The sequence below is a fragment of the Elizabethkingia argenteiflava genome (assembly GCF_009904105.1).
In the GTDB taxonomy this organism is placed as follows: domain Bacteria; phylum Bacteroidota; class Bacteroidia; order Flavobacteriales; family Weeksellaceae; genus Elizabethkingia; species Elizabethkingia argenteiflava.
The window spans coordinates 1-57,671 of the sequence record NZ_JAAABJ010000595.1; the positions used below are offsets into that span (position 1 = coordinate 1).

The 57,671-nt window shown below is 37.2% G+C and carries 51 protein-coding genes (1 of these 51 running past the window's edge); 19 read left to right on the top strand and 32 right to left on the bottom strand.

Features of this window, described 5'->3' with window-relative positions:
* Positions 1-478: 478 nt before the first annotated feature.
* The gene (gene thiL / locus GNY06_RS09840) at positions 479-1,534 is read right to left on the bottom strand and encodes a thiamine-phosphate kinase (protein ID WP_166519911.1); all 1,056 of its coding nucleotides are present in this window, start codon (positions 1,532-1,534) and stop codon (positions 479-481) included.
* 4 nt (positions 1,535-1,538) lie between these two features.
* The gene (locus GNY06_RS09845; protein WP_166519912.1) at positions 1,539-2,033 is read right to left on the bottom strand and encodes an acyl-CoA thioesterase; all 495 of its coding nucleotides are present in this window, start codon (positions 2,031-2,033) and stop codon (positions 1,539-1,541) included.
* Between the two features lie 124 nt (positions 2,034-2,157).
* Here GNY06_RS09845 and GNY06_RS09850 point away from each other — a divergent pair, with 124 nt between their 5' ends.
* On the top strand, positions 2,158-3,390 hold the full coding sequence (locus tag GNY06_RS09850) for an aminoacetone oxidase family FAD-binding enzyme (RefSeq protein ID WP_166519913.1): 1,233 nt from the start codon (positions 2,158-2,160) through the stop codon (positions 3,388-3,390).
* A gap of 187 nt (positions 3,391-3,577) precedes the next feature.
* Here the strand turns inward: GNY06_RS09850 and mutS are convergent, their stop codons facing one another.
* A complete protein-coding gene (mutS, locus tag GNY06_RS09855; RefSeq protein ID WP_166519914.1) occupies positions 3,578-6,166 on the bottom strand; it encodes a DNA mismatch repair protein MutS in 2,589 nt (862 codons plus the stop codon).
* A gap of 155 nt (positions 6,167-6,321) precedes the next feature.
* Here mutS and GNY06_RS09860 point away from each other — a divergent pair, with 155 nt between their 5' ends.
* Positions 6,322-6,855: an RNA methyltransferase gene (locus GNY06_RS09860; RefSeq protein ID WP_166519915.1), complete on the top strand. Its 534-nt coding sequence runs from the start codon at positions 6,322-6,324 to the stop codon at positions 6,853-6,855.
* Positions 6,856-7,348: 493 nt separating this feature from the next.
* Here GNY06_RS09860 and ypfJ read toward each other — a convergent pair whose 3' ends face one another.
* The 3 genes from ypfJ to GNY06_RS09875 form a co-directional block, all read right to left on the bottom strand.
* Positions 7,349-8,206: a KPN_02809 family neutral zinc metallopeptidase gene (gene ypfJ / locus GNY06_RS09865; protein WP_166519916.1), complete on the bottom strand. Its 858-nt coding sequence runs from the start codon at positions 8,204-8,206 to the stop codon at positions 7,349-7,351.
* A 57-nt stretch (positions 8,207-8,263) separates the two neighbouring features.
* The gene (locus tag GNY06_RS09870; protein ID WP_244614410.1) at positions 8,264-10,318 is read right to left on the bottom strand and encodes an LTA synthase family protein; all 2,055 of its coding nucleotides are present in this window, start codon (positions 10,316-10,318) and stop codon (positions 8,264-8,266) included.
* A gap of 66 nt (positions 10,319-10,384) precedes the next feature.
* On the bottom strand, positions 10,385-10,768 hold the full coding sequence (locus tag GNY06_RS09875) for a hypothetical protein (RefSeq protein ID WP_166519917.1): 384 nt from the start codon (positions 10,766-10,768) through the stop codon (positions 10,385-10,387).
* A 45-nt stretch (positions 10,769-10,813) separates the two neighbouring features.
* Here GNY06_RS09875 and GNY06_RS09880 point away from each other — a divergent pair, with 45 nt between their 5' ends.
* Together GNY06_RS09880 and GNY06_RS09885 are read left to right on the top strand one after the other, a co-directional pair.
* Positions 10,814-12,316, top strand: a complete 1,503-nt coding sequence (locus GNY06_RS09880; RefSeq protein WP_166519918.1) for a S41 family peptidase — start codon at positions 10,814-10,816, stop codon at positions 12,314-12,316.
* A 31-nt stretch (positions 12,317-12,347) separates the two neighbouring features.
* The gene (locus tag GNY06_RS09885) at positions 12,348-13,880 is read left to right on the top strand and encodes a S41 family peptidase (protein WP_166519919.1); all 1,533 of its coding nucleotides are present in this window, start codon (positions 12,348-12,350) and stop codon (positions 13,878-13,880) included.
* A gap of 45 nt (positions 13,881-13,925) precedes the next feature.
* On the opposite strand, the gene ribH is transcribed toward GNY06_RS09885, so the two are convergent.
* The 10 genes from ribH to GNY06_RS09935 form a co-directional block, all read right to left on the bottom strand.
* Positions 13,926-14,414 (bottom strand): 6,7-dimethyl-8-ribityllumazine synthase, encoded by a 489-nt coding sequence (ribH, locus tag GNY06_RS09890; protein WP_166519920.1) that lies wholly within the window; start codon positions 14,412-14,414, stop codon positions 13,926-13,928.
* Positions 14,415-14,425: 11 nt separating this feature from the next.
* Positions 14,426-15,115 (bottom strand): YfgM family protein, encoded by a 690-nt coding sequence (locus GNY06_RS09895; RefSeq protein ID WP_166519921.1) that lies wholly within the window; start codon positions 15,113-15,115, stop codon positions 14,426-14,428.
* Between the two features lie 66 nt (positions 15,116-15,181).
* Positions 15,182-15,718 (bottom strand): adenine phosphoribosyltransferase, encoded by a 537-nt coding sequence (locus tag GNY06_RS09900; protein WP_166519922.1) that lies wholly within the window; start codon positions 15,716-15,718, stop codon positions 15,182-15,184.
* 7 nt (positions 15,719-15,725) lie between these two features.
* On the bottom strand, positions 15,726-16,883 hold the full coding sequence (locus GNY06_RS09905; RefSeq protein ID WP_166519923.1) for a hypothetical protein: 1,158 nt from the start codon (positions 16,881-16,883) through the stop codon (positions 15,726-15,728).
* A 410-nt stretch (positions 16,884-17,293) separates the two neighbouring features.
* Positions 17,294-18,616: a quinol:cytochrome C oxidoreductase gene (locus tag GNY06_RS09910; RefSeq protein ID WP_166519924.1), complete on the bottom strand. Its 1,323-nt coding sequence runs from the start codon at positions 18,614-18,616 to the stop codon at positions 17,294-17,296.
* A gap of 11 nt (positions 18,617-18,627) precedes the next feature.
* Positions 18,628-19,308, bottom strand: a complete 681-nt coding sequence (locus GNY06_RS09915) for a c-type cytochrome (RefSeq protein WP_166519966.1) — start codon at positions 19,306-19,308, stop codon at positions 18,628-18,630.
* A 55-nt stretch (positions 19,309-19,363) separates the two neighbouring features.
* Positions 19,364-19,885 (bottom strand): DUF3341 domain-containing protein, encoded by a 522-nt coding sequence (locus tag GNY06_RS09920; protein ID WP_166519925.1) that lies wholly within the window; start codon positions 19,883-19,885, stop codon positions 19,364-19,366.
* Complete coding sequence (gene nrfD / locus GNY06_RS09925; protein WP_166519926.1) at positions 19,872-21,269, bottom strand: NrfD/PsrC family molybdoenzyme membrane anchor subunit; 1,398 nt, start codon at positions 21,267-21,269, stop codon at positions 19,872-19,874. The genes GNY06_RS09920 and nrfD overlap by 14 nt, the downstream gene beginning before the upstream one ends.
* A gap of 21 nt (positions 21,270-21,290) precedes the next feature.
* Complete coding sequence (locus tag GNY06_RS09930; protein WP_166519927.1) at positions 21,291-24,329, bottom strand: TAT-variant-translocated molybdopterin oxidoreductase; 3,039 nt, start codon at positions 24,327-24,329, stop codon at positions 21,291-21,293.
* 21 nt (positions 24,330-24,350) lie between these two features.
* Complete coding sequence (locus GNY06_RS09935; protein WP_166519928.1) at positions 24,351-25,721, bottom strand: c-type cytochrome; 1,371 nt, start codon at positions 25,719-25,721, stop codon at positions 24,351-24,353.
* Between the two features lie 181 nt (positions 25,722-25,902).
* On the opposite strand from GNY06_RS09935, the gene GNY06_RS09940 reads away from it, so the two are divergent.
* Positions 25,903-26,466, top strand: a complete 564-nt coding sequence (locus GNY06_RS09940; protein WP_166519929.1) for an SPOR domain-containing protein — start codon at positions 25,903-25,905, stop codon at positions 26,464-26,466.
* Between the two features lie 109 nt (positions 26,467-26,575).
* Here the strand turns inward: GNY06_RS09940 and GNY06_RS09945 are convergent, their stop codons facing one another.
* From GNY06_RS09945 to GNY06_RS09965, 5 genes are all read right to left on the bottom strand, one after another.
* On the bottom strand, positions 26,576-27,262 hold the full coding sequence (locus tag GNY06_RS09945) for a response regulator transcription factor (RefSeq protein ID WP_166519930.1): 687 nt from the start codon (positions 27,260-27,262) through the stop codon (positions 26,576-26,578).
* A gap of 15 nt (positions 27,263-27,277) precedes the next feature.
* Positions 27,278-28,825 carry a sensor histidine kinase gene (locus GNY06_RS09950; RefSeq protein WP_166519931.1) on the bottom strand — a complete coding sequence of 516 codons (1,548 nt, stop codon included), beginning with the start codon at positions 28,823-28,825 and terminating at the stop codon, positions 27,278-27,280.
* Positions 28,826-29,023: 198 nt separating this feature from the next.
* Entirely contained in the window at positions 29,024-29,368 is a 345-nt protein-coding gene (locus GNY06_RS09955) for a hypothetical protein (RefSeq protein WP_166519932.1), read from the bottom strand.
* Positions 29,365-31,434, bottom strand: a complete 2,070-nt coding sequence (locus tag GNY06_RS09960; protein WP_166519933.1) for a S9 family peptidase — start codon at positions 31,432-31,434, stop codon at positions 29,365-29,367. Before GNY06_RS09960 ends, GNY06_RS09955 begins: the two co-directional genes overlap by 4 nt.
* A 93-nt stretch (positions 31,435-31,527) precedes the next feature.
* A complete protein-coding gene (locus GNY06_RS09965) occupies positions 31,528-32,271 on the bottom strand; it encodes a uroporphyrinogen-III synthase (RefSeq protein WP_166519934.1) in 744 nt (247 codons plus the stop codon).
* A gap of 747 nt (positions 32,272-33,018) precedes the next feature.
* On the opposite strand from GNY06_RS09965, the gene GNY06_RS09975 reads away from it, so the two are divergent.
* The 4 genes from GNY06_RS09975 to GNY06_RS09990 are packed head-to-tail and all read left to right on the top strand — an operon-like array spanning position 33,019 to position 36,323.
* The gene (locus GNY06_RS09975; RefSeq protein WP_166519936.1) at positions 33,019-33,735 is read left to right on the top strand and encodes a polyprenol monophosphomannose synthase; all 717 of its coding nucleotides are present in this window, start codon (positions 33,019-33,021) and stop codon (positions 33,733-33,735) included.
* Complete coding sequence (locus tag GNY06_RS09980) at positions 33,732-34,085, top strand: DUF4296 domain-containing protein (RefSeq protein ID WP_166519937.1); 354 nt, start codon at positions 33,732-33,734, stop codon at positions 34,083-34,085. Before GNY06_RS09975 ends, GNY06_RS09980 begins: the two co-directional genes overlap by 4 nt.
* 3 nt (positions 34,086-34,088) lie before the next feature.
* Positions 34,089-35,225, top strand: a complete 1,137-nt coding sequence (tgt, locus tag GNY06_RS09985) for a tRNA guanosine(34) transglycosylase Tgt (protein ID WP_166519938.1) — start codon at positions 34,089-34,091, stop codon at positions 35,223-35,225.
* 3 nt (positions 35,226-35,228) lie between these two features.
* Positions 35,229-36,323, top strand: coding sequence for an LptF/LptG family permease (locus GNY06_RS09990; protein WP_166519939.1), 1,095 nt, complete (start codon positions 35,229-35,231; stop codon positions 36,321-36,323).
* On the opposite strand, the gene GNY06_RS09995 is transcribed toward GNY06_RS09990, so the two are convergent.
* Complete coding sequence (locus GNY06_RS09995) at positions 36,317-37,030, bottom strand: biotin--[acetyl-CoA-carboxylase] ligase (RefSeq protein WP_166519940.1); 714 nt, start codon at positions 37,028-37,030, stop codon at positions 36,317-36,319. The two genes, GNY06_RS09990 and GNY06_RS09995, sit on opposite strands and share 7 nt — an antisense overlap.
* Before the next feature lie 69 nt (positions 37,031-37,099).
* On the opposite strand from GNY06_RS09995, the gene rsfS reads away from it, so the two are divergent.
* The 6 genes from rsfS to GNY06_RS10025 all read left to right on the top strand — a co-directional run bounded on the left by rsfS (position 37,100) and on the right by GNY06_RS10025 (position 43,354).
* Complete coding sequence (rsfS, locus tag GNY06_RS10000; protein ID WP_166519941.1) at positions 37,100-37,462, top strand: ribosome silencing factor; 363 nt, start codon at positions 37,100-37,102, stop codon at positions 37,460-37,462.
* A gap of 32 nt (positions 37,463-37,494) precedes the next feature.
* Complete coding sequence (ftsH, locus tag GNY06_RS10005) at positions 37,495-39,441, top strand: ATP-dependent zinc metalloprotease FtsH (protein ID WP_166519942.1); 1,947 nt, start codon at positions 37,495-37,497, stop codon at positions 39,439-39,441.
* A gap of 78 nt (positions 39,442-39,519) precedes the next feature.
* Positions 39,520-40,095, top strand: a complete 576-nt coding sequence (locus GNY06_RS10010) for an LUD domain-containing protein (RefSeq protein WP_166519943.1) — start codon at positions 39,520-39,522, stop codon at positions 40,093-40,095.
* Positions 40,096-40,106: 11 nt separating this feature from the next.
* A complete protein-coding gene (locus GNY06_RS10015) occupies positions 40,107-40,979 on the top strand; it encodes a phosphatidate cytidylyltransferase (RefSeq protein WP_166519944.1) in 873 nt (290 codons plus the stop codon).
* A complete protein-coding gene (locus GNY06_RS10020; protein WP_166519945.1) occupies positions 40,980-41,642 on the top strand; it encodes a phosphatidylserine decarboxylase family protein in 663 nt (220 codons plus the stop codon).
* Positions 41,643-41,836: 194 nt separating this feature from the next.
* The gene (locus GNY06_RS10025) at positions 41,837-43,354 is read left to right on the top strand and encodes a SulP family inorganic anion transporter (RefSeq protein ID WP_166519946.1); all 1,518 of its coding nucleotides are present in this window, start codon (positions 41,837-41,839) and stop codon (positions 43,352-43,354) included.
* 48 nt (positions 43,355-43,402) lie between these two features.
* On the opposite strand, the gene GNY06_RS10030 is transcribed toward GNY06_RS10025, so the two are convergent.
* Together GNY06_RS10030 and GNY06_RS10035 are read right to left on the bottom strand one after the other, a co-directional pair.
* A complete protein-coding gene (locus tag GNY06_RS10030; RefSeq protein WP_166519947.1) occupies positions 43,403-45,217 on the bottom strand; it encodes an ABC transporter ATP-binding protein in 1,815 nt (604 codons plus the stop codon).
* Between the two features lie 99 nt (positions 45,218-45,316).
* Positions 45,317-45,679, bottom strand: coding sequence for a DUF4293 family protein (locus GNY06_RS10035; protein WP_394350836.1), 363 nt, complete (start codon positions 45,677-45,679; stop codon positions 45,317-45,319).
* Between the two features lie 198 nt (positions 45,680-45,877).
* Between GNY06_RS10035 and rho the strand changes: the two genes are divergently transcribed.
* From rho to GNY06_RS10055, 4 genes are all read left to right on the top strand, one after another.
* The gene (gene rho, locus GNY06_RS10040) at positions 45,878-47,575 is read left to right on the top strand and encodes a transcription termination factor Rho (protein ID WP_166519949.1); all 1,698 of its coding nucleotides are present in this window, start codon (positions 45,878-45,880) and stop codon (positions 47,573-47,575) included.
* A 2-nt stretch (positions 47,576-47,577) separates the two neighbouring features.
* Positions 47,578-48,060 carry a hypothetical protein gene (locus tag GNY06_RS10045; RefSeq protein ID WP_166519950.1) on the top strand — a complete coding sequence of 161 codons (483 nt, stop codon included), beginning with the start codon at positions 47,578-47,580 and terminating at the stop codon, positions 48,058-48,060.
* A 163-nt stretch (positions 48,061-48,223) separates the two neighbouring features.
* The gene (locus tag GNY06_RS10050; RefSeq protein ID WP_166519951.1) at positions 48,224-48,814 is read left to right on the top strand and encodes a sigma-70 family RNA polymerase sigma factor; all 591 of its coding nucleotides are present in this window, start codon (positions 48,224-48,226) and stop codon (positions 48,812-48,814) included.
* A 45-nt stretch (positions 48,815-48,859) separates the two neighbouring features.
* A complete protein-coding gene (locus tag GNY06_RS10055) occupies positions 48,860-48,997 on the top strand; it encodes a hypothetical protein (protein ID WP_166519952.1) in 138 nt (45 codons plus the stop codon).
* Between the two features lie 572 nt (positions 48,998-49,569).
* On the opposite strand, the gene trpS is transcribed toward GNY06_RS10055, so the two are convergent.
* The 8 genes from trpS to GNY06_RS10095 all read right to left on the bottom strand — a co-directional run.
* On the bottom strand, positions 49,570-50,535 hold the full coding sequence (gene trpS / locus GNY06_RS10060) for a tryptophan--tRNA ligase (protein WP_166519953.1): 966 nt from the start codon (positions 50,533-50,535) through the stop codon (positions 49,570-49,572).
* 80 nt (positions 50,536-50,615) lie between these two features.
* A complete protein-coding gene (locus GNY06_RS10065) occupies positions 50,616-51,296 on the bottom strand; it encodes a hypothetical protein (RefSeq protein ID WP_166519954.1) in 681 nt (226 codons plus the stop codon).
* On the bottom strand, positions 51,293-52,156 hold the full coding sequence (gene rfbD / locus GNY06_RS10070) for a dTDP-4-dehydrorhamnose reductase (protein WP_166519955.1): 864 nt from the start codon (positions 52,154-52,156) through the stop codon (positions 51,293-51,295). The genes GNY06_RS10065 and rfbD overlap by 4 nt, the downstream gene beginning before the upstream one ends.
* Positions 52,141-52,632 (bottom strand): acyl-CoA thioesterase, encoded by a 492-nt coding sequence (locus tag GNY06_RS10075; protein WP_166519956.1) that lies wholly within the window; start codon positions 52,630-52,632, stop codon positions 52,141-52,143. Before GNY06_RS10075 ends, rfbD begins: the two co-directional genes overlap by 16 nt.
* A gap of 80 nt (positions 52,633-52,712) precedes the next feature.
* On the bottom strand, positions 52,713-53,198 hold the full coding sequence (locus GNY06_RS10080) for an OmpH family outer membrane protein (protein ID WP_166519957.1): 486 nt from the start codon (positions 53,196-53,198) through the stop codon (positions 52,713-52,715).
* 72 nt (positions 53,199-53,270) lie between these two features.
* On the bottom strand, positions 53,271-55,808 hold the full coding sequence (locus GNY06_RS10085) for a BamA/OMP85 family outer membrane protein (RefSeq protein ID WP_166519958.1): 2,538 nt from the start codon (positions 55,806-55,808) through the stop codon (positions 53,271-53,273).
* Positions 55,809-55,837: 29 nt separating this feature from the next.
* On the bottom strand, positions 55,838-56,593 hold the full coding sequence (locus tag GNY06_RS10090; RefSeq protein ID WP_166519959.1) for an isoprenyl transferase: 756 nt from the start codon (positions 56,591-56,593) through the stop codon (positions 55,838-55,840).
* Positions 56,594-56,926: 333 nt separating this feature from the next.
* On the bottom strand, positions 56,927-57,671 hold the 3' portion of the coding sequence (locus tag GNY06_RS10095) for a formimidoylglutamase (RefSeq protein WP_166519960.1). Its footprint extends 335 nt past the window's final position; only the last 745 of its 1,080 coding nucleotides appear in the window; its start codon lies beyond the right edge, outside the window; it ends in the stop codon at positions 56,927-56,929.

Genomic DNA, 57,671 nt, shown 5'->3' on the forward strand with positions numbered 1-57,671 from the left:
AAAACGATATGTAAATACAAGGACAATTAATCTCTAGTTCTGGATAGAGATTGCATAATCCACTAGTCAGGTTTCGATTTACGGCTGAAAAATTATTTAGTCTTGATCATTTTGTGTTTTAAATTTTTAATATACATCATTTTGTTTTTTAAGTATCTGTTAAGTTATTTATATCCTAAGCAGGTAGAAAAAGAATTAACTAAATAAAAGTACAAAAATATATTTAAATGATGCATAAAAATGTATAATTTTTATTAAAAGTGGAATAATCCAGTAGTTTATACCCTTTGTGTGCTTTTGGAAAACAGTTTGTTGGGTGGGTAACACCAAGCGGTATATTTCTTATTAGATCGAATAAGAACGCATAAGATGGGTAATAAAAAAAGAGGAGATATTAGCAGGAATAAGATTGAATATCGGAAATGCTGAAAGGGAGATTCATAAAAAAAGGAAGATTTTAATATCCTCCTTTTTTATTCTATTGGCGTTTTAAAAAAGCATCCCAGCCCTGAGCTGTAAGCTTGATTAATTCATGGGAGCCTCTTGCTACCATATAGTTCCCTTGTTGGGCTTCTACGGCGTGCCCAATAACAGTGAAATCTGGGTGGTTTTTAATTTTTTCATAATCATTTGGGCATATTGTGAATAGCAATTCATAGTCTTCGCCTCCGTTTAGCGCAGCAATAACCGGATTAAAATTAAGCTCTTCGGCGGTGCTTATCGTTTGGTTATCTAGGGGTATTTTTTCTTCATATAAGTGAAAGCCTACCTTAGATTGATCGGCAAGATGTAGGATTTCTGATGCCAATCCATCTGAAATATCGATCATCGACGTAGGTGAAATTCCTAATTCCTCTAGTGTGTTACGGATATCAGTACGCGCTTCTGGTTTCAACTGTCTTTGAAGAATATAATCATAACCTTCCATTTCTGGTTGCATATGAGGGTTGGCAAGATAAACCGAGTGTTCTCTTTCCAATATTTGTAACCCCATATAGGCACCCCCTAGATCTCCAGTTACGACTAATAGATCATTAGGTTGAGCAGTAGAACGTTTAATAATTTTTTCTTCATCTTGTAGGCCTATGGCACTGATGCTAATTACCAAGCCGGCTTGCGAACTGGTGGTATCTCCGCCAATAAGATCTACTTTGTAATGTTGGCAGGCAAGAGCAATGCCTGCATACAACTCTTCAAAAGCTTCTACAGGAAAGCGATTAGAAGCGGCTAATCCAACTAAAATTTGTGTAGGAACCGCGTTCATAGCAGCTAAGTCGCTTAGGTTGGAGACAACAGCTTTATAACCTAAATGTTTTAAGGGAACATACCCCAGGTTAAAGTGTACATTTTCGGCTAAAATATCAGTAGTCACCACCACTCGTTTTTCTCCTGGATGAATAATGGCAGCATCATCGCCCACACCCAAAGAGGAGGAAGGCTGTTCCAGAGCGAACTTTTCTGTGAGATGCTTAATCAGTCCAAATTCACCGAGAGTGGATACTGGGGTTAAGGGTGTCTTTTTATCTTCGAGCATACATTTACTTAAACAGGTTGGGATCTACATTTTCAGGAAGTGGAGAAATTTTTTTTAAATCTTCTCGCTTTATAATTTCGATATTATCCGTTTTATATTTTTGGAAACAAACCAATAGATCATCAGGAGGAGTGGTTAGCTTTCGTACTATAGTATCAATCCATACTCCGACCACTTTGGCAGTAGCACAATGAGTGCCGTCGGGTAAATAAAATTTATGGGTAAAGGAATAGATAGAGCCATCTTCAGACATGCCCGAAACTTCTAAACCCACATATACAGTTTGATCTGCCATAATTTCTTTAAAGAAAGAATACTCTTCCCTTAAAACTACAGGGCCTACTCCCCAGTGTATAAGTTGGGAAATGCCTATACCATGGGCCTTCATAAAAGCCATGCGGGTTTGCGCACAAAACATAACATAGGAGGAATTGGCTAAATGGCGGTTGGCGTCGATATCCGACCATCTTACTTCAAATTTGTGATAATATGCAGACATACTCATAAACATAAAAAGGCTATACTTTTATAGTGTACTGATAGTGCAGCTATAGCCAGCCTCAAAATTAAGGATAAATGATGGTTTATAAAAATTGTAATTTTGTGGCTTGCCTTGTATTAAGATGAATAGTTTAAAAAAGAAAAAACTTGTAATTGTAGGGGGAGGAGCGGCAGGCTTCTTTACTGCAGCCAATGTAGATGGAGATCAATATGATATTTGTATTCTGGAGCAATCTGGGGATGTTTTGCAGAAAGTGAAAATATCTGGTGGGGGAAGGTGTAATGTTAGTCATGCTTGTTTTGATCCTCGCGAACTCATATCTTTTTATCCGAGAGGAAATAAAGAATTACTGAGTGTTTTTACCAAATTTCAACCCAGCGATACTATGGAATGGTTTCAACAGCGTGGAGTAGCCTTAAAGATAGAAGAAGATAATCGTATTTTTCCCCATACAGATTCTTCTGCCAGTATTATTAATGCCTTAATGGAGGCCGCTCTTCAGAATGGGGCAAAAATTTTAACGAATAAAGTCGTCAAAAAAATAGAAAAGAGAGATAAAAATTGGATTATCAAAACAGCTTCAGAAGAATTTATAGGGGATAGTGTCGTTTTTTGTACCGGAAGTTCACCTAAATCTTATCAACTTTTAAGAGACTTAGGTTTTGATATGGTAGATTTGGTGCCCTCCCTTTTTACGTTTAATATTAAAAATAAAAGTATTGAAGGCTTTATGGGAACTTCTTTTCCTCGGGCATGGGTAGAGCTTCCCCGCCTAAAAAAAGAAGTAGCAGGCCCCTTATTAATTACGCATTGGGGATTAAGCGGCCCCGCAGTGCTTAAATTATCCGCTTGGTGTGCGCGTGAGTTATTTGCAATGGATTATCAGGTGGAGGTAGTGGTTAATTTCTTGGGTATGCACCGGTCAAATGCCGAAGCTATATTGAATGATTTTAAGTCCAAAAATGCTAAAAAAAATATAGGTCAGGCAAAGATTTTTGAGCTTACCCATAGATTTTGGAATGCCAGTTTAGAAATGAAGGGTATTAATCCCTCTAAAACTATGGGGAATATCAGTAATAGGGAAGTACAACTGATACTAGACCACCTTTGCAATAATAGGATGCAGGTGAAGGGTAAAAGCACTTTTAAAGATGAATTTGTAACTGCAGGCGGAGTAGACCTTAAGGAAATAGAGTTTAAAACAATGCAGACTAAGAAGCATGCCAATTTTTATTTAGCAGGAGAAGTATTAAATATTGATGCCGTGACTGGCGGATTTAACTTTCAGGCCTGTTGGAGCGAGGCTTGGCTAATTGCACAAGCGCTTAATAGGACTAAAGAATTAGTCTCATAGCGGTACGCAATCAAAGCTATAAGATGTCCTCCTTTCTTAAGAGGTTTGGGTAAACCCTGCTCCAGTTTTAAGAGGAAATGATGTTGATTTCTAAAGAGAAGAAATATAAAAAGAGTGGATAGGTATGAAACCATCCGCTCTTTTTATAATAATAGTTTTGTTCCTTCTAATCCCTTTCGTAATCTATTTAGTCTCCAATCATTTTCTTAATGGCATTTAGTTTCATCAGGGCTTCAATAGGCGTTAAAGTATTGATATCTATTTTATTCAGTTCTTCTCTAATATTTTCTAACACAGGATCGTCGAGTTGAAAGAAGCTGAGCTGTAAATTTTCTTCTGTGATGCGCTTGGTTTTTTCCGCCGGAGTACTCGGGGAGCGAGAATCTTCAAGGGTTTTCAATATTTCTTGGGCACGGCGAATCACCTTTGAGGGCATGCCGGCTAGTTTGGCGACGTGAATCCCAAAGCTATGCTCGCTACCCCCTGGGATGAGTTTTCTTAAAAATATAATATTCCCTTTATTTTCCCGTATACTCACACTAAAATTTTTAATTCTATTGAAAGTGAGAGTCATCTCGTTTAGTTCGTGATAATGGGTTGCAAAAAGGGTTTTGGGTTTTGTAGGGTGCTGATGGAGATATTCTGCAATTGACCACGCGATGGAAACGCCATCATAGGTACTGGTACCCCGACCTATTTCGTCGAGTAGAATTAAGGAGCGATCGGATATATTGTTCAGAATATTAGCGGCTTCATTCATTTCCACCATAAAGGTAGACTCACCAGCGCTCAAATTATCCGAGGCGCCTACTCGGGTAAATATTTTATCCAATAGACCTATTTCGGCATGTTTGGCTGGAACATAGCTGCCGATCTGTGCTAAAAGGCAAATGATGGCGGTTTGTCTTAAAATAGCAGACTTCCCCGCCATATTAGGGCCTGTTACCATAATGATTTGTTGGGACTCTTGATCCAGATAAATATCGTTTGGAATATATTTTTCTCCTAAGTTTAAGGATTTTTCAATAATAGGATGTCGTCCCCCCGAAATATTTAGGGCAAAGTTTTCATTGAGTATGGGCTTGGTATATTGTTCCTGTAATGAGAGTTCGGATAAACCTACAGCACAGTCTAATTCAGCGATGCGGGTAGCATTTTCTTGGATCAGGTCTATATATTGAAGCAGCAGGTTGCAGCTAGAACGATATAATTCCGCTTCTAGAAGCAAAATTTTTTCTTCGGCGCCTAAAATTTGATTTTCATATTCTTTGAGCTCTTGGGTAATGTAGCGCTCTGCATTAACCAGAGTTTGTTTCCTGACCCAATCTTCAGGAACTTTATCTTTATGTGTATTTCTTACCTCTATGAAATAGCCAAATACATTATTAAAATCTATTTTGAGGCTGGTTATACCTGTTCGCTTAATTTCGCGATCTCTCATTTCGTCTAAGAAATGTTTTCCTTTGAATTGCAGGTTTCTTAGCTGATCCAGTTCTTCACAGACGCCCGCTTTAATCACATTTCCTTTGCTCAGATGAACAGGCAATTCTTCATTAAGGTGGTGATGGAGATGCTTTAGGATCTCGCTCAGATCCTGCAGCGGATCTAAGTATTTTAGAACATTCGGATAGGGGTTTAATAAGTTTTTAATGCGATGAATACTTTCTAAGGATTCCCGCAAATAGCCTAATTCTTTAGGCGTGATCTTTTGGGCGGCCAGTTTACCCATGAGTCGATCCAGATCCGAGATGGACTTGAGCTGTAAGGAAATATTATATTTTAATAAATCCTGTTTGTTTAAAAAATCGATGAGACTAAGCCTGCGGTTGATTTCGGGTAGATTCTTTAGCGGAAGAATTAATCGCCGCCTTAGCAGTCTGCCTCCCATGGGGGTATAGGTTTTATCAATAATATCCAACAGGCTTTTTCCTTTTTGCTGGTTAGCGGATATGATTTCTAGATTGCGTAGGGTAAAGCCATCCATCATCAAATAGTCTTCCTGAGGAATAGATTGAATTTTTGTAATATGATTGAGCAAGTGGTGATGTGTGTCTTCCACGAGATAGGCAAAAATAGCACCCGACGCAATAATTGCCAGGCGTTGATGCTCAATGCCAAAGCCTTTTAGAGAGTTTGTTCGAAAATGTTGCGTGAGTTTTTCATAGGCATAATCATATTGGAAGGCCCAGTCTTCTAGTTTGAAGTTACTGGTGTTGTTTAGATGTTGCGGAATTTTTGTATTTCGTTGAAGGATAATCTCACTTGGGTTAAAGGTCTGGAGAAGGTGGATTAGTTTCTCCTGATTGCCTTCACTCACCAGAAATTCACCAGTTGAGATGTCCACTAAAGCAATGCCGTATTTTTCTTTTTCCTGATGCAGGGATAATAGAAAATTATTACGTTTAGCATCCAGAACTTGATCGTTAAAGGTGACGCCAGGGGTCACCAATTCAGTAACCCCTCGTTTTACTATACCTTTTACCATTTTTGGATCTTCAAGCTGATCGCAAATGGCGACGCGCATTCCTGCGCGTACTAATTTGGGGAGATAGCTATCTAGGGAGTGGTGTGGAAAACCAGCCAATTCTATGTGAGAAGCCTTACCATTGGCTCGTTTCGTTAAAACAATCCCCAGTATCTGGGAAGTTTTAATAGCATCTTGTCCAAAAGTTTCATAAAAATCACCTACACGGAACAGCAGAAGTGCGTCAGGATATTTAGCCTTTATACTGTTGTATTGCCCCATTAAAGGAGTTTCCTTCTTTTCTTTCGCCATTTTTATATCAATAGGCTTCAAATTTAAGGATTAAATTCAGGCTTTGAAAGTTTGTTTTTTCGAGCTTCCATTTTCTATGTCTGTAAAATCCTATCCTGTCAGTATATAAGTATTATCGGTTTTACTTTTGTAAATTTGCGGTTTGGAAAATTAAAATGGTAGAAAAGCTCAAACTCGAACAACTGGGTAGAGTGGACGTGGAAACGTTTAAGCAATCGGTGAAAATCCCCCTTGTTGTTGTACTAGACAGTATCCGAAGCATGAATAATGTGGGGGCTGTCTTTAGAACTGCGGATGCTTTTATTGTAGAAAAATTGGTATTGTGTGGTATTACCCCCCAACCTCCCCACCGCGAGATTCATAAAGCGGCCTTGGGGGCTACGGAAAGTGTAGAATGGTGCTATGAAAAAAATGTAGAGGATAGCATAAAACAGCTAAAATCTAATGGTTATCGTATTTTGGCCATAGAGCAAACAACGGGAAGTATAATGCTAGATCAGCAAGCTATTTCCAAACAGGAAAAATATGTTATCATTATGGGGAATGAGGTAGCAGGGGTATCCGATGAGGCTTTAGCTTTATGTGATGGATTTATAGAAGTTCCACAGTTGGGAACTAAACATTCGCTCAATGTAAGTGTATGTGCGGGGATTGTGATGTGGGAATTTTTTAAAAAACTAAATTCCTAATTGAGGAGATAAAAATTGAATGTGTTTAATAGAGAGTGATAGGCATAGGAGTATTTTTTATTTTTTGAGGGGGAGGGATTTGGAAATAAAACTCCTATCCCTTTTTATAAAAAGTCCAGCGGGGACTTTGGATTGTAGGAAACTCTTTATAGAATAAGTCCCGCTGCTGGACATTGAAAACTTTTTTGCATGTAGGCGCCGACAGTTAAGAGGGGATTTGCTGGGAGTCAGTATTAGAGCTTCTTTTTTATTCCCAGAATGGGGCTAACCTCTACTTGGTTGTAAGTATAAGGATAGCTAAAAAAATCTGATCAAAAGATCTCTCCAGTTTTTTCGCAAGTTTTTAAACAGAGGTATATAGATTTATAAAAGTAATTCTCTCCCTATAATAAAGTATTTTTTATAATCATAATTTTTTTTAGACGATTTTACCCGTTATACGGGTGAGGTTGATTTTATCTATATCTCTATTGATGGTATTTAGTCTTGTATTTTACTGTAATAAAGATTTAAAAGTATCTCCTTGCTTAATATCGCCAGTATTATAGCCTTTCATAAACCACTCTACTCTTTGTGCGGAAGAACCGTGGGTAAAAGATTCTTGATTAATATAGCCATAGGTTCTCCTCTGTATATTATCATCCCCCGCCACTTGGGCTGCATTCACTGCAGCTTCAATATCTCCAGGTTCTAGAATAGCACCTTTTAAACGATTATTGTTGTTTTTAGCCCAAACACCAGCATAAAAATCAGCTTGGAGTTCCAGAGCAACAGAAATTCGGTTCATTTTTGCTGTGGAATAGCGGCCACTTTTTCTTAACTGATCAATTTTTTTTGTGGTACCCATCAAATTTTGGATGTGATGCCCCACTTCATGTCCTAAAACGTAAGCAATGGTAAACTCGCTTACTTGGCCACCGTATACGGATTGTAAATCCTCGAAGAAGTTCATATCCACATATATGGTCTGATCAGAGGGACAATAAAAAGGACCCATAGATACTTGTGCAGAGCCACAATCCGAATGAGTAGTCTTTTCGAAAATAACAATTTTCGGAGGAGCATAGCTCAATTTATTGTCCTTAAAAATTTGTGACCAAGTCGCCTCGTTCCAAGCGGCGATCATTTGTACAAATTGCTTTACGTTTTTATCTTCTTTACTGAGAAAGAGATGTTTGGTTGTGTTAGATGCCGTAGATTCAGGATTGAACAAATTGGAAACATTTCCTCCGAGGAAGAAGAGGAAAGTTCCGACAATAATCGCTCCTAGTCCACTACCGACAATAATGCCTTTCCAGGCTTTTACACGGCGGTCTTCTACGTTGTTGCTTCTTTCATTTGTCCATTTCATTTTCTATTTTTTTTTGGGGTTAAGATATATGAGATAAGTATTTATTTTTTCATCTATTTATGGGTAAACGCGTTTATAATTGGTCATAGCTTCGTTTACCAAATTTCGGATAGGTTGCTTTATGGGGGCTGGGTAATAGTAAATATTAAATTCAGCCGGAAGATTCGAATATTTTTGTTGAAGTTGGTATTGTTTTATTGATGTATCCGCAGAGATAATGGTTAAATAATTATCCTTGATGTATCCCAAATCTTGTTGTGAAGCAATATAGGCCCTTGGGATATAGTTGGGCTTCATTACATCTCGACCTAAAAACACATCAGGATGACTAAAATTTAAGAGCCCCCAAAGGGTAGGCATTAGGTCGATTTGAGACATAAGGGTGTTAAAGTGTTGAGCAGGTATAGAACCATCGGGTGAATAGATCATAGCCGGAATACGGTAGCCCTCTACAGATAGTTCCGACTTTCCTGTAGTATAACTACAGTGGTCGGCAACAATTACAAATACCGTATTATTATACCATTTTTGCCGTTTCGCCATCTCAAAAAACTTGCGAAGAGAATAGTCGGTATATTTCACTCCCCCCTCGCGTGACTTGGCTGTACTCGGGATCTCAATTTTACCATCTGGATAAGTGAAGGGCCTATGGTTGCTCGCTGTCATCCAGTGGTTGAAAAAGGGTTTTCCGCTATCCGCTTCCCCGTTCATAATTTGAATGGCTTTTCTAGCCATATCCTCATCAGAAATCCCCCAAGTATTGGCAAAGGAGATCTCATGGGGTCTAAAACTTTCAGGTCCTACAACATCGTATCCGTTTTTTCTAAAAAAATCCTGCATATTATCAAAGCCGTTATAGCCTCCGTATAGATATTTTATAAGATAGCCTTTGGACTTAAAAACACCTCCAGAGGTATTCTTATTGCTGCTATTTTTTCGTTTTACAATGCTCTCTTCAACTGTAGGGGGAATATTTAAGGTGAGGGCCTCTAATCCGTATACGGAGCGGATACCGGTAGCATACATATTAGTAAACAGGAGACTTTTTTGCGCCAGGCTATCTAAGAAAGGAGTGAGGTTTTGAGTGTTTCCATAATGTGCTAAGAAGCTCGCGGATATACTTTTTACGGAGATTAAAACCACATTTTTATGTTGTTCTTCGGCCTCTCCTTTTATAATCTTGGGTGGATTTGGAGGTGGGGCCTGAGACACAAATTGATAAGTTTGTGACGAAGCAAGGGTAGGAGAATTAAAATCATTGGTATTATTGTTATGAATAAAAGTCTGATAAAGTTTATATAATCCATTCGCTTCGATTTCTCTATAAAAATTATTAGGATGCTTGGATTGCCCCATAAACGAAATTAAAAACAAGCCAATAAGCACTGCCGAAATGATATATGGAAAAATTAATTTCAACTTTTGTTGGAAGGTTGGCAATTGTATAAGATTATCTTTTGTTTTATCATAAATTATCCAAGTGAGACATAGGGATATAGGGATTATGACAGAGAGTAATATTGAAATGGGATAAGACTCTAATATATTTCCAATCAGTAGTTTGAAGTTTTGAATATAATCTAAGGCGATAAAATTATAACGCGTTCCAAATTCATTCCAGAACAAAAATTCGCCTACGGCATTCAGTAGAATGAAGAAAATATAAAAAAATATAATAAAAAAATATATGGTATTTCTAACAATGAATCTACTCGTATTAGAGTATAATAATAAGGCGAATATTAAGGTTTTAATACTTAATAATATGATGATTATAGCATATAGATTTCCATGTTCTCGAAAAATTCTGATGGGATAAAAAATACAGTATAAAGTCGTAAAAATTAATATTGCTAAAATTATTCCCCCCCAAGGGTGGTAGTATTTGGTATTGGAGATAAAAGTTAAGTACAAGACAAATAAAGAACTAAGTAAAACAAAGATGAGCGCATCATTGATAAAACCTATAAGAGACATTTGAGTACCCTCCAGTATGCTAAATCTACTGGTGGTAAGGGGATGAAAAATAAAAATAAATCTTAAAATAAAAGAAATTAATATATAGAAAGCCCCCAAATAGATAAAAGGCTGTAATCTTTTGAGATACATCATCGGAAATTTTTTCAAAAAAATTAAACAAAAAGAATAGCTCAAATACCGCTTTGAGTAGGATAGCCTTTATTTGAGTATAAATTTTACTGGTTTGAAATATTCGGTGGAGTCAATTTTAAAAATCACACCATTTCCGTAAAAGCTCTGTTGAGGTGTATAATCGTGTATTCTCCTAGTCTCAGCAATTAAATTAATGTGGTAAGTACTATTTTCCTTGTCTGAAGGTTTAATTTCTTGTCTAATTCTGTTGAGGGTAACAGCAATAGGATCCATCCCTTTTCCCGTCGTATTAAATACCACCTCATAACCTTTTTCGTCTCGTATATTATAAATTTTATAGGAGGCGTTTTTTATTGATTTGGTTTTCTGGAGGCTATTGCTCTTACAGGAAATGCAGGGGAGCGACAATAAGTTTGTAAAAAACAAACTATATATTAATATGTTTTTCATATATTTAATATTAAATGATTGGTTAAACAAACTTAATAAATTAAAATGAAATTTTTAAATAAATTACTATTTGTTATTGTTACGGGCTTTACTTGTATAATTTCATGTAATAGGGATTTTGAAGCTTCACATATTATAGAGCCTAAAAATGTAAAGCCTGAAAATGAATTTGTATGGAAAGCGCTAAATTCATGGTATTACTGGCAAGAAAAGGTACCGAATCTTGCAGATAATTTTAAAGGATCTCCTCAGTACGTAAATTTTTTAGCCTCTAAAAATCCATCTGATTTATTTAATGCCTTGCTATATACTCAGGATATTGATCGGTTTTCTTGGATTATACCCAATATTTACCAGAATTATAGAAGTACTGGTTTGGACTACAGTGTATACCCCAAAGGAAGGAAACAAAACGATTATATAGGCATTGTAAACTACGTAGTACCCGATTCTCCAGCTGCCCATGCAGGAATAAAAAGGGGAGATGTGATTACAAAAGTCAATGGAAATATGCTCAGCCTTTCTAATTCAAAAGAATTGGCAGGAGAGCATGTTAAACTTAGCATTGCCAGACGGGTAAGCGTTTCCCAAGATGCTGTTGTGACTTCTGAAGAAACCGATTACAGCCTTTCGGGAATAGATTTACAAGAAAACCCTGTGGCTTTTCATAAGAGCCTGAATTTTGGAGGTAAGAAAATAGGTTATTTAGTATACAATAGTTTTGAAGAAGACTACCATCAAGCCTTAAATAATGCATTTGGAGATCTGAAAAGGGAGGGTGTAACAGATCTTATACTAGATTTACGGTACAATGGAGGAGGTTCAATAGAAACCGCTGTCAGGCTTGGACAAATGGTAACAGGACAATTTACGGGCAGTCCTTATGTAAGTATTGAGTTCAATAAAAAGCATCAGGACTATAATACTACGGAGCGATTTAAGGATACGATAAGAATGTATTACCCTTATAAGGATAGAATAATCGATAAAGGAAATGCGAAAATTAATAGTTTAGGGCTTAACCAAGTCTATATACTTACCAGTGGCGGGACGGCATCTGCCAGTGAGCTAACGATACAGTCCCTCAAAGCCTATATTAAAGTGGTGACGATAGGCAACGAAACCTACGGCAAATTTTTTGGGTCCCACACTTTGTTTGATTCTCCCAACACTGATTATCTCTCTAAGAATGATAGAAATCAATCCCATAATTGGGCCCTACAACCCATTACTTTTGCTTATTATAATAGTAAGCATTGGCAGAACCCTATTAAGGGTGGTTTGAAGGTGGATTATGAAATTAATCCGGCAGATTATTTTGGTAGACTTAAAGAGTTTGGAGAGCTTTCCGATCCAGCTCTGGCAAAAGCAGTAGAACTCATCACCGGACAGAAATATACTATGGAAAATAGGAAAGCGATAGCATCTAGGAGGGATAACACGAACTATTCTGCTTTTAAAATTACTAAATTTGGAGGCAGCAGAAAAACTTTTATGCCGCTGGGTACAGAAGTTTATACTTATCCTCGGTTGAATAAAAAAAGTTAAATTAGAGTACGATAATATTACAATCTATTATATGAAAAAACTACATAGCTTATTATTTATTTCTTTATGCGGGCTATTGGTGACCTCCTGTGCCAGGGATACGATAACTCCTGAACCGTCAGGAAGCACTTCGGCTGTGAGACCGGAAAATGATTTTATATGGAAAGGTCTTAATTCTTGGTATTATTGGCAGAAAGAAGTACCTAACTTAGCCGACGGCTTTAATAAAAGGGAACAATACGCTTCCTTTATCAATTCGCTCATGCCCGACGATTTATTCTATAGCTTACTTTATCATTATCCTAAGAACGATCGTTTTTCATGGATTGAAAGGGATGGCATTATACGAGCGTTTAAGGTTAATCAGAATGCCGTAAATAAAAGTTCAGGCTTAAACTATACACTTTTTAATATATCAAATAGAAACCGCTATTTAGCCTTGGTTAATTATGTGGTTCCTAATTCTCCGGCTGCAAAAGCTGGTATCCGAAGAGGGGATGTTCTTACCAGAGTAAATGGTAGTGATATCACATCGTATGTAGAATTGGAGAGTGAAGGAGCAAGCATCAGCGTGCAGAGTAGCAGTAGAGACGATCAGAATAAAATTGTATTAGGAGAGGAAAGGGTGGTGAGTTTACGCCATGCTGAAATCAATGAAAATCCTGTCGCTTTTTATCGGGTATTTCATGAAGGGGGGAGGCGTATCTCATATTTGGTATACAATAGTTTTAAAGCGGACTTTAACGGAGAGTTGAACGCTATATTTGGAAAGATGAAACAGCAGGGGGTTACGGATTTGATTTTGGACCTTAGGTATAATGGTGGAGGATCCGTGAATACTGCTGTAGCATTAGGGCAGATGATCCTCGGTAAGCGAGGACAGCCATATGTTTATATTGAATACAATAAAAAACACTCCTCCCTAAATGGATCGGAAACATTAAAGGATCAAATAGAGATTTACCAGAAAGGCAATGTTGATAAAGAGATCGGAAAGGAAAGGATCAACGTGCTAGGCAATCTGAATAAAGTATACGTTCTCACCACCCAGGCTACGGCTTCTGCTAGTGAATTAACCATAGATGCATTAAAGCCGTATGTATCAGTGACCAGTATTGGTGAACCTACCTTTGGGAAGTTTGTAGGGTCCATTACTTTATATGATGATCCGAGGTCAGACTATACTAATTTTCAAAATAGAAATCCACGGCATAATTGGAAAATGCAACCCATTGTTTTTGCTTATTGGAACTCCAGGAAGGATCCGCATCCAGCCCCTAGCTCGGGTAATGTATATGGGGGAATACGTCCCGATATTCTTGTTGAACATAAAGATGATTTTGGGAGAATAAAAGAATTTGGAAATCTTTCAGACCCTGGATTGGCTAAGGCCTTTGAGCTTATTACCCACAGGAAGTATAGCGATCCTCCGAGTATACAGGCCTCTGTAAAAAAAAGGCAATGGAAGGAGACGATTCCTTTTTCTTTAAAATTTGTGGGGACCAACAAAACACTTAATCCTTTAGGAACAGACGCATATTTGGATGTACAACACCAAAAATAAAAAAAAAGACCTCTATATAGAGGTCTTTTTTTTAGCATTTTAATTTTAGGCTTTTATTTTCTTTTTAAACTCACTCATGTGTAATGCTGTAACCGCCGCCTCAACGCCTTTGTTACCTAATGCTCCACCACTACGAGCAATAGACTGTTCCTTATTGTCGTCGGTGAGGAGACAAAAAATGGCAGGGGTATCGGTGAGGAGATTAACATCTTTAACTCCTTGAGTAACCCCAGAGCATACATAATCAAAATGAGGCGTTTCTCCACGAATAACACATCCTATAACGATAACGGCATCATAGCGGTTAGTTTTAGCCAATTGCATACTTGCATAGCTGAGTTCAAAAGCTCCGGGAACCGAAAAAACATGGATATTCTCTTCCTTCACACCTTCTTTCTTTAGGGTATCAATGGCTCCATCTCTTAGATTATGGGTTACGAAGTTATTCCACTCGGAAACAACAATGCCGATTATCATATCATCGGCATTACTTATATCAAGCGGCTTATACGCTGATAGATCAGTTGTTGACATTTATTATATCTTTAATACTGGTTTACCATTTCAATGTAAGCATCTGAAGCCCCTCCGTCAAAGTCTTTATATTTTTCTGCAATAGTAGAGAAATATTTTTTTGCGGCCTCCTGCTTTTTCAAAGCTAGCGATAAAATTCCAGCTTTACTTGTAAAGTAGTAGGAGGTATAGGCATCATCTGAGGAACTTATCGCTTTATCAAACTGAGAAAGCGCCTCTTCTCCTTTATTAAGATTAGCAAGGCAATCGCCCATCAAGCCATATTTTAAAGCCATAAGAATCTTATTAGAGGAGGTAAAATGATCCATCATATCATATGCTTTTTGATAATTTCCTTTTTTAAATTCCAAAATAGCAGCGTTATATGCGGCTAATTTACCTACTTTAGTCCCAGAATATTCATTATAAGTTCCTACAAAACCGGGATTCGCCGGAGATTTACCACCCAAAGCCAAGTCTTCCTTCCCAAGGCTCAGATTTTTCTGTGCTGCTAGGAACTCGGTTGTAGCTTCTGTGTTTTTCGGTCCTGTGATGAATTGGTCATACGCAAAATAGCCTAGAATGGCCAAGAGTATAACACCTAAAGCGATGCCTATCTGCTTAGCATATCTTTCAATAAACCTTTCAGAATTTAAATTTTTTTTATCTAAATCTTGGAAAAATTCTACAGTCTCTTTTCCGCCGTTATTTTTTTTATTCATTTTCTGATTTTAATGAATTGCAAATTTAATATTTCCTTGTTGATATGCAAAAAAATATATGCCTGCTTAGTAGGAAAGAATTTTATAGATCTCAGCATTGTAAGATTTTAACCTTTCGCTTCCCTTTAGATCTTCCAAGCTTATTAAGAAACTGAATTGAGAAACGCAGGCCCCTTGGCTTTCTACTAATTTTGCTGCGGCCTCTGTGGTCCCTCCTGTAGCAAGCAAATCGTCATGAATAAGCACTTTCTGCCCAGGTTTTAGCTGTCCTGCTTTCATCTCAATTTCAGAAGAGCCATATTCCAGATCATAGCCTTGCGAAATAAAAGGAGGGGGGAGTTTCCCTTTTTTTCTGATGAGGATAAAAGGCACTTCCAATTTTGCTGCCAGCGCGATGCCGAATAGGAAGCCGCGACTTTCTATACCGCAAATTACATCTATTTTATTCCGACTAAAATGAGCCAATTCATCAATGACCTCTTTATATAAAGTTGGGTCTAGGAAAATGGGACTAATATCCTTGAATTGAATTCCAGGTTTTGGAAAATCTGGAATGTTTTGAATAGTTGCTTCTAACTTTTGGACTAAGTTTTTAGATGTCATTTTTTTATTATTTCGTTGTATTGATTTTATAACCTGTAATTTTCCAGCCATCTGCAGAAGCTTTTAGGCTATAGGTTACATTGAGATCTGTAGTGTGGCCAGCCTGATCGCTCACCGTATAATTAGCTTCCACATTCGCTTGATCGGTGGTCTTACTAATCGTATTAAGAGATTGTATACTAATCGATTTTACTGCTCCAAATCCAGAGTTAGTATTGGAAAAGTTTTCATAGGATTCCCATTTTGGATTGTTGGACATATCATAGGCTGCTTTTAGATTTTTATTGCTAATATTTCCTATAAATCTCGATACCGTTGTTTTCGGATCTTCAGTCAGCACTGCTGTACCATCAGCTGTAACCATGGCACCCTCATTCGAACTGGACGGAATTTCGGTAGTGCTAGCAAGGCTAGGGCCTGTGATAATAGGCTTTAAGGCTTTTGTATTAAGACTAATATCCGTTTTAGTGGTTTGTAAAGTTTTTTTAGCGGTTTTTACTCTTACTTTTACATCAATGCTATTATTGATCAATTTATCGACAGGAATATTGCTGATTTTCAGGTAAAAACCTTTAAATTTATTATTGATCATTAGATTTTTAGAGGTGGATATTTTCGTTCCTCCACTCGAAACTTCCATGATGGTCTCCAGAGCTGCATTGCTAAACTCTATTTTATCACCCTTCTCATCTACAAGACGAGGGATAATCATTAAGGCCGTAGGACCTATAATAGAGTCCACACTAGCTGGTTGAATAGAAAGACTAAGTGCCGAAGCTTTAACATCGTTAGGATCGATTTCTGTGGGTTTACTATCCGAAAAAATGTCTAACCCTCCTAAGGAAGGAGGTGTTGTACTAGACCATTCTATTCCATGTTTTTGGGCAATGCTATCGGCCAATGCAAAAATTTGTACTACATTTTTTCCATTCAGAATCTGCGCAGCAGTTTCCATCTGATTAATATCTCCCTCTGTATTGGTGCCAAATTTTTTAATGATATAGAGGGCTTCATTAAATTTTATTTGTTTGATGGTGTTTAAGTTAGAAGCCATATCATTAATGCTGCGCTGAAAAGACCTCAGTGAAGAGCCATCCACTTTGCTTTTTTTACAGCTTATCATCATGAAAAAGGATAATAAGAAAAGATATTTAAAGTATCTCATAAAATTTAGTTTGTACAAAATTATGAAAAAATACCGTCCTTAAATGAGGTTAATTTTTATTAGATGGGTTTTGCAAATTACACGATTGCTTATTATGGGTTATCCCGATCCAGACTACTTCATTATCAGTGCTTAAATTGATAGATCATTTTACCAGAGCCATACAGTCCTGTTTTTTTTACCTTATAATATATGTGGGTTGAATTTTCTATTTCGGACGATTCTTTATATAAATATGCTCTTGTAAAGAGGGGGGATGGTCTTATGCGGGGAATGCTTACTTAAGGTATAGAGAGATATTTTTGTACATGAGCAGGCTTAGAATTACGCTCATTTGGCTTATGAATCTTGCGCACAAAAAATCCCGCATTGATGAATACGGGATTTATATTTAATGATATCACCAGAATTTAGAAAGGATATTCATAAATTTCAGATTCTTTTAAGAATGGGTTTCCGGTAGGAATTAGTTTTAATTTGGACAAGGCCGACATTACGGTAAAGCCAAATAACCCCAAAACAAATAAGCTAGCCCCTATCTCCAAAAGTCCGATATTCCAAAAAGGACCTACTGTACCCGGCATGATAATATTGAAGTAGTCCAGCCAGTGTCCAAATATCACGACTACAGCCATGCTGGTTACCACTTTGTAATTTCTCTTAATACTACTACTTACCAATACTAATAAAGGAAGTAAAAAATTAGGAATTAACATCGGAAGGAAGGTCCAACGGTAGTATTCGAATCTTCCAAAGAAGTAGTTTACTTCTTCAGGAACGTTCGCATACCAGTAAAGCATGAACTGGCAGAACCATAAATAAGTCCAAAGCATACTGGTGGCAAAAAGAAATACGCCAAGATCATGTAAGTGGTTATCATTGAACTGTGGTAATACCCCCTTCTTTTTCAAGAATACACTGATAATGATCATGATTGCTATGGATGTAGACAGGCAGCTCACCATCGTATACCAGATGTATAGTGTAGAGTACCAATGCGGATCTATTGACATCATCCAGTCCCATGCCCAAGCCGCAGAAGCGAAGCCAAAGAATGCGATGTAGCCTACACTCCAGTTGTAGTATTGGGCATAATCTTTTTTTGAGTTTGTTTCGTCCACCTTTTTCGATAATGCCTTCAATTTCCAAACAAAGAAACTGGCACCGATTACGAAAATAAAGGTCCTCCCTAAATAGAAAGGAATATTTAAATATTTACTCTTCTCGTATAATATCGCATCAAAATGAGCCGATTGAGGATCTGTTAAACTTTTATCCATCCAGTGGTAGAGATGGCTTAACCCTAGTGTATTGGCAATTATGATAATGAGCATTAAAACACCTCCGTAGGGGATAAAGGAGGCAATGGCTTCCATAACCCTTAGAATAATGATCGGCCAGCCTGCATGTGCAGCGTTCTGTACGCAATAGAAGAATAAAGCCGCACAGGCAATACCAAACGCAAATACAGAAACTTGTAATAGGGCCGCCATCGGTTCATTGTGAACTTGATGGAGAGCTGTTTCCAAATGTTCATCGTGACTATTGTCGTGGCTCTGCAGAGAATTAGATTTAGGACCATGTTCCAAATCCAGATGTTTTGCAGCGACCATTTGTTCTACCTTAGCTTTATCAATACTGTGGTTTACAGCGTAGCCAATACCAAATAGAACGAGCCCTACAATGGTTAAAATAAGGGAATACAGTCTTAATTTAGGTGAAAAACTATACATTTTCTTTCTTTTTATTTTTTAGTATTAGCATTATCATTATCTGCGGAAGCATCTTTATTATCAGCTGTCGCAGCCGCTTGTTTCTTAAATTCATTTATAACATACATGGCGACTCTCCACCTGTCACCAGGATTCAGTTGTCCTGCGTAGGAGCCCATATTATTACGGCCATTCTCTAAAACGAAATGTACAGACCCTACCGTAATCTCCCTATCCGCATAATTAGGCACCCCGCTATAAGCTCCGGATTCTACAATAGGCCCCTTACCATCTCCTCCCGTACCGTGACAGGCAGAACAGGTATGCTCGTATAAAATTTTACCCCTTGCAATATCTTTTTCTTTGTTAGCAGGGTTTAAAGGAGACGTGTTAAGCTTTTTGGAAGCTTCGTACAATAGGTTATAATCATCCGTATTCTTTGGAGATTCAGAAGGTAAAACACCATCACTATTTTGGGGAACACTCCCCTCCACCGGAGCTAAACCGGTTTGTCCATTTCGGGATGCAAAGGCCGGAATTTCATTTTCATGATCTGAATAAGCGTCCTGAGCTTTCATGAGCGGGTCATAAGCAACAGGAAAATACATATCTGGAAAATATACTAAAGGTGGGTCTGTTTTATCACCGCAGGAATTTAAGGTAATAATTCCAATGCTCAGGATACCTGCTATTTTTAAAAAGTTATTTTTCATCTGGAAGGTCTTATTTTTTTTAAGGTCAGATGTAACCATTTCATTAAGTTTCATGTTAGGCATCTTTAATGGTTATTTCTTCTACTCCCGTATCTATAAGCATTTGCTTAATAGTATCAACATCTTCGGATACGAACTCTATTAAAAACTTATCATCCGTAGTTCTTGGATCTGGATTTTGAGGTTTTGCTCCCGGATACATCTTGTTTCTAAACAAATAGGTTAACGACATAAGATGGGCAGCACAGAATACCATGAGCTCAAACATTGGTACTACAAACGCTGGCATGTTATGCGCCCAGTCAAAGCTGGGTTTCCCTCCGATAACTTGAGGCCAGTCGTGGTTCATCATATACCAGGTAGTTAAGGCTCCTATAGATATACCGTAGCATGCATAAATAAACGCAGCATCTGAAATTCGGGTTTTCTTAAGGCCTAAAGCTTTGTCTAAACCATGAACAGGAAAAGGAGTATAAACTTCAGCAATTGAAATTCCTTTATCTCTAAACAATTTAATAGCATGCATTAAATCATCATCGTCGCCATAAAGGCCATATATTCTTTTAGTGGTGCTCATCTCCTTCTTTTGCTTTATAAGTTTCACCAGAAATTTTCAAAATCGTTTTCAATTCCGCTTGTGCGATTACAGGGAAAGTCCTTGCATATAAAAGGAATAATACGGAGAAAAAACCTATTGTCCCTAAATATACACCTACATCAATAATTGTGGGCTTAAACATGGTCCAGGAAGATGGAAGATAGTCCCTGGAAAGGTTGATAACGATAATATCAAAACGCTCAAACCACATACCGATATTAATGACTAAAGCTACGATAAATGTCCAGATAATATTGGTTCTTAGTTTTTTAAACCAGAAGGAAGCCGGTACTACAAGATTACAGATAATCAATGCCCAAAATGCCCACCAGTAAGGACCAGTCGCTGCACCTGGAGAGAGATAGGTGAAATCTTCAAATCGGGACCCCGAATACCATCCGATAAAATATTCAGTAGCATAGGCTACGGTAACCATACCCCCGGTTAAAACAATCACAATATTCATGATTTCAATGTGGTAAATCGTGATATATTGTTCCAAATGACACACTTTTCTGGCTACCAAAAGTAAAGTTTGTACCATTGCAAATCCTGAGAAGATAGCACCCGCAACAAAGTAAGGAGGGTAGATGGTAGAATGCCATCCTTTGATTACCGAGGTAGCAAAGTCAAAAGATACAGTCGTGTGTACCGAGAATACTAAAGGAGTCGCTAGCCCTGCCAGTACCAAAGATAATTCTTCAAATCTTTGCCAGTGCTTGGCTTTTCCTCCCCATCCAAAGGCGAGTATAGTATAAATCTTTTTAGTAAATGGAGTCTTAGCTCTGTCTCTAATCATAGCGAAGTCAGGAATTAATCCCATAAACCAGAACACTACAGATACAGAGAAATATGTGGAAATCGCAAATACATCCCAAAGCAGAGGAGAATTAAAGTTAGGCCAAAGAGAACCAAATTGGTTGGGTAAAGGGAAAACCCAATAGCCAACCCAAACACGACCCATATGGATTACCGGAAAAATGGCCGCTTGACAAACGGCAAAGATGGTCATCGCTTCTGCTGAGCGGTTAACCGACATTCTCCATCTTTGTCTAAATAATAAGAGTACGGCAGAGATCAGTGTACCGGCATGACCAATACCTACCCACCATACGAAGTTGGTAATATCCCAACCCCAGTTGATTGTCCTGTTTAACCCCCATGCACCAATACCCGTACCTACGGTGTAAGCAATACACCCAAATCCATAAATGAATAATACAAGGGCTGCATAAAGTGAGTACCACCATAATTTCCCAGCTCTCTCTTCTATAGGACGTGCAATGTCTTCCGTAATATCATGGTAAGTCTTATGACCTATAATAAGCGGTTCCCTAATCGGGGCTTCGTAATGTCCTGACATTTTTTACTGTATATTTATTATTTAAATTTCTTTTTCTTCTCTATTTCTAACTTTAGTATGGTAGAAGACATTTGGTTTGGTACCGATTTCCTCTAACAAGTAATATCTTCTCTTGCTGGTGAACAGGCTTCTTACTTCAGATCCTTTATCATTCATATCTCCGAACTTCATCGCTCCTGTAGAGCAGGCTGCTGCACACGCACAAGAATCTTGGAACTCTTGATCCGTTACTCTTCTTCCTTCTTTTTTCGCCGTAAGAATGGTAGCCTGAGTTTGCTGGATACACATAGAACATTTTTCCATAACGCCGCGGGTTCTTACCACTACATCGGGGTTAAGTACCATACGGCCCAGATCATTGTTCATATTATAATCAAACTTATCGTTCAATGCATAGTTAAACCAGTTAAACCTTCTCACTTTATAGGGACAGTTATTTGCACAATATCGGGTACCAATACATCTGTTATAAGCCATTTGGTTTTGCCCCTGTTTACCGTGGGAAGTAGCCGCTACTGGGCAAACGGTCTCACATGGAGCATGATTGCAGTGTTGGCACATTACGGGTTGGAATATAACGTCAGGAGTATTGGATGGCTCAATAAGAATATCGTAGAGTTCAGGAACGTTAAGTCCTCTGTCTAGACCTTCTTTAGTTTCTATTTTTTCTTTTGATGAATAATAACGGTCAATCCTTAACCAGTACATATCCCGGGACATCCTAATCTCTTCTTTCCCTACTACAGGTACATTGTTTTCTGCTTGGCAGGCAATAACACATGCGCCACAGCCGGTACAGGAATTCAGGTCTACGGAAAGGTTAAAGTGAGGCCCATCGGTATCATCGTTATTGTCCCACAAATCCACTTTTCCCATAGGTAAGGAACCTCCATAGGTGTGCATTTCTAAAGGCTTATTCCAGTCATTAACATCTTTGTGTAAAAATGACTGTAAAGGAACTTCTTTTGCAATTTCATAGCGGCCCATGAGGGTGTTCTGAAGCTGCATGCCTGCAAATTGATGGGTTTTTTCCGTTTTTTCAAGTCTTATACCTGAAAGAACCAGATTAGAGCCATCAAATAAAGGATAAGCGTTGACCCCTGTTTCTGCAACTTTCCCATTTCCTGTTTTACCATATCCAAGCGCCAGACCTAAAGATCCTTCCGCTTGACCTGGCTGAATGAATACAGGAATATCCTTTATGCTTACTCCATTAGCCGTAAGGTTTACCACTGAACCATCTAGTTGCATTCTGCCATTAAGCTCATTATCTAAACCTAAATTTTTAGCATCTGCCGGAGAAATGGTCAAATAGTTATCCCAAGACATTCTACTAATAGGATCTGGCAGCTCTTGTAGCCAAGGGTTGTTAGCTTGAGTACCATCTCCAATTGCTGTTTTTGTGTTGAGCACCAATTCTAAATCTGAAGCTTTGAAAGCCTGCAGCTCCGCGATGGATTGGGATGCATTTCCTCCAATATAAGAGAGCGTACGACCTCCCGTTATAGCGTTAAAGCCATTATACAATGCCTGATTAAAAGAGATTCCCCCTAAAATGGAAACAGCATTGGCCTTTAGATAATCGTAATAATTATTGTTTTCAGCTTCTTTGCCATTTGTCCATACTAAAAGTGACTCTTCTATTTGTCGGGACTTATATACTTTTTGGATGGTAGGCTGCATAAGAGAGTAAACACCCGTTTCAGGCATAATATCTCCCCAGGATTCTAACCAGTGTGCGACAGGAATTACCACTTTCGCCGCCTTAGCCATTTCATTATTTTTATCAGCAATTGCGACCAGGCAATTCACTTTAGAAAGCGCAGATTTAAATTGACTTCCTTTTTGAGAAGAATATATAGGATCTATATTATGGGTGATAAGAACTCCTATTTCTCCCTTGTTTAACCAAGAGAGGAATTCCTGATAACGAGTGCCATCAAATTCTTTAAGATAAGAGGCTTTCCCTGTGAAGGCTACTGAACCTAATTTCTGGTTAATAAGATGCGCCAATACATGGGCCGCTTTTGATCCATCTGCAAATACTACGGCACGATTTCCTTGAGCCTGAAGCTCCTTAACAATAGAAGCGGCTATTTTATCCGAGGTACCCCCATTTAATCCTTTGTAAACTTCGGCTAAAGTTTTGTAAACCTGTGATGGTTTTTGCTTAATTCGGGTGTCCGCATTTGCTCCTGTTAGCGACATATTAGATTCTACTTGTATATGTCTCAGCATTTTATCTCCCGGAACACGCGCTGCCGCATAAGACGTTTCTACGTTTCCAGCATTGAAATCCCCTAAGAAATCTGCATTAAATGAGACCACTAACTGCGATTTACTTAAATCGTAAACAGGTAGATTTCTGCTTCCAAATACTTCTTGTGCGGCGTCTAATCCTGCGGCAAAAGGATAAGCGTCGTAGATAACGAGCTCTGCATTCGGATATTTGGTTTTAAAATCACCGAATAGCTTTTTAAAAGTAGGACTCGGCATAGAGTGGGAGAGTACTACTATTTTTTTATTAGATGCCTGAGCTTCAGCAAGAGCTTTTAGAACCGTGGTATCTACCTGATCAAAGGTAGCGTCTTTGCCTTCAACTTTAGGTTGCTTTAACTTATCGTTATCGTAAAGAGAGAGCACGCTAGCCTGAGCTCTTGCATTGGTAGCTCCTAGGCTACCGGCTACAGGGTTTGGATCAATTTTTATCGGACGACCTTCTCGAGTCTTTACCAATACACTGGAAAAATCGAAACCATCAAAATAAGAAGACGCATAATAGTTTGGTACTCCAGGAATAATATCGTGGGGCTTTACAACGTAGGGAATGGTCTTAATTACTGGCGCTTCACAGGCTGCCAGGGTTACCGCTGCAGTAGAGAATCCCAAAAGTTTTAGAAAATCTCTTCTGCTTGTAGATGATTCATTCATTTTTTCCTCATTCCCTAGGAATTCATCTACCGGAATTTCTTCAGCAAATTCCTTCTGAGCCAACTTGTTTGTTAAAGTTGGGTCTTTTAGTTCGTGAATACTTCTGAATTGTATTTTATTTGAAGCCATTTATACTTCTCGTTTTCGTTATTAATAGTGACATTTACCGCATTCTATACCTCCAATAGCATCTACTGTAATCTTGGTAGCGCTACCATATTGTTTCTTCAGTTTATCGTGAAGCTTCTCAAAATAGGCTTGGTTATAAGCATTGCCCATATCCACTTCAGTAGTCCTATGGCATTCAATACACCATCCCATGGTGAAATTATTTGCCATTTGTACTACGTTCATGGTATCAATTTTTCCGTGACATGCTTTACAAACAACATCTATTTGGTCATTAGGATGTTTTTTGTTGAAGGAATTGATAATGGCCTGCTCTCCAGCAACTACGTGCTGAGAGTGATTGAAGTAAACAAAATCAGGCATATTGTGAATTCTAGTCCATTCCACAGGTGTTTCTTTGCCGGTATAGGCCATTTTTTGAGGATCCCAACCAGTGGATGCATAGAGAATTTTAATCTGATCATTGTAGAAGTCTCTGTCGTGGCCTGGTTCTAAATATTCTCCTTTGTACTCAGAAATAGCTTTGTGGCAGTTCATACATACATTTAGAGAAGGGATTTCAGAAACTTTTCCATATTTGGCACCAGAGTGACAAAGCTGACAGTCTATTTTATTGATTCCTGCGTGAATTTTATGTGAAAAGTAAATGGGTTGTTCTGGTTTGTATCCTTTGTATACACCAATCCACATCATCCAATTCCAAACTCCGTAGGCAGCTAAAACGGCTAAAATGGCCATAAAACCTTGGCCTACTATCTTATATTTGGCGTACAGCTCACTGAAAGATTGTATTCTTGTTTTATTGAGTTCAGAAAGTTCCTCAGATTGACTGAGTTTTACCAATTGTCTTATTTTGAATAAGATCCAGATTAATAAACTAGCGATAGCAAAAAGTGAAATCATGACAATTTTTGTAGTCGCTTCACTTTCTTTTTGTGCATTTATAGCATTGAGGTCGGTAGCATCATTTTCTTTTTTGGGTTCAGCAGCAGCAGGCTCAGCAGGAGGGTTGGAGGTATAGGCTAATATATTATCAATATCCTCCTCTGAGAGATTCGGAAATTGTTGCATTTCAACTTTTCCGTATTCCTCAAAAATTTTGTTGGCATATTTATCTCCAGAGGCTCTGAGTGCTTTATTGTCTTTTACCCACTTTTGGAGCCAGTCGCGGTTGATATTTTCTTCTTTTTGAAGTTTTTCGACAATGCCTTTTAACGGAGGACCAATTAATTTTTTGTCAAGTGTGTGGCATGCTGTACAATTTGTTTTGAAGAGTTCCGCTCCTTTTGCAGGGTCCCCTTGGACGTCTTGTGCTTTATAAAGAGCGCTGGTTGATAGCAAAATGCCTATTGCAATCAGCCCTTTCTTATGATGCTTTCTCCAATCAATCATTTAATTAATCTTGGTTAGTTAATTTTTGATACTATTATGATATAATTCGGCAAAATTACTATTTTAACACTATATTAACGGACTTAAAATTGATCGAAATGGTATTTTTTAATAATTTATATCAATTCTAAATTACTTTCAGGAATTAGTTTTATTTTTGTATAAAATAACGTTTAAGTAAATGGAAAAAATATTGAAGATAGGGCTTATTGCAGCTTTATTTTGTTTTCAAAATATTTGTGCCCAAACTATGGTTACGAAAAGTGATAGTATCAATGGTGGGGTATATTTTACTCAGATGGATAGTAGAATAGATGCCTTACTTGTGAAATCTGAGGGCAATTGCAGGATTTCTAAAACCCCAGTTGTATCAAACAGCAGTGGAGTAAGAGGGGCCGAAGCTACTGATGTCAGACCTTTTAGGGCTCCTGCGAAATCAACTTCTGTACCCAGATCCTTGACTACTGCTGATATATGTAGAAATACCCCCAAGTTAAGCGGATATAAAATTCAAGTAGCCATTACCAATAATGGAGCAGATGCGAACAGAATAAGATATGAAGTGAGGCGGAATTTTCCCGATTTGAGAATAGAGTTGGATAGCAGCCTTAGGCCCAATTATAAAATTCTGGCAGGCAGTTATTTTAGTAAGTCTAGCGGTGCCACCGATCTTAAAAGGGTTAGGCATATATATACCAGCGCTGTTTTGGTACCGTATAGAATTTTTTGTGTAGAAGCTAAATAAAAATAAAAAACTTGAGATTAATCTCAAGTTTTTTCATCCTGCTCTAAAATAATAAGGCTTATGAAGACTATTCAATAGAGGAACAGCTTAAATTGAAACAATAAAAGCCTTAATTTTTTACCAATAGTCGGAAGCCTTCTCCATGAACATTAATAATTTCTAAGCCCTCGTCTTCTTTTAAAAGTTTCCGAAGTTTAGCAATATAAACATCCATACTCCTAGCAGTGAAATAGTTTTCTTTCTTCCATATTTTTCTTAGTGCCAGATCTCTCGGCATAAAATCATTGCGATGGATACAGAGTAATTTTAGGAGCTCATTTTCTTTTGGGGATAACTTGTACTCTTTATCATGTACCCTTAGTTGACGTAGCATAGAGTCAAAGTAAATATTGCTGATTTTAAATTGCTCTTGCTCTTCATCCTCAATAGATGAACTTCTCTGCAGGACAGCTTTTATTTTATAGAGTAAGAGTTCTGTATCGAAAGGCTTGGTGATGTAATCATCAGCACCAATCTGATAGCCCTTTAAAATATCTTCACGAAGGTTTTTAGCCGTTAAAAAAATTATGGGGATATTTTTATCTATTTTTTTTATTTCTTCCGCTAATGAAAAACCGTCTTTTTTGGGCATCATCACATCGGTGATGCAGATGTCGTATTCGTTTTCAGTAAATTCTTTTAATCCTTCTTCTCCGTCAGCTGCCAGGGTTACATCAAAACTGTTAATGGTTAAATAATCTTTTAGTACAGCTCCGAAGCTCTGGTCGTCCTCTACGAGTAATATTCTGTTGTTCATTTTGTAATGTTTTTGTTAGACGATTAGTGGAAGTTTTATGGTAAAGGTACTTCCTTTTCCTTTTTGAGATTCTACAAGTATTTGTCCTTTGTGAAGCTCAATTATTTTTTTTACATAGGAGAGTCCCAGACCTTGCCCTTTTACATTATGGATATTTCCGGTTTCTTCTCGAAAAAATTTTTCAAATATTTTATTTTTATTATAGGTTTCCATACCTATACCCTTGTCTGAGATTTCAATTATATACCAGTTGCCTTCATTTCTTGTCGTAATCTTTATTTCAGGTTTTTCTGGTGAATATTTGTTGGCATTATCTAGCAGATTAACCAAGGCATTTGAAAAATGAAATTCATCGATTTTAAAATTGTATTGATCTGCTCCAAATACTTCTGTTAATGTGCCTTCTCGATTTTCTACAATTAGTCGGAAAGAACGGCTGATTTTTTTGATCAGCTCCCTTACATTGGTCTTTTTCAGGAAGAGTTTCATCTCATTGCGTTCTAATTTGGACATGTTCAGAACGTTTTCAACCTGTTTTTTCATCCTTAGGTTTTCCTGTTTAATAAGTCCTGAATAATATTTTACCTTTTCTGGGTTGTTTGCGATTTTATCATTATTGAGAGAATCTGTCGCCACTGAAATCGTAGCGAGGGGAGTCTTGAATTCATGAGACATATTGTTGATAAAATCTGTTTTGATCTCTGAGATTTTCTTTTGTCGGCTCATATAGCTAATGGAAATCACATAGATCCCTAATATGATAAGAAGAGAGAGTATGGTCCCCACGAGCATAGGCAGGTTATTTTCCACCAAAGAATAATCTTTGGTCGGAAAGGTTAGAACTAGAGTATAGAGGGTTTTGTACTGGTTGTCAGTAAAAAGTTCAAAACTGTAGCGCTGCTTGTTTGGGAAAGCTAAAAAATTTTGGTTGGCTAGTTTGGTTGGTTTATTATTCTTATCAAATACCGCAAATCCTACTGACGTATTAATCCCTTTAAGGCTCAGCTGGCGTTTAATGAGTCTTTCTAGTTCTTTAGAGTTAATGCGTTGTTGAATAGGCATGTTGTTGGCATTGACTTTTACCAATTGGGTGAGGGTAAAGTTGTTGCTCATCAAATCCTGATTCATTTCTGAAGTTAAGGGTCGAGGAGTATTATTTTTTAACTTGATTAAGCCTTCATCTCCATATAAATTGGTAAGCTCTAGATGATCCCCTGGTGTGGGAAGCGGAATATCTTTTTTTTCGATAATATTTTTAGAGAAGACGATAAGTCTTTTATTATTTGCAGAGTCTGTTACCGACTGAATATATTGTTGTGTAGCTTGTCCAGTATGATTTTTAATGGCGTTAATAAAACTGTTTTTGTTATGAGCATAATATTTTTGAACTTCTATATCCGTCACTTTCTCTTGAATATTATCCATAGATGCGTAGACCTTGTTCGAGAAATCTTGTTCCAAAGTACGGTAATATTCCTTAAGCCAATATAATTGCATGGATACGAAAACGATAAGCGATATCGTCATAAAAATGGATATAATAGGAATAAACTTATTATTCATTGGGCTCTCAAATATTTCTTAAAAATAGGAAATAAATTAAATTAAAGTGAAAAAAAATTGGATTAAAATGTGTTTAATTTCTTAAAAAGATGTTTTTTAACATAATATTTGGATTTTCAGGTAAGGCTTACCTAGATTCTATGATAGGAATTTAAGAATAATAAAAAAAGACTGCCTCTTCTTTGAGGCAGTCTTTTTTTATTCGAAAAGCCCTTCATCTATAAAGTATTGAATGATCGCTTTTCTCATCAGTAGGCTCTGTTCGTTAGATTTGAGTTCGGGTACGGGCTGGAGATTTTCATACTGAGGCCAGCCTTGCTCATATCCCAAGAATTTATAATAACCATAGGGTTCTAATAAACGACATACAGCAATATGGATAAGATTTAGTTTATCATCTTTAGAATAAGTTTGCTGTCCGCTTCCCAATTCCTGTATTCCGATAAGAAAAAGCAGTATCTCAATAGGAGGGTTGGGTTCGGTATTGAAATTTTTCTCAAAAAAAGTTTCTACTTTTTCCCAAAGCTCTTGTTCGTTCATCATGGCATAGAGGTTTTAGATTTAACTTCTATTTTATTTTCTAGCTTAAGAAGAAATGCATATTCAAAAGCATCGTCTTTCAGAGATTCAAATCTCCCTGAGGCTCCGCCGTGCCCCGAAGTCATATCTGTTTTCAGGAGTAATAAGTTATTGTCTGTCTTTAGATCGCGTAACTTTGCTGTCCATTTTGCAGGTTCCCAATATTGTACCTGGGAGTCATGGAATCCGGTAGTAATTAAAATATGAGGATAATCTTTTTCTTCTATATTATCATAAGGAGAGTAGGACTTCATATAGTGGTAATATACAGCATCATTCGGATTTCCCCACTCGTCATATTCTCCTGTAGTGAGCGGGATATTTTCGTCTAACATGGTAGTAACTACATCTACAAATGGAACCTGAGCAATCACTCCCTTAAAGAGCTTGGGTTCCATATTGATAACAGCGCCTATCAGCAGGCCTCCGGCACTTCCCCCCATGGCATAAAGATGCTCAGAAGAGGTGTAGTGCTCTTCAATTAAAAATTTGGAGGCGTCTATAAAATCGAAGAAAGTGTTCTTTTTAGAGAGCATTTTCCCTGCTTCGTACCATTCTCTTCCCAGATACTCTCCTCCTCGGATATGGGCGATAGCGTAGATAAACCCTCTTTCGAGTAAGGAGAGTCGTATATTGGAAAAGGTAGCATCTACAGTATGTCCATAGCTCCCATAACCATAGAGTAAGAGGGGAGTGTTTTTACTTTTAGGGGTATTTTTATGATATACAATAGAAATTGGGATTTGTTGTCCATCTCTTGCGGGAGCCCAGATTCTTTCCGAAATATAGTCTTCTGGTTTAAAGTATCCTCCCAGTACTTCTTGTTGTTTTAAAATTTTAGTAGAGCCCGTTCTCATATTGTACTCGTAAATGATGGAGGGACGGGTGAGGGAAGTGTAGCCATAACGCAATACTTCCGAATTGAAATCTAGGTTGATACTAATATAGGCGGTGTAGGTAGGGTCTTGAAAATCAATGCTATTGTACACTCCGGTTGTCCAGTTTCGAATGTTAATCTTTAAGAGTCCTTTTTCTCGTTCTTCTATAACCAAATAATCGTTGAAGATTTCAAAGCCTTCCAGTAAAACCCCTTCACGGTGGGGAACTACCTCTGTCCAGTTTTCTTTAAGGGTTTGCTCAATGGGAGTCTTGACAAGTTTGAAGTTGGTGGCGCCTCCGGCATTTGTAATGATATAAAAATCGGTTTCAAAATGCTCCACAGAATACTCAAGATAGGGCTCTCGCGGCTGAATAATCTGCCATTGGGCAAAAACATTGTCGGCAGGAATAAAGCGCATCTCGTCTGAAATAGTACTGGAGCTTGAGATGATAATATATTGAGATGATTTCGTTTTGAATACATTTACGTCGAAAGTATCATCTTTCTCATGGTACACTAGGACGTCTTCTTGGGCTGAGGTACCTATTTTATGTCTGTATATTTGAAAGGCTCGCAGGTTTTTATTCTTTCGGATATAGAAAACATATTGGTTGTCCGAGGACCACACGGCTTTTCCTGTTGTATTTTCTATTCTGTCTTTCAGGATTTCTCCCGTTTCTATATCTTTAAAGTATATCGTATAGATTCTTCGACTTAAGCTATCATAAGAATAAGCTGCTGTTTTATTGTCTTCACTGATGCTAAGGCTTCCAATTTCGAAAAACTCCAATCCATCTGCCAGAAGATTGGAGTTCAGAATGATTTCTTCATCAGCATCTAAAGTTTGATGCTTTCTGCAGAAGATAGGATATTCCTTTCCTTCCTCATACCGAACAATGTACCAGTAGTCGTTAAAAAAATAAGGTAAAGAGGTGTCATCTTTTTTATAGCGCGATTTCATCTCTTCATACAGCAGATTTTGAAGCTCTTCAGTATCTTTCATAATATCAGCTGTATAGCGGTTTTCCTCTTCTAGATATTGTATGACTTCTGGCTTTTTTCTTTCGTTGAGCCAATAATAAGGATCTAATCTCTCGTCTCCGTGTTTAAGGAGAATATGATTTATTTTATTTGCTTGGGGTCTTTTCATATAAGGTAAGCTGAATAATATGCGGATTAAAATTAAATAAAAAAGCCATCATAACCTCAATAGGCTGATGGCTTTACTATTCGTTAAGCAAAGTTATTTGTTATTTGCTGTGATAAATCTTTCCAAGGCCATCGTCATAGATGGGGATTCTTTTGTGGGAGCCATGAGGTCTACATGAAGACCTAGTTCTTCGGCGGCTTGTTGAGTCGTTAGCCCGAAGACACCAATCTTGGTGTTTTCCTGTTTAAAATCAGGGAAGTTCTCAAATAGAGATCGGACTCCCTGAGGACTAAAAAATATAATCAGGTCATAGGTGTCAATGCTCATATCTTTCAGATCGCTACACACTGTTCTGTACATAATGGCTCTTTTCCATTCCACTCCGACTTCATTTAGCACCTTAGGAAGGTCTTCAGTAAAGACGTCAGAGGAAGGAAGAAGATAGTTTTCAGTATGATGTTTCTTTAAGAGAGGTAAAAGATCTTTGGCTGTCTTTCCACCGAAGCTAATTTTTCTCTTCCTGTAAACAATGTGTTTCTGCAGGTAATTGGCTATAGCTTCAGACTGGCATATATAGCGCATGGTATCTGGAACAGCAAAACGCATTTCTTCTGCCAGACGGAAATAGTGGTCAATAGCATTTTTGCTGGTAAAAATAATACCAGTATACTGGCTAAGATCAATTTTTTGCGCCCGAAGTTCTTTAGCATCAGCACCCTCTACATGTATGAAGGGCCTGAAGTCAATCTTTACCTTAGCCTTCTTAACTATCTCGCCGTAAGGTGAAGTAGCTAAATTAGGAGCCGGTTGAGAGACGAGAATCGATTTAATTTTCATCAATTTATTTTTAAATGACTAAAAAAATAAAAATTTCCATATTGCCAAATGGGGTAAGATTTGGAGTGTGCAAATATACAAAAATTTATAATACCATTCCTGCGGAAGGGTAGGACTGGCGCTAAAAAGTAAAAAAGCTATCTTGCATAGCATAATACAAATTAAGATAAAAATGTAATACTCTAAGGCTTGAAAGCGATTGATAGGAAAAAAATAAAGTGCAATTGTCATCGCACAAAACAAGATAGTGATGACTCTGAAAAATTTTCCGAGATTAAACATATAGGATTTCCAGCGTTGCATGTTACCAGAGCAAGTGAAAAATAGATAAGAAAATAGATATTTTCCACTATAGAGTACCAGATAACTCACAAAAGTAAAACCAAATTTATTTAAAGAATAACCATTTAAGTGTAAATTTTCTGTAATGAACTTCGGTACGATAGGAATATATTGTGAAAGTAGAATAGAGAGGATAAAGATATAGATGAAACTTGATAAAATGCAGCTAATACCCACATTATTACTCTCTTCTAGGGAAAGTTGTAAGTCCTCTATAAAAGAAACTTCTTTATTCAGTATCTTAGATGAGATGATGTAGAGGATAATAATCCCTATGATACTGTAAATTATCCAATCATTGTTTTCTATAACTCTAATCAATGGAAATTTTTATTGCAAAATAAACACATTATATTCTCTTAACAAAATTTAGTTTAGAATAACTTATCTTTGTCCTCAATTTATATGAAAAAATTAGTTGTTATCCCTACTTTCAATGAGAAAGAGAATATTGCTGATATCATAAAAGCTGTAATAGGATTAGGGCAGGATTTCCATATTCTAGTGGTAGATGATTCATCTCCAGATGGTACATCCCGTATCGTGGAAGATCTGAAATTAGAACACCCCAATGAGGTTTTTCTGTGTATAAGGAAATTAAAGGAGGGCTTGGGGAAAGCTTATCTTGAAGGTTTTAGCTGGGCTTTAGCAAGTGGTTATGATTATATCTTTGAGATGGATGCCGACTTTTCACACAATCCTCAGGATCTGCCACGATTATACGAAGCTTGTCAAAGGGCTGATATGGTAATCGGTTCGCGCTACTCTAAAGGTGTAAATGTGGTAAACTGGCCTATGGGCAGAGTACTGATTTCTTATTTAGCTTCTAAATATGTGCGGTTTTTGTTGAGGATCCCTATTCATGATACTACAGCTGGTTTTGTATGTTTTTCCAGAAAAGTATTAGAAGACATAGAGTTGGATAAGGTTAGATTAAAAGGTTATGGATTTCAGATAGAAATGAAATTTAGGGCTTACAAAAAAGGATTCAAGATAGAAGAACTGCCGATTGTTTTTACCGATCGCACAAGAGGGGAATCTAAAATGAGTGTTAATATTTTTCAGGAAGCATTGTTTGGAGTACTCAGCCTGAAGTGGAAAAGCTTAATGAATAGATTATGAAACCGGTGATTGTCTATCTATGCCTCATATGCCTTTTAGCATGTTCAAATGTAGAAGAACCTAAAAATCTCATCTCAAAGGAGGAGATGTCCTCCATATTTGTAGATATGGCTATCTATGAGGGAACATTCAATATTAATCCCCAAGCTGATATCAAAGGGGTAAGCAAATATATTCTACAAGAGCATAAGATATCAGGAGAGCGCTTTTTGACGAGTTATAATTATTATTTAATTCAGAAGGAACTGCCGGCTATCTTTGATAAAGCTGAGGAGAAATTAATGCAGAAAGATCCTAAACTAAAAGCATACATTGAAAAGAAAAATAAAGAAACAAAAGTTTCCAAATAGTATATGAAGAAGTTTTTTGAAGTAGAAAAGTTTTCAGCCCAGGGAAAAGCCAGGGCGGGTATTATGACTACAGACCATGGAAGTATACATACGCCTATTTTTATGCCAGTGGGGACTGTGGCCAGTGTTAAAACAGTTCACCAAAGGGAGCTGAGTGAAGATATTAAAGCTCAGATTATTTTAGGAAATACCTATCATCTCTATCTGCGCCCAGGAATGGAGGTAATGCAGCAGGCTGGCGGCTTGCATAAATTTATGAATTGGAAGGCTCCGATACTTACAGATAGTGGTGGTTTTCAGGTCTTCTCTCTAGCTTCAAGCCGTAAAATGAGTGAGGAGGGTGTGAAGTTTAAGTCCCATATTGATGGGAGTTATCATTTTATTTCTCCTGAAATTTCGATGGAGATACAACGGAAAATAGGCGCGGATATCTTTATGGCATTTGATGAGTGTACGCCTTATCCCTGTGAATACAATCATGCCAAACGCTCCATGGAGCTTACCCACCGCTGGTTGAAAAGATGTGTTTCGTGGAACGAAAATAATCCCGAATACTATGAACATACTCAAAGATTGTTTCCTATCGTACAAGGCTCCGTGTATTCTGATTTAAGAAAGATTTCAGCTGAAATCATTTCCGAAGTAGGCGCCCAAGGAAATGCTATAGGAGGGCTCTCTGTGGGAGAACCTGAGGAAGAAATGTACAGGATAACAGATGAAGTGACGGATATTCTTCCTAAAAATAAGCCCCGATATTTGATGGGGGTGGGGACACCCTGGAATATTTTGGAATCCATTGGGCATGGAATCGATATGATGGATTGTGTTATGCCTACGCGGAATGCCAGAAATGGAATGCTCTTTACATGGAATGGAGTGGTCAACATTAAAAACGAAAAATGGAAAAAAGATTTTTCGCCTTTAGATGAATTTGGAACCTCATATGTTGATAGAGAATATTCTAAAGCCTATGTGCGCCATCTTTTTTCTGCACGGGAATATTTGGGTAAGCAGATTACCTCTATTCATAATCTAGCTTTTTATTTAGATTTGGTAAAAGCGGCGAGAGAACATATCTTAGCTGGAGATTTCTATGAATGGAAAAATAGCGTAATACCTCAATTAAAAAACAGACTATAGCCTTTGAGTATCATTGATAAATATATTATCCGGAAATTTCTAGGGACTTTAGCCTTTATGTTGGCCCTTATCTCTATCATTGTTTTGGTGATAGATATTCAGTCTAAAATGCCTCGTATAGAAGCGAGCCACTTAAAAATAGGAAACTTTCTTATTCATTTTTACCCCTATTGGCTCATCTATTTAGTGATGACCTTTATGTCGATCTTGGTTTTTATAACTGTGATATTTTTCACTTCTAAAATGGCTAATAATACTGAAATCGTAGCTATCGTCAGTGGAGGAGTGAGCTTTCATCGATTCGCCCGACCTTATCTTATAGCTGCGCTATTATTGGCGTCATCTATACTCGTTGTCAATCATTTTATTCTTCCTTGGGCGAATGTCAAGAAAAATAAATTGATTATTTATACTTATAGCACAACTAAACAGCGTAAATTTACTGATAGGCGACAAATATCGACTCAGATTTCTCCCAAAGAATTTGTTTTTATGAATAGCTACGATCCCGAGGCTAAAAGTGGGGATACATATCTATTTCAAAGATTTGATAAAAACAGGAAATTAATTTACCAAATTTCGGCTGAACAAGCGGCCTGGGATCAGAAGAAAAAGAGTTTTTTACTCACCAATTTTTATGAAAAATCCATCAATAAAGACAATACCGAAAAACTCTCTAAAGGGGAAGTTAAGTACCAGAAATTAGGAGGAGATCCGGAGGAAATATTTCCGAATGAGTTATTGGGAGAAAATAAAACGACCCCAGAGCTTATTCGGTTTATACGCCATGAAAAAGAAAAAGGAAATGCGAATGTAGCTGCTTATCAAAACGAGCTTTATGCCCGTACGGCCATGCCCTTTTCCATTATTATACTAACTTTTTTGGCTTTATCGCTTTCTTCACAGAAGAAAAGGGGGGGGTTGGGGATTAATCTCGCTATAGGGATTTCTTTGGCGTTTGTATTTGTATTTTCATTTGAAGTCTTAAAGTTGGTGTCCACCTCGCAGACGCTGCCGCCTTTATTGGCGATGTGGTTGCCGAATATAGTTTTTGCTCCGGTTGCTTTTGTTTTGTATTGGAAGCGAGCCAATCAATAAAGGAGATTAATCTCTTTATGGAAAAATTTTTCAAAACCACTTTCCAATTCTACATGGAGGAAGCCTTCTCTATCGGCATGGGATATAATGCCATTTTGTCTGATGTTATGGATCTCAAAAACAGATATTTTCTCTCTTCTAAACAAATGCTCATTGTACAGTTTTAGAAGTTCTTCTTCCTCAGGTGGAAGAAAAATATGTTCACAAAGATGATCGTGTAGTTCTTGGGCGAAAGTATGTAAATCCGGACTGAGTTGAGTTTGGGATTTAATAGATCCTGCTTTAGATAAACCACCAAAGTCTTCTTGTAATATATTGATGCCCAGTCCTATGATATAAAAATTGGAGTTTTTAACTCTTTTTTTCTCAATTAGGAGGCCTGCTATTTTTTTATTTTGTAGGATAATGTCGTTAGGCCACTTGACCTTCACATCATTTTCGGTAATTTTGGCAATAAAATCGCGAAGTAGCAGAGCGGTATAAAAGTTGAATAGACTAAAGGGTAGTCGGATGCGATTAGCTTCCAGAATAAAAGAATAGGCTACATTTTTATTTTTTTGAATTTCCCAAGTATTTCCATATTGGCCCCGCCCCTTGGTTTGATCAAAGGTGTAAACTGCAGATATGCCATTGAGATCTGGCTGTGATAATTGAGAAACCACATCGTTAGTAGATTCCACACTGGAGAGGTAAAATAAGCTATTCATATTTTTTGAAGTGAATAAAGGAAATTTGAAATAAAAAAAAGTAACTTTGCAAATATTACAATTTTTTGAATGAGTAAAAATACACAAAAACAGCAACTAACCGAAAAAATACTTGAAGCTATTCAGGATACCAAAGGAGAAAATATTCAGGTTTTAGATCTCTCGAATATAGAAAATACGGTTGCCGATACATTTATTATATGCAGTGCGAATTCCAATACTCAGGTTGCTGCCATTGCCGGGAACGTAGAAAAAAAAGTCAGAAATGATCTGCAGGACCGCCCTTGGCATGTAGAGGGCGCGGACAATTCACTTTGGGTATTAGTAGATTATGTTTCGGTTGTGGTGCATATTTTCCAAAAACATATCCGTGAATATTACGATATAGAAAGTCTTTGGGGGGATGCCAAAGTCATAAAAATAGAATCTTAAAAAGCATAACTTACCTAATTTTAAGCGAAATAATGAAGAGTAAAGGATTTAATTGGTTTTATTTGATCTTTGTGGCAGTATTGCTAGTGCTTTTTCTCCCAGGTCTGATGTCTCCATCGGAGACAAAAAAGATGGATGAAAAAGGCTTTTATGCCTTATTGAGTCAAAATAAAATTAAAAACGTAATTGTATTAAAAGACACCGATATAGCACAGGTTTTTTTAACATCTGAAGCAAAAAATGATCCTGCGCTGGTGAAGAAAAAACACGCACCATCACCAATGATGGGCTTTATGAAAGAAGCCCCTGATTTTACGGTGAACCTTGGGGATCTAAAATATTTTCAGGAGCGTTATAATGCTATCATTGATGCAGACCCTAATATAAAATCCAAACTAACATTTGATACCGAAAGTTCGCCATGGAGCAGCTTTTTAATGAATGTATTAGTGTGGGTAGGGATTATGATTCTCTTTTACTATATCTTTTTTAGAAAGATTGCCGGAGGTTCCGGCGGTGCGGGAGGACAAATTTTTAATATTGGGAAATCCCGAGCTAAACTTTTTGATGAAAAAGAGAAGGTTAATGTGAGTTTTAAAGATGTAGCCGGGTTAGAGGGCGCTAAAGAAGAAGTTCAGGAAGTTGTGGATTTTTTAAAAAATTCAGATAAATATACCCGATTGGGGGGGAAGATACCAAAAGGTGTTTTATTGGTAGGACCTCCGGGTACAGGTAAAACATTATTAGCCAAGGCAGTAGCAGGAGAAGCGAAGGTGCCTTTCTTTTCTTTGTCGGGTTCAGATTTTGTAGAGATGTTTGTAGGGGTGGGAGCCTCTAGAGTACGCGATTTATTTGCGCAGGCAAAAGCAAAATCACCAGCTATTATATTCATTGATGAGATTGATGCCATTGGTAGAGCCAGAGGCAGAGGCAATATAACTGGGGGCAATGATGAAAGGGAAAACACCTTGAATCAGTTATTGACTGAAATGGATGGTTTTGGTACCGACACCAATGTCATTGTAATGGCAGCCACTAACCGTGCAGATATTCTAGACAAAGCCTTGATGCGTGCCGGACGCTTTGATAGATCCATATATGTGGATTTACCTGAAATGCATGAACGCAAGCAAATTTTTAATGTACACCTCCAAAAAATTAAATTAGATACTTCTGTAGATGTAGATTTTCTGGCCAAACAAACTCCTGGATTTAGTGGTGCAGATATAGCAAATGTTTGTAATGAAGCCGCACTAATTGCCGCAAGAAATGGCCATGAATCGGTTGATAAACAGGACTTTTTAGATGCTGTAGACCGAATTATTGGAGGGCTTGAAAAGAGAAATAAAGCAATAAAACCTTCCGAAAAGCGCAGAGTAGCTTTTCATGAAGCTGGACATGCAACCGTTAGTTGGTTGGTAGAGCATGCTGCACCTCTTTTGAAGGTAACCATTGTACCAAGAGGCCGATCTCTGGGTGCTGCTTGGTATTTACCAGAGGAGCGACAATTAACCACTACCGAGCAAATGCTTGATGAGATGTGTGCAACTTTAGGAGGAAGAGCGGCTGAGCAGGTGGTTTTTGGGAATATATCTACAGGAGCTCTTTCGGATTTAGAAAGGGTGACCAAGCAAGCACAAGCTATGGTAACTATTTATGGGTTGAGTGATGTCGTTGGAAATTTGTCGTATTACGATAGTTCGGGGCAACAAGAATATACATTTGGAAAACCCTATTCTGAAGAGACGGCGAAGCTCATCGATAGCGAAATTCATAGAATCATAGAAACCCAGTATAAACGCGCTGTGGAAATTCTCTCTACCCATCGAAATAAACTAGATGCTTTAGCCTCTAAGTTATTGGATAAAGAAGTTATTTTTAGAGAAGATCTGGAAGAGATCTTTGGAAAGAGAGCTTGGGATCCTGAATTGACAGAGCAGCCTCTTTCTGCTACAGCTGAAAACAACACTATTGAGTAAGACTTAAAAACATTTCCTGTATTGAGAAAATATAGGAAATGTTTTTTATATTTATTGCAATAATTAGAAAGATTTAAGTTGAGCGTTTTTAAAAAGTTTTTTAATAAGTTATTTAATTTAGAAGAAGAGGAACTGACTTCTTTTCGTCTGGAAGATCAACTGAAAAATGCTGATCTTGATTATAAATTTGCCCAACTTTTCACCCATTCGGGAGGCTTTTTTAATTATTGTGCTAATGAAACTGAAGCTTTACAATCCTTGAATTCTATACTTAAGCTGGAGGAAGTAAGATCTATTTTTTGCTGTGATCAGGATTTACAGAATTTCTTGGATGTGGTAAAAGTTCCTTATACAGAAGATTTGGATCTAACCAACGATGCTGCTTTTATCTCCTGTGAATATTTAATAGCTTTTGACGGGCGTATTATGCTTTCCTATAATAATATTAAACATTTTCCCTCTTCCTCGTTGCCTAATAAAATTATTATTATGGCTAACATTTCTCAGATTGTAGCGAATCTTAATGACGCCATGATGAAGGTAAAGCGTCGCGGTAATTTGAAAAACCTTACCTCTATTAGTGGAAATATTTGTAAATTGGACTCCCCTCATCCGAATAATACTAAACTTTTCTTACTTTTGCTGGAAGATTAAAAGATATCATTTTGGATAAAAATCTCATACAGCGCTTAGTCTCAGGATTGATATACGGATGCATAATATTTCTTTGTACAACCTCCTATGGTGCTACTTTCTTTTTAAGAGTCTTTTCATTACCTCTACATCAATCTTACCTCTATTATGGATTGATAACTTTTTGCATGCTGGTGGGGCTTTATGAATGTATAAAAGTAACCAAATTGAAATCTTTTTGGCAACTTGTGTGCACCCTCGTATTAGTCGGATGCCTCTATTATCGTTTTTCTTATAAGTTTTTCTATCAGTATTTTTATACAGGGATTCACATCATTGATATCTTTGCTATTGTTCTGCTGATCTTAGTTTTTATTACACTTTTCAAATATCCTCAAGAAGTACAGCGTGTTCCCGGGAAAATGATTCTTTCCGTTGTATATCTTACCATACCTTTTGGATTTGCCTTAGGTTTACCCGATTATTTACCTTATAATACTTATTTCAGCACAGAAGTTTTTATGCTCTTTGTATTGATTTGGAGTAGTGATTCCTTTGCATATATCACCGGACGTTTGCTGGGGAAACATAAGATGGCTCCTAGCATAAGTCCTAAAAAGACATGGGAAGGATTTATTGGAGGAGTGGTGTGTACTGTGGCCTTAGGCTATGCTATAGAATATAAATTTCCCGATATGAAAGGCAACTGGATAGTTGTAGGGTTTTTAGTTGCACTATTTGCGCCTTTAGGGGATCTGGTAGAGTCGCAAATAAAAAGAATATTTAAGGTGAAAGATGCTGGAAATATTATACCAGGGCATGGAGGGATTCTAGATAGATTAGATAGCTTTATGCTTTGTGCTCCTATATTATATATTTATTTTATGATTTTAACAAGATTTTAGATGAAATTTCACAGAGAAGGAAAAGGAACTTTAATTACGGTTTTATTAGCAATTATTATTATTTCGATCAGTAGCATCTATTTTTTTAAGCTTTGGTCGCTTATCCTCATCGTTCCGCTGTTGATATTGTATGGATTTATCATATGGTTTTTTAGAAATCCAGACAGAGAGATACAAGATCACGTAGAGAATGTTATTGCTCCCGTAGATGGTAAAGTTGTCATGATAAAAGAAGTTTTTGAAGCAGAATTTCTGCAGAAAAAATGTCTCCAGGTTTCGATCTTTATGTCTCCACTTAATGTACATGTGTGTCGTTACCCTGTAAGTGGAGAGGTAATCTATAAAAAATACCACCAAGGAAAATATTTGGTAGCTTGGCATGAAAAATCCTCAGAACTCAATGAAAGGACTACGGTGGCGGTAAAAAGTAAACCAGGTGTAGAGGTCGTTTTTAGGCAGATTGCGGGCTATGTAGCACGTCGGATTGTATTTTACCCCGAAGTTGGTGATGTCGCAAGAGCGGGACATGAGTATGGATTTATTAAATTTGGGTCCAGGATGGATGTATTCTTACCTTTAGATGTTCAGATTTTTTGCAAAATAGGGGATATTACAAAAGGGGGAATAGATGTTATAGCCAAGCTCCCTGTAGAAATAAAATAAAGAAATTTCGATAAAAGAATGCCTTTGGCCTTTTTTTGCGCTTCCAGGTATACATAAAACTTACGATAAAAAAAGATTCGACTTACGAATCTTTTTTTATGTCTCCCATTATTACACAAGACTGTAATTATATTTTTATTTCCAATTGTTATTTAAGAGAGCCTAAATTATCATTTAACCTTTTCTATTTCTATATGACCAAACTTATAAGTCGTCTCCCTTGGACGAATCTCAATATTTTAAAAGAAACGTTAGCAGGTCTTACCGTAGCCATGACTATGATTCCTGAATCTATATCCTTTGCTTTATTAGCAGGACTTTCCCCTCTTACGGGGTTATATGCAGCATTTATAATGGGTTTGGTAACCGGGATATTAGGGGGCAGGCCTGGTATGGTATCTGGGGGTGCCGGAGCTACCGTTGTGGTGCTAATATCTCTAGTATCTGTACATGGAACACAGTATCTGTTTGCAGCAGTATTACTTGCCGGTATTCTGCAAATACTGGTTGGTGTTTTTAAACTCGGGAAGTATGTAAGACTTATCCCACAACCTGTTATGTATGGCTTTTTAAATGGTCTTGCGGTGATTATATTTATGGCTCAGGTAGAGCAATTTAAAATTACACAGAATGGAACAGAAGAGTGGATAAAAGGGGCAGCTTTATATATGATGCTGGGCTTAGCCATATTAACGATGACTATCGTTTTAATCTTTCCTCGTCTAACAAAAACTATCCCTTCTTCACTAGTAGCGATTATGCTTGTTTCGGGGATTGTGTATTTTTTGCATATCGATACTCCAAAAGTTGGCGATATTGCCTCAGTAACAGGTGTTCTTCCGTCCTTTGCCATCCCTCGAGTTCCTTTTACTTTGGAGACCCTAGGAGTCATCTTTCCCTATGCCCTGATCATGGCAGGTGTTGGCCTCATAGAGTCGCTTTTAACGCTCAATATGGTAGATGAGATGACGCATACCAAAGGCAAATCCGATAAAGAATCTATAGCACAAGGGGTGGCCAATATCAGCAATGGTTTCTTTGGAGGTATGGGTGGTTGTGCTATGGTGGGGCAAACCCTGGTAAATATAGGGGCAGGAGCCAGAACCAAAATTTCATCAATCATAGGTGCACTGAGTATACTCTTTATTATTTTGGTAGGAGGCCCTGTAATTGAGCAAATCCCTCGAGTTGCATTGGTGGGGGTTATGATAGTGGTAGCCTTTAATACTTTCCAATGGACCTCTTTTCAGATTGTGAATAAGATGCCCATATCGGATATTTTCGTGGGCATTCTAGTAGCCGTCATTACGATTCTCTTACACAATTTAGCCTTAGCCGTTATAATAGGGGTGGCAATTTCAGCCATTGTTTTCGCATGGGATAATGCTAAAAGAATAAGTGCCAGAATATTACTTGATGAGAAAGGGCATAAAATCTATGAAATTTCCGGATTGCTCTTTTTTGCAAGTTCCATCACCTTTAATGAGCTATTCGATATTCATAATGACCCTCAAAAAATTATTATTGACTTCAAAGGTTCTCGCGTTATGGATATGTCGGCTATAGGAGCTTTAAAGAAAGTTGTTCATCAATATGAGAATCAGAATAAAGAAGTGGTTTTACGCCATCTTAGTCGCGATTGCCGAAAATTATTGGATAAAGCTGAAGGATTTCTTCAAGTAAAGATTCAGGAGGATGTGGCAAAAACATAAGAAAATAAGGCTATAAGAATAGCCTTATTTTCTTATATAAAGGTAATTTTAATCAAAATTTTGAAGTTCCACAAGCTTTCGGTAGACATTATTATTCTCCATAAGTTGGCGATGAGTACCCTGTTCCACGATACTACCTCGCTCCATAACAACGATCCAGTCTGCTTTTTGTACAGTCGAGAGCCTGTGGGCAATGATTAATGAAGTTCGGTTTTTCATCATATTTTCTAGAGCATCTTGCACAAACCTTTCAGATTCGGTATCCAGTGCCGAGGTAGCCTCATCTAGAATCATAATTGGAGGATTTTTCAACACTGCACGTGCGATAGAAATCCTTTGTTTCTGGCCTCCGGATAATTTATTTCCGTCATCTCCAATATTGGTATCATAAGCCTCCGGTAGATTTTCGATGAACTCATGGGCATTGGCAATTTTAGCAGCCTTAATAATTTCCTCTGGGCTGCAATTTTCTTTACCCATAGCGATGTTATTGTATATGGTATCGTTAAATAAAACGGATTCTTGTGTTACCATACCCAGAATAGAGCGGAACTGCTGGAGGTTGAGTTCCTTTATATTGTGGCCGTCTACATAAATACTACCTTCCGTTACATCGTAAAAGCGTGCCAATAGGTTGGCAATGGTAGTTTTTCCACTTCCGCTTTGGCCGACTAAAGCAATCGTTTTGCCTTTTGCTAGACTAAGATTAAAGTTTTTTAGAATTGGATTTTCTTTATCATAGTAAAAGCCAACGTTTTTAAACTCTATTTTGTCTTGGAGTTCTGTAATTTCAATAGGATAGGCCACCTCCTTCACCTGAGCATCAGCATCCATAATATCCATGACCCGAATCAGAGAAGCTTCTCCTTTTTGAATATTTGAAATAGAGGTAGCTAGGCTTTTTGCTGGAGGTAGAATTTGAAAAAACATAGCTAAGAAGACCAAAAAATCCTCAGGATTAATACTGTGGTTTACAATAATCTCTTTTCCGCCGTACCAAGTGATCATCAGGAAAGTTAAAGAACCTAAAAATTCGCTCATCGGGGAGGCTAGTTCTCTCTTTTTACCTAGGTTCACAGAAGCAGTTATCCACTTATTCATCGATTTGGTAAAGCGTCTATCCAATAACTTATCCGCATTAAAAATTTTGATGATTTTAGAGGACTTTAGGGTTTCATCAACAATAGAGAAAATCCCCCCCAATTCCTTTTGAGCTTCATGAGAGTCCTTTTTTAAGCTTTTCCCTATTACGGAAATCAGGGTTCCCATAATAGGCAATACCAAAAGACTAAATAGTGTCATTTGGGGACTCAAGATAAATAGAGAAATTAAAGTGCTGATGAGCATAAAGGGAGAGTTAACCAGATCTACTAAACTTCCTAGAATATTGTTCTCAACCTCCCCGATGTCGTTAGACATTCTAGACATAATATCTCCTTTTCTTTGTTCGGTGAAAAAAGAAACAGGCAGGCTGAGAATTTTCCGATATAGAGTACTTCTTAGATCTTTCGTAACACCTACCCGGTAATAGATGAGCAGATAGGCTCCTAAATACCGAAAGATATTGCGCAGTAAAAATGCACAGGCCGTGATAATACATAGCCAGGCAAGTACCCTAAGAGCTCCGTGCTGGTGAATTTCACTGTCTATAATATCGTAGAAATAGTTTTTAATCCGAGAGGAAATATCATCTTTTTTTGAGGTTTGGCGCTCCATAGTACCGAAGAGCATTCCTAGAACAGGAAGTATGGTTGCTAAAGATGCAATCTGAAAAACAGAATAAAGAATATTAAAGAGGAGACTCCCGTAAATATATTTTTGATGAGGTTGTGCAAATTTTAGAATTCTGAAGTATAAATTCATCTATTTTTAGATTAAGTTACAAAGGTAATACATTTTACTCTGTATCATCAAAAAACCGTCCTTTAGGACGGTTCTCACTCAAAAAAAATCGTTGTAAGTCTATCGGAATCTGTCCACAGATTTTACGAGTTTCTCATCTTTACGGATGTAAGTGTTTGCAATCGATAGCATTACAATAGAGATGAGCGGTGATATTAACTCAATACCCTTCTCAGGAAAAAAAACTCCTCCGGGTAAAGTTAGTAGCCAGTAAACCAATAGGCCGATCAACAAGGCGTTTATAAAAATACTGATAGAATTCAGTAAGATTTGTCGTTTTCTATTTTTATAACTGAAAATGCTTATTAATCCCAGTAAAACGGAACTGCCTGCTGCGGTTTCCATAATCGGGAAATTAGAGGGAATCCAGGATGTGGTGTTCATCCATAGCCCTATAATAGCTGTTAACACAGCAAGAAACATCCAGATTGTTTGTATTCTTTGAAGCATCTTTAGCAATTAATTTATGCAAAAGTACTAATATTTTTTTGCTTTTAATAAAAAATGTGTAGATTTGCAGGCATAGAATCGCAAAGCGGGCAGGATCAATCGAATAAGCCCACCTCTCATATAATTTAAACTACATTTTTTATACCTTACACACATTTTATTAAATTTCATATGTTTGACATTGAAAGTCTAAAGTCAAAATCGAATACCGAATTGGCTAAAATCACAGAAGAATTAGGTGTTGGCGTTAAGAAAACTTCCGATATTAATGAAAAAATATACGCAATATTGGATTTTCAGGCCTCTAACCCTCAGATAATTAAAAATTATTTGGGATCTCAGGATAAGCAAAACGACGTGGCAGAAGAAAAACCTCAGCCCAAAAAAAGAGGGCGCAAACCTGTCGCCCAAAAAACAAAACAGAAGGCTGAAGAAACCCTAGAGTTTGAAGAAAAGCTTAATAAAGAGGAAACGTCAAAAGAAACCGCATCCCCTTTACCAGAAACTCCACAACCTGAAAAAAAACAGCGACGTAGAGTAACCAAGGCCGTAGTTTCTCCAGAAGTAGCTCCTGTTGAGGAACAAGAGACCGTAAAAAAAGAGAAAAAACTCGAGCCAGAGCCCGTATCTAAGGAAGAATCGGCAGCACCCGCAGTACAGAAGAATAAACACCAGTCTCCTCAGCAACATAATCATAATAAAGAGAAGAATGGTGAAGCTAAATCCGCTGAATCCCAAAAGAAAGAATATAACTTCGATGGGATTGTAACAGTGGAGGGAGTGTTAGAAATCTTACCCGATAATTACGGCTTTCTAAGATCTTCTGATTTTAGTTACATTTCTTCACCCGATGATGTATATGTTTCTACAGGTCAAATCAAAAATTATGGTTTGAAAACCGGAGATACTGTAAAAGGAGTTGTGCGTTTGCCTAAGGAAGGTGAAAAGTATTTCTCTTTACTACGCCCTACCGAGGTGAATGGTAGGGATTTAGCTTATATTAAAGATCGTGTAGCATTCGAGTTTCTTACTCCGCTTTTTCCTCAAGAAAAATTCAATTTAGCGGGTAAAAATGCAACCCTTTCCACTCGAATTGTAGACCTTTTTGCTCCGATAGGAAAAGGGCAGAGGGCCATGATTGTGGCACAGCCTAAAACAGGTAAAACCATGTTGCTTAAAGATATTGCCAATAGTATTTCTGCAAATCATCCCGAAGCTTATATGATCGTCTTACTGATAGATGAGAGGCCCGAGGAAGTAACCGACATGCAGAGAAGCGTAAATGCCGAAGTAATAGCTTCTACTTTTGACGAGGCGGCGGATAAGCATGTTAAAGTAGCGAATTTGGTATTATCCAAAGCTCAGAGACTTGTAGAATGTGGACATGATGTGGTTATTTTATTAGATTCTATCACACGTTTAGCAAGAGCTTATAACACCGTTACGCCAGCTTCAGGGAAAATATTGTCTGGAGGAGTCGATGCCAATGCGTTGCATAAACCTAAAAGATTTTTTGGTGCTGCCAGAAAAATTGAAGGTGGTGGATCTTTAACCATTATTGCTACGGCTTTAATAGATACCGGCTCTAAAATGGATGAGGTTATTTTTGAGGAGTTTAAAGGAACAGGTAATATGGAACTCCAGCTAGATCGTAAAATAGCCAATAAGCGTATTTATCCTGCTGTAGATTTAATCTCTTCTAGTACTAGAAAGGATGACTTATTGCATGATGAAACCACCCAGCAAAGAATGTGGATACTTCGCAAATACTTGGCCGATATGAATCCGGTTGAAGCGATGGAGTTTGTTAAAAAACACATGCAATCCACCTTGAATAATGAAGAGTTTTTGATGTCTATGAATAGATAGTCATGAAAAATATTATAAGCCTATTCTGTTTTTTTTGTCTTCCTCTTTCTGTAGGCCTAAAGGCCCAATACAGCTTACATCCCATGCTTTATGCGGGCTATACTTATCAAAATCAAAGTTTTGGTGAAGTCGGAGGAAGGCTGTTATTTTTAAAAAATGATGACATTTTATTCAGAATAGGTGCAGTCGCGGCTATGGGGGAAACACATGCGCGGCTTGCTATTATGCCAAAGGCGCAATTAGACGTTTTATTAAACTTTGAGAGAGGTGTAGATCTTTACCATTCTTGGTATTTTCTAGTGGGTTCGGAAACTACACCTACCTATATAGCTCCTAAGCTCGGCGTTAGTGTGTTGGGACTGGTCGATATTACAGGGGGGTATGCCTTTAATTATACAGGTGATTTATTACAAGGTAAGGAGCTTAAAGGTTTTAATTTTAATTTAACATTTAATTTTCCTTTAGTTATATTATCTAAAAAATAGCCAATTTATTTTATTTACATTTGGAGCTATTAAATTATTTTATAAATTAGCATTCGGAATCACTAAAAATGACAGTATAAGATAAAAATTTACTTTAAAAAATGAAACCCATGTATAGCAAAATATATTTGCTAAGGTCTTGGGTATTTTAAAGTAAATAGAAATGAAAACTCTGTCAGATTGTGAACTTATTATAGAATTTCAAAAAGGCAATGAAGTTGCTTTAGAAGTTCTCCTAAAGCGTTACCAACGCGAAATTTTTACCTTTATATTTTATAAGCTAGGAAATGAGGACCTGGCGAATGATATTTTTCAAGATACCTTTATGAAAATTATCGTGACACTTAAAGAAGGGCGATACAAAGATGAGGGAAAATTTTCATTGTGGGCTAAACGTATTGCTCATAATCTAGTGATTGATTACTATCGACTGAAAGCGAAAAACCCTAAAATTTCAGAATCTTCTTACGAAAATGAGGATTATTCGATCTTCGATATAATCAAAGAGCCCGATTCCAATGTGGAAGATCAACTTATACAGATTCAGATTCATCAGGATCTGCATAGGATGATAGCCTGTCTGCCTGATAATCAAAGAGAGGTCTTGGAGTTACGTTTCTTTAAAGAATTGAGTTTTAAAGAGATTGCAGAATATACAAAATCCAGTATCAACACTACCTTAGGCAGGGTGCGCTATGCTCTTATAAATCTTCGTAAAATGATGATAGAAAACCAAATTAGTTTGACGAGATAATAAATTGAGAATCCTAACGTTATATAGTAATAAAAGTGACTTCATATGAAACAACTTAACTCGTTAGGAAGAAATGCTTTGAAGCCCAAAAATTCAACTATACGTTTTCTATTGAATTATTCTAAAAGTATAAGAGTGATCAATACCAGAACGATTGACGGCGTATTATTCTCTAAAAATTAATGAGCAATTTTTTCTTTACATTTGTGCCTAAATTTTATAGAATGAGATTTAGGCACATTTTCTTGATGTAGACTATCCCGTTTATATAACCGTTCCAAAAATGGAAAATTAAAGATTGAAGTTTTACAGTATGGAAGGTCTCTTGGTTGGCTATATTTTGGACCAAAAGGCTGAATAATTTCAAACCTGACCATACAAATGTTCCGGCGAGAAAACTCAAAGCTAACTTATTGTAAAATCTTTAAATGTACTTGTTTTTAGAAACAGCCCTTTTTTGTATCTTGGATTTATAACTCCCTCCCTAAAAAATATAACTTACACATAAAGTTTTTAAAACTAAATAGTTATATGTGTTTTTTTTATCGAACTCAGGTTGCAAGCATTCGCGGGATAGGTACCCATTCGTGCAAACGAAAATAGTGTTATTGGTAGTGGATGTCAAAAGCAACAAAACTTCAATTTACATTATAAATTGAGGTCAAACTTAAGAAGGAATAAAGAGAATAAAGACTTTTTCGAAATTAAAAAAAGCTATAAAAAAAGAACACCTCATTATGCAGAGGCGCTTGTTATTAAAATCCGAGGCTTTTTCTGACTCTTTTTAAAGTTTCTTCAGCGATGGGACGCGTCTTCTGTGCTCCTTTTTGGAGTATCTCCTCCAGCTCATAGAGATGATTCATGTAATAACTAAAAATTTCTCGCTCTTTTGAAAACCGCTCTAATAGAAGCTCTAGCAGTGCTTTCTTGGCATGTCCATACCCAAAGTTACCAGCAAGATATTTTTGACGCAGCGTTTCTGTTTGCTCTGGACCGCCTACCAGCTGATAGAGCGCGAATACGTGGTCCGTTTCAGGATCTTTAGGTTCTTCTAAACTTTTACTATCCGTTTCTATAGACATGACTTGTTTTTTGAGTTCTTTTTCAGGAAGAAAAATATTGATAATATTTCCCCTTGATTTACTCATCTTGTGCCCATCAGTACCCGGTACATATTTGGTGTTTTCGTGGAGTTCAGCATTTGGAAGCACAAAAACCTCACCCATCTGGCGGTTAAATTTTTCGGCGACATCTCGGGTAATCTCTAGATGCTGGAGTTGATCTTTTCCTACCGGAACAGATTCTGCACCATATAATAGAATATCTGCTGCCATTAAGATCGGATAATTAAACAGTCCTGTATTGATATCTTGCAGTCGGCTTGCTTTATCTTTAAAGGAATGGGCTAGCGTTAATCGTTGAAAGGGAAAGAAGCAGTCTAAAAACCAGGTTAACTCACAGGTCTGTGGAATGTCGCTCTGTCTGTAGAAGTGTGTTTTCTCAATATCCAGTCCACACGCGAGCCATGCGGCTGCAATTTGATAAGTATTTTGTCTTAGCTGTTCAGCATCTTTTATTTGCGTTAGGCTATGCAGATTGGCAATAAAGAAAAAAGATTCGTTATCGGCATCTTTAGCCAATTCAATAGCAGGCAGTATCGCCCCCAATAGATTCCCTAAGTGAGGGGTTCCAGTTGCTTGTATTCCAGTTAGAACTCTCATATAACAGTTTGATAAATTAACATTAATTTGTGCATAGGCGCAAATTTAAAGGGTTTCCATGCTATTTAAAAATTTATGGGCTATTTTATTTCTTGGTAAATACTCGTAAGGAACATCGCATATGATTTTTCTAATCGGGTGAAATCTCCCGATTTTAAATTCATACCTCCTTTCCCATAGGGATTGGATTTTATTTTGAAACCCGAAACCTGAAAATAATGAGCGCTTTGTTTTCCGCTTGAGCTCAACTTTATTGAGGATCCTAAAAATTTAAGAGTGGATAGGGTATAAATATCGCCTGGTTTGAGGGAAATTTTTTTGAAAGTGCGAGCCGGCAAAATAAATTTTTCGTTGTTAATGCTTATTTTGTGAGCAGAAGTAGGGGAGGCAATGATATAAGCTGTATCCTCCCCTTGTGTAGGGGTATCTACGTCCATAGGTAGATAGTAAAGGCTAAGATAATAATGCTCGGGATTAAAGGCTAGTAAACTTCCGTCTATGGACTCTAAAGCTTTTATATGGAAAGCATTGGCTCCCATTTTTTTTGCCTTGGTATAAATCGTGCGAAAGAGGTTTACATCATCTTGGCCCAGCCCCTTTACCTCAATCTCTCCCAGATATTCTGCCCCTTTGGTATTTTCGATCCGATAAAAATGTTTGTCTTTGTTATCATGAATATTCAGCATTTTAGATATGCCAACCCATTGAGCATTCAAGCCGATGCAGTGATACAAGAAGAAGATGAAAAAAAAATGTTTCATTTTTGATTTTGTAGGATGTTAATACATGCTTCTAAACTATTCTCCCAGTATTGAGGAGTGATTTTGTAATCTTTTTCGATTTTATCCAGACACAATGTACTTCTTTTAGGTCTCTTGGCTTTTGTGGGATACTCAGCAGTACTCAAAGGCTTTAATCTGACTTTTGAATAAGTAAATTGTGCAATCTTTTTAGCAAAACTGTACCAAGTGGTTTCTCCGTAATTCGAGAAATGATAAATTCCGAAGATCTTTTCAGTTTGTGAAATCATACACATAATAGCTTCGGCTAGATCATTTGCATTGGTAGGTTGTCCAAATTGATCATTCACAATACCCAATTCATCACGGCTATTAAAAAGATTGATCATAGTGGTCACAAAGTTTTTATTAAATTCAGAATATAGCCAAGAAGTCCTGATAATAATCGTTTTAGGGTTGTATTCCAGTGCTAGAACCTCACCCTCTCTTTTAGAATTTCCATAGATGCCAATGGGGTTTGTAAAATCTTCCTCTGCATAAGCCAGGTTGGTTTCACCATCAAATACATAATCGGTAGAAATATGGATAAGAATACTATCGTTTTCGGCGCATATTTTTGCTAAATTCTCTACGCCATAGGCATTGACGGCAAAAGCCTGCTCTGTTTCTTCTTCTGCCAAATCAACAGCAGTATAGGCTGAAGCATTCACACAATAGTCGGGCTGGAAATCTTCAAAAATACTTCTTATACGATCTTCATTTGTGATATCCAATTCTTGATAAGAGGTAAATAAAAATTCATATTCAGAATATTTTCCTTCCAGATTTCTCAGACAATTTCCAAGCTGACCATTGCCTCCGACGACTAATATTTTTTCCATTGTTTATTCTGTTTTCTTAGAGATTCGGTTCTATGTCCAAAGTGTTTTTCTGATATTTCTTTGCAATTTGACTCAAAGGAGGCTAAAGTTTCTGGCGAGCAAGGGATAACCCTTCTCTCTTTCATATTGAAATAAACAACAGTTGTCCACAGCACACTGTGAATTATTTCATTGCGAGCATCTTTCATTAATATTTCAACAACAGAAGTATATTCATCATGCTGAATAATTTTACTGCTAATATTCACGGTTATATTTGGTCTGACTTCTTTTAAATAAGTGATTTGGTTTTGAGTGACCACCCAGGTATTGCCAGTTTGACGGATATGATCTTCATAAGAGTATCCGCAAATTTCTTCAAAATGGTCCTCACGAGCATTTAACATATATTCCAAATATTTTGAATTACTGAGATGCCCAATAGGATCACAGTCTGAAAAGCGTATTTTGACTTGACTAGTAATTTCCCCTTCCATAAAGTTTTATTGTTACTGCGTACAAAAATAACAAAACCACCGCAATGGGTGGTTTTATTTATGAGACTTTAATAATATAATTAAAGACCTAATTGCTTTTTAACATCAGCAGTTATATCCAATCCTCCTTTGAAGATGAGCGCTTGGGAGTTGGCATCCAAAATATAATCTAAGCCTTTTGCCTTGGCTACAGCCGAAATAGCATTGTTCAGCTTTTGATCGATAGGAGCATAAAGCACCTCTTGCTTTTCAGCGACATCCTTCTGAGCTGCTTGTCCCATTTTTTGGATATTTTCTCCTTCCTTTTGTAGCTCAGCTTCTTTGGCGGCATCTTGTTTGCCTCCTTTTTGGTATTGCTGTACTTTATTCTGGAAAGCCTGTTGTAATTTAGTGAGCTCCGCTTGTTTCATTTTTCCAAGCGCCTCAAGCTGTTCATTAGCTTTCTTCATTTCAGGCATTACATTGAGAATACCTGCTACGTCTGCATGAGCAATTTTCTGAGCTTTGATAACAGTGAAAGACACCATCATGAGTACAGTTGCGAATAATACACTTAATCTTTTCATAGTATGATTTAAAATTTAATTTGTTTTTAATTTAATCTATTATTTTTATCAAAAACTATACCTAAATAGCTTTTACAATTGTTGATTCATTAAGAAATGTGTTTTCCAGCCATTAGGCTCAGTGCCGCCGATCGTCTTATCGAAGCCATAAGCAAAGTCAAACCCAATCAGTCCAAAGGCGCCCATATAGACTCTAATACCAAATCCTGCAGATCTTTTTAATTGAAAAGGATTATACTGGCTAAAGCCTTGCCATGTATTCCCGCCTTCCAAAAAGGTAAGAGCATATATTTTTGCAGTTTGTGACATAGATATGGGGTATCTAAGTTCAAAATTTACTCTATTATAAATAGTTCCTCCACCATAAGGCGTTACATCCGAATCGGAGCCTCCTGCGGAAGAGGCATCTTCATAACCGCGAAGCGGAATCAATTCACGGCCATCAAACCGACCATTGAATAAACCAACGCCTCCCATATAGAATCTTTCAAAAGGGGGAGCTCCCAATTGCTTATTATAACCGTTTAGAAAGCCCATTTCTAGTGAACTTCTTAATACAAGTTTACCTATGATCTGACTATAAGCATCGGCTTTCATTTTGATTTTATAAAACTCTAACCATCTATACTTATTAGCAGCAGACATGCGGTCATAATTCTTGTTCTGGAAAAGAGAATAAGGAGGGGTAAGTTTAGCGGAGAGTTCAAAATCAGATCCCGAGGTCTTAAAAAACGGATCGGGTCCGGCTGCATTTCTGGACAAACCTATATTCAGAGCAAAGTTATTAGCCTCTCCATTTTTCAAAGTTTCATTTCCGAACTGAAATGGATAGTTGTCAAATGCATAGCGTTGATAGGATAAACCCGTATATAAAGAGAAATAATCATCCGGCCAGCTTAGTAATTGATTTAATCCTGTATTGGCCGAGAAAATGTTCAGCTTTTGGGGCTCTCCATATTCATCCCGATATTTCACCCTAGAGTAGTTAAGACCAACCGAGAGTGCCGTAGGTTTGGTACCGAATAACCAAGGTTCTGTAAACGATATACTATAGTTTTGAAAATATTGTCCAGCTTGGGCTTGTAAGGAAAGAATTTGTCCATCTCCTTGAGGAATAGGGCGGAAGTCCTTAAGTTTAAAGAAATTCTTTAGCGAAAAATTGTTAAACGTCAGCCCTAATGTGCCAATAAAGGAATTTCCACCATATCCGGCCTGAAGCTGTACCTGAGAAGAACCTTTCTCTACAAGAGACCAGTGAATGTCTGCCGTATTATCCGTTGGGTTGGGTTTGATATCTTGTCCGATTTGTTGTGGATCAAAATAAGACATGCCCGCCAAATCAAAGAAAGTTCTTTTAATATTTGCTTTCGAAAATAGGTCGCCTGGGCGTGTTCTGAGCGATCTCAATATCACGTGGTCATGAGTGGTCACGTTGCCGCCCCACGTTACGCGATTCCACGTCGCTTTTGTCCCTTCATGAATTCTGACCTCCATATTAATAGTGTCATTTTTAATCGATTTCTCTACTCCGGTTACATTGGAGAAAAGATAACCGTTATCCATATAAGATGAAGCGATATCCGAATTATCTTCTTTCCCTCCATCTTCTCCTATTCTCTTTTTAAATCCTACAGAATCGTAGATATCACCTTTTTTATAGCCTAACAGCTTAGTTAAGGCTTCAGTAGAAAAAACCGTGTTTCCGACAAAAGTGATGTCTCCGATATAATATTTTTTACCCTCGTCTACTTTAACTTTGATGTTATATCCCTTATTATTACGGTTAACCGAATCAGAGACTACTCTCATATCTCTGAATCCTAATGAATTATAGTAATCTACAAGTGTTTTTTTATCCTCTTCATATTTATCTTTAATAAATTTAGAAGGTTTAAAGATACCTAAGAGAAAGCGCTTTTGCTTGGTGTTCTTAAATCCGTTTCTACGAAGTTTTGCCCCCGAAATACTATTATTACCCTCAAAATCTATACGGTCTATTTTAATGCGTTTTCCTCTGGAGATGTCGATGGTCCAGTCTACGAGATTAGAGTCTTTGGCATTGATTTTATCTTCAATACTAATTTTAGCATCTGAGAAACCCTTAGAGATATATTGTTGTGGAATATTGTATTTAAGGTTTGTCACCAGATTTTCGGTGATCTTTATCCCAGGCTTTAGATTATTATCTTTAATCAGTTTTTCGTTTTTAGACTTTCCAATTTTGATATCTTTTCCCTTAAATTTTACTTTTCCTAATTCTTTTAAATCCTGGAGTAAAAATCTTAAGGTAACATTTTGGCCTTCGACACTTTGTACATATACTTCTACTTCAGAAAAAGTTTGCGTATCCCACAGTTTTTTAATGGCACTGCTCAATCTCTGCCCCGGAATCTCAATAGGTTCCCCTTTGGAAAGGCCGGTAAAGCGCAAAATTTGTTCTGTCGTATATTTTTTAACACCATCAATTACAATGTCTTTTAAAATATAAGAGGGTTCGGTTTCTTGTGGGTTAGCAGCTTCGCTTTCCCGAGGAGTCTGTGGGGGGCTGACCTGACCATAAAAATGAGCTGATGCGATGAAAAGAAATATCGGTAAGGATCTAAACTTCATTGGTTGTGTGTCTTTTCTTTTTTATGTATTTAAGCTTTCTTAGCTTCTATTTGTTCACTTATCTTGCCATATCGGCGTTCTTTCTCCTGATATTGAATAATACAGTTAAAGAAGTCTTTTTTTGTAAAATCTGGCCATAAAATATCCAGGAATTGTAGTTCGGCATAGGCGATTTGCCAGAGTAAAAAGTTGCTAATACGAACCTCTCCGCTGGTCCTTATCATAAGATCTACAGGGGGGATATCTTTTGTATAAAGATGATCTTCAAATAACGAATGATCAATATCTTCAATATTTAATTCACCATTTTTAACATCTTTTGCAATAGATTGAACCGCTTGAATAATTTCAGCTTGTGCTCCATAGTTGAGCGCCAATATTAAATTACCGCCTGTATTGTTTCGGGTTAAATCCATAATATGGTATAACTGTTCTTTTACGATGGGAGGCATTTTGTTAATGTCACCGATAATTCTAAGCCGCAATCCTTTGGTGTATAAATCATCTGCTTCTTCGGTTAAAGTTTCAGCCAGAAGCTGCATTAAAGTAGCCACTTCGTCTTGAGGGCGTTTCCAGTTTTCGGTAGAAAAGGTATAAAGTGTTAAATATGGGATTTGAATTTCTTGACAAGCATACACTACATCTCTAACAGCCTGAATACCATTTCTGTGCCCATAGGTTCTCTCTTCACCCCGAGATTTCGCCCACCGTCCATTTCCGTCCATTATAATGGCAACATGTTTTGGTAGTGCGTTTTTATTAATTTTTGACTTCAATTCTTTCATAGCATGAATGGCTGCGTTAAAGCAAAATAGGGCTAAGATTACAGAGATATTTAAGAGATGAGAAAAAGGAGGCCCCGGGCTGTCCGTATTTCGCTATCCTTATAAAAGGACTCAAGTGGAGAGAAAAAAAAATATCTTGTCGTTTCATTCTGTTATTTTCATTCCGTAGAATAATTGCTCAATTATTTAGTGGTACAAATATAAAACAAATTTATATTAGGAATGTTCATAATGTTTCGTTAAATAATCCTTTAATTTTCAGGAATTATTAACGGTTTTTTAGAAAAAAAATCAGGCTTCATGACAAAACACATGCTACTATACAAAACCCTATTATACTTCGAATTTCAACAATCTGCTGCTAAGGTATCCTAATTTTCCCTGTTCAAAATCTAATTTTGAACAGGGAAGACATTCTGTAATATTATTGCTTTTACCAAAATACCATAAATTGCTGAAGGTATCACGTTTAAACGCTACTTCTCGATCATCTATTATCACCCAGAATGTTTCGTATTGTCTTTCCTTAGGATGGCTTCTTTGGATATTAATCCCCTCTAATAGGTACCAGATCATTTGAGCCAAAAGTTGATGATTGAGAAGATGCCTAGAATGGGATTGATAATTGAAGATGCCTATGGATTTTAAGTTTTCAGACAATCCTGCTTCCTTCATATAGGCGCAAATTTCTCTCCTATTTAGCCCATTGACCTGAGGGTGTAGTGAAAAAGCATCTGTTAGGCTTTCCACAGCATCACAATTAATACTCACCAAGTCTGCTCTTCGAAAATAGGGTTCTATAGTTTCGGGCGATTTCATCATTTCCGCTAGCCGTATGATATCGAAGTTTACTTCGCTCATTAAATGCAGAGCATCCAACTCATTAGCGTGTTTTTGGAAACCTAAGTGATGGTATTTTCCGATAGGATTAGCTTCGGTACTTAGAATTTTAGATAAAAAATTTTTTTCACATAATGGGGTGTCCGGATTTTCTAGACTTAAGATATGATTAATCTGTACATACGTCAGATTCTTGTAGATATGGTTGATGGCTGAAAAAAGAGAATAAGCAAGATCG

What these genes read in the sequence shown, in the direction of transcription:
- ribH (WP_166519920.1), bottom strand. Translation starts at nt 14,414, where the DNA reads ATGTCAACAACTGATCTATCAGCGTATAAGCCGCTTGATATAAGTAAT.
- GNY06_RS10065 (WP_166519954.1), bottom strand. Translation starts at nt 51,296, where the DNA reads ATGAAACATTTTTTTTTCATCTTCTTCTTGTATCACTGCATCGGCTTG.
- GNY06_RS09995 (WP_166519940.1), bottom strand. Translation starts at nt 37,030, where the DNA reads ATGAATAGCTTATTTTACCTCTCCAGTGTGGAATCTACTAACGATGTG.
- GNY06_RS10090 (WP_166519959.1), bottom strand. Translation starts at nt 56,593, where the DNA reads ATGAAAGAATTGAAGTCAAAAATTAATAAAAACGCACTACCAAAACAT.
- GNY06_RS09895 (WP_166519921.1), bottom strand. Translation starts at nt 15,115, where the DNA reads ATGAATAAAAAAAATAACGGCGGAAAAGAGACTGTAGAATTTTTCCAA.
- GNY06_RS10050 (WP_166519951.1), top strand. Translation starts at nt 48,224, where the DNA reads ATGAAAACTCTGTCAGATTGTGAACTTATTATAGAATTTCAAAAAGGC.
- GNY06_RS09885 (WP_166519919.1), top strand. Translation starts at nt 12,348, where the DNA reads ATGAAAAAACTACATAGCTTATTATTTATTTCTTTATGCGGGCTATTG.
- GNY06_RS10080 (WP_166519957.1), bottom strand. Translation starts at nt 53,198, where the DNA reads ATGAAAAGATTAAGTGTATTATTCGCAACTGTACTCATGATGGTGTCT.
- GNY06_RS10030 (WP_166519947.1), bottom strand. Translation starts at nt 45,217, where the DNA reads ATGAATTTATACTTCAGAATTCTAAAATTTGCACAACCTCATCAAAAA.
- mutS (WP_166519914.1), bottom strand. Translation starts at nt 6,166, where the DNA reads ATGGCGAAAGAAAAGAAGGAAACTCCTTTAATGGGGCAATACAACAGT.
- GNY06_RS09880 (WP_166519918.1), top strand. Translation starts at nt 10,814, where the DNA reads ATGAAATTTTTAAATAAATTACTATTTGTTATTGTTACGGGCTTTACT.
- GNY06_RS09930 (WP_166519927.1), bottom strand. Translation starts at nt 24,329, where the DNA reads ATGGCTTCAAATAAAATACAATTCAGAAGTATTCACGAACTAAAAGAC.
- GNY06_RS10045 (WP_166519950.1), top strand. Translation starts at nt 47,578, where the DNA reads ATGAAAAATATTATAAGCCTATTCTGTTTTTTTTGTCTTCCTCTTTCT.
- rho (WP_166519949.1), top strand. Translation starts at nt 45,878, where the DNA reads ATGTTTGACATTGAAAGTCTAAAGTCAAAATCGAATACCGAATTGGCT.
- GNY06_RS09965 (WP_166519934.1), bottom strand. Translation starts at nt 32,271, where the DNA reads ATGAAAATTAAATCGATTCTCGTCTCTCAACCGGCTCCTAATTTAGCT.
- ypfJ (WP_166519916.1), bottom strand. Translation starts at nt 8,206, where the DNA reads ATGAAATGGACAAATGAAAGAAGCAACAACGTAGAAGACCGCCGTGTA.
- GNY06_RS09960 (WP_166519933.1), bottom strand. Translation starts at nt 31,434, where the DNA reads ATGAAAAGACCCCAAGCAAATAAAATAAATCATATTCTCCTTAAACAC.
- ftsH (WP_166519942.1), top strand. Translation starts at nt 37,495, where the DNA reads ATGAAGAGTAAAGGATTTAATTGGTTTTATTTGATCTTTGTGGCAGTA.
- nrfD (WP_166519926.1), bottom strand. Translation starts at nt 21,269, where the DNA reads ATGTCAGGACATTACGAAGCCCCGATTAGGGAACCGCTTATTATAGGT.
- GNY06_RS09920 (WP_166519925.1), bottom strand. Translation starts at nt 19,885, where the DNA reads ATGAGCACCACTAAAAGAATATATGGCCTTTATGGCGACGATGATGAT.
- GNY06_RS09870 (WP_244614410.1), bottom strand. Translation starts at nt 10,318, where the DNA reads ATGATGTATCTCAAAAGATTACAGCCTTTTATCTATTTGGGGGCTTTC.
- GNY06_RS10075 (WP_166519956.1), bottom strand. Translation starts at nt 52,632, where the DNA reads ATGGAAGGGGAAATTACTAGTCAAGTCAAAATACGCTTTTCAGACTGT.
- GNY06_RS09980 (WP_166519937.1), top strand. Translation starts at nt 33,732, where the DNA reads ATGAAACCGGTGATTGTCTATCTATGCCTCATATGCCTTTTAGCATGT.
- rsfS (WP_166519941.1), top strand. Translation starts at nt 37,100, where the DNA reads ATGAGTAAAAATACACAAAAACAGCAACTAACCGAAAAAATACTTGAA.
- GNY06_RS09975 (WP_166519936.1), top strand. Translation starts at nt 33,019, where the DNA reads ATGAAAAAATTAGTTGTTATCCCTACTTTCAATGAGAAAGAGAATATT.
- GNY06_RS10055 (WP_166519952.1), top strand. Translation starts at nt 48,860, where the DNA reads ATGAAACAACTTAACTCGTTAGGAAGAAATGCTTTGAAGCCCAAAAAT.
- GNY06_RS09950 (WP_166519931.1), bottom strand. Translation starts at nt 28,825, where the DNA reads ATGAATAATAAGTTTATTCCTATTATATCCATTTTTATGACGATATCG.
- GNY06_RS09910 (WP_166519924.1), bottom strand. Translation starts at nt 18,616, where the DNA reads ATGTATAGTTTTTCACCTAAATTAAGACTGTATTCCCTTATTTTAACC.
- GNY06_RS09940 (WP_166519929.1), top strand. Translation starts at nt 25,903, where the DNA reads ATGGAAAAAATATTGAAGATAGGGCTTATTGCAGCTTTATTTTGTTTT.
- GNY06_RS09955 (WP_166519932.1), bottom strand. Translation starts at nt 29,368, where the DNA reads ATGATGAACGAACAAGAGCTTTGGGAAAAAGTAGAAACTTTTTTTGAG.
- GNY06_RS09900 (WP_166519922.1), bottom strand. Translation starts at nt 15,718, where the DNA reads ATGACATCTAAAAACTTAGTCCAAAAGTTAGAAGCAACTATTCAAAAC.
- GNY06_RS09850 (WP_166519913.1), top strand. Translation starts at nt 2,158, where the DNA reads ATGAATAGTTTAAAAAAGAAAAAACTTGTAATTGTAGGGGGAGGAGCG.
- rfbD (WP_166519955.1), bottom strand. Translation starts at nt 52,156, where the DNA reads ATGGAAAAAATATTAGTCGTCGGAGGCAATGGTCAGCTTGGAAATTGT.
- GNY06_RS09905 (WP_166519923.1), bottom strand. Translation starts at nt 16,883, where the DNA reads ATGAGATACTTTAAATATCTTTTCTTATTATCCTTTTTCATGATGATA.
- GNY06_RS10035 (WP_394350836.1), bottom strand. Translation starts at nt 45,679, where the DNA reads ATGTTTCTTGCTGTGTTAACAGCTATTATAGGGCTATGGATGAACACC.
- GNY06_RS10085 (WP_166519958.1), bottom strand. Translation starts at nt 55,808, where the DNA reads ATGAAGTTTAGATCCTTACCGATATTTCTTTTCATCGCATCAGCTCAT.
- tgt (WP_166519938.1), top strand. Translation starts at nt 34,089, where the DNA reads ATGAAGAAGTTTTTTGAAGTAGAAAAGTTTTCAGCCCAGGGAAAAGCC.
- thiL (WP_166519911.1), bottom strand. Translation starts at nt 1,534, where the DNA reads ATGCTCGAAGATAAAAAGACACCCTTAACCCCAGTATCCACTCTCGGT.
- GNY06_RS09945 (WP_166519930.1), bottom strand. Translation starts at nt 27,262, where the DNA reads ATGAACAACAGAATATTACTCGTAGAGGACGACCAGAGCTTCGGAGCT.
- trpS (WP_166519953.1), bottom strand. Translation starts at nt 50,535, where the DNA reads ATGAGAGTTCTAACTGGAATACAAGCAACTGGAACCCCTCACTTAGGG.
- GNY06_RS09845 (WP_166519912.1), bottom strand. Translation starts at nt 2,033, where the DNA reads ATGTCTGCATATTATCACAAATTTGAAGTAAGATGGTCGGATATCGAC.
- GNY06_RS10020 (WP_166519945.1), top strand. Translation starts at nt 40,980, where the DNA reads ATGAAATTTCACAGAGAAGGAAAAGGAACTTTAATTACGGTTTTATTA.
- GNY06_RS09915 (WP_166519966.1), bottom strand. Translation starts at nt 19,308, where the DNA reads ATGAAAAATAACTTTTTAAAAATAGCAGGTATCCTGAGCATTGGAATT.
- GNY06_RS09875 (WP_166519917.1), bottom strand. Translation starts at nt 10,768, where the DNA reads ATGAAAAACATATTAATATATAGTTTGTTTTTTACAAACTTATTGTCG.
- GNY06_RS09860 (WP_166519915.1), top strand. Translation starts at nt 6,322, where the DNA reads ATGGTAGAAAAGCTCAAACTCGAACAACTGGGTAGAGTGGACGTGGAA.
- GNY06_RS09935 (WP_166519928.1), bottom strand. Translation starts at nt 25,721, where the DNA reads ATGATTGATTGGAGAAAGCATCATAAGAAAGGGCTGATTGCAATAGGC.
- GNY06_RS10025 (WP_166519946.1), top strand. Translation starts at nt 41,837, where the DNA reads ATGACCAAACTTATAAGTCGTCTCCCTTGGACGAATCTCAATATTTTA.